The sequence below is a fragment of the Fibrobacter sp. UWB3 genome, from assembly GCF_002210405.1.
Classification (GTDB): domain Bacteria; phylum Fibrobacterota; class Fibrobacteria; order Fibrobacterales; family Fibrobacteraceae; genus Fibrobacter.
Map to the genome: position 1 here is coordinate 57672 of NZ_MWQJ01000007.1, position 57671 is coordinate 115342.

41 protein-coding genes and 1 tRNA gene (1 of these 42 only partly in view) are annotated in these 57671 nt (G+C 49.7%); 21 read left to right on the forward strand and 21 right to left on the reverse strand.

Annotation, left to right across the window (positions count from 1 at the left end):
* Both B7991_RS09130 and B7991_RS09140 read left to right on the forward strand, forming a co-directional pair.
* Positions 1-292 carry the end of a fibro-slime domain-containing protein gene (locus B7991_RS09130; protein ID WP_176421790.1) on the forward strand. It extends 4550 nt beyond the left edge of the window, so the window shows 292 of its 4842 coding nt (coding positions 4551-4842); its start codon lies beyond the left edge, outside the window; its stop codon occupies positions 290-292.
* 390 nt (positions 293-682) lie between these two features.
* Positions 683-1021 carry an SPOR domain-containing protein gene (locus B7991_RS09140; RefSeq protein WP_254917917.1) on the forward strand — a complete coding sequence of 113 codons (339 nt, stop codon included), beginning with the start codon at positions 683-685 and terminating at the stop codon, positions 1019-1021.
* A gap of 327 nt (positions 1022-1348) precedes the next feature.
* Here the strand turns inward: B7991_RS09140 and B7991_RS09145 are convergent, their stop codons facing one another.
* Positions 1349-5425: a hypothetical protein gene (locus B7991_RS09145; protein WP_088630551.1), complete on the reverse strand. Its 4077-nt coding sequence runs from the start codon at positions 5423-5425 to the stop codon at positions 1349-1351.
* Positions 5426-5454: 29 nt separating this feature from the next.
* Positions 5455-6378, reverse strand: coding sequence for a glutamate--tRNA ligase family protein (locus B7991_RS09150; protein ID WP_088630657.1), 924 nt, complete (start codon positions 6376-6378; stop codon positions 5455-5457).
* A 154-nt stretch (positions 6379-6532) separates the two neighbouring features.
* Between B7991_RS09150 and B7991_RS09155 the strand changes: the two genes are divergently transcribed.
* The 4 genes from B7991_RS09155 to B7991_RS09170 all read left to right on the forward strand — a co-directional run bounded on the left by B7991_RS09155 (position 6533) and on the right by B7991_RS09170 (position 10292).
* Positions 6533-7117 carry a hypothetical protein gene (locus B7991_RS09155; RefSeq protein WP_088630552.1) on the forward strand — a complete coding sequence of 195 codons (585 nt, stop codon included), beginning with the start codon at positions 6533-6535 and terminating at the stop codon, positions 7115-7117.
* Positions 7118-7123: 6 nt separating this feature from the next.
* Positions 7124-7690, forward strand: a complete 567-nt coding sequence (locus B7991_RS09160; protein ID WP_088630553.1) for a PolC-type DNA polymerase III — start codon at positions 7124-7126, stop codon at positions 7688-7690.
* A 151-nt stretch (positions 7691-7841) separates the two neighbouring features.
* Complete coding sequence (locus B7991_RS09165) at positions 7842-9452, forward strand: hypothetical protein (RefSeq protein WP_088630554.1); 1611 nt, start codon at positions 7842-7844, stop codon at positions 9450-9452.
* Positions 9453-9482: 30 nt separating this feature from the next.
* Positions 9483-10292, forward strand: coding sequence for a hypothetical protein (locus tag B7991_RS09170; protein WP_088630555.1), 810 nt, complete (start codon positions 9483-9485; stop codon positions 10290-10292).
* Here the strand turns inward: B7991_RS09170 and B7991_RS09175 are convergent.
* The gene (locus tag B7991_RS09175) at positions 10289-11272 is read right to left on the reverse strand and encodes a glycoside hydrolase family 3 N-terminal domain-containing protein (protein ID WP_217898052.1); all 984 of its coding nucleotides are present in this window, start codon (positions 11270-11272) and stop codon (positions 10289-10291) included. The two genes, B7991_RS09170 and B7991_RS09175, sit on opposite strands and share 4 nt — an antisense overlap.
* Between B7991_RS09175 and B7991_RS14990 the strand changes: the two genes are divergently transcribed.
* Positions 11265-11702, forward strand: coding sequence for a hypothetical protein (locus B7991_RS14990; protein WP_217898053.1), 438 nt, complete (start codon positions 11265-11267; stop codon positions 11700-11702). The two genes, B7991_RS09175 and B7991_RS14990, sit on opposite strands and share 8 nt — an antisense overlap.
* Positions 11703-11824: 122 nt before the next feature.
* Here B7991_RS14990 and B7991_RS09180 read toward each other — a convergent pair whose 3' ends face one another.
* The 6 genes from B7991_RS09180 to B7991_RS09205 all read right to left on the reverse strand — a co-directional run bounded on the left by B7991_RS09180 (position 11825) and on the right by B7991_RS09205 (position 20320).
* A complete protein-coding gene (locus tag B7991_RS09180; protein WP_088630557.1) occupies positions 11825-14347 on the reverse strand; it encodes a DNA topoisomerase III in 2523 nt (840 codons plus the stop codon).
* 2 nt (positions 14348-14349) lie between these two features.
* Positions 14350-15480 (reverse strand): glycosyltransferase, encoded by a 1131-nt coding sequence (locus B7991_RS09185; RefSeq protein WP_073423537.1) that lies wholly within the window; start codon positions 15478-15480, stop codon positions 14350-14352.
* 123 nt (positions 15481-15603) lie between these two features.
* Entirely contained in the window at positions 15604-15837 is a 234-nt protein-coding gene (locus B7991_RS09190; RefSeq protein ID WP_088630558.1) for a DUF2442 domain-containing protein, read from the reverse strand.
* Between the two features lie 3 nt (positions 15838-15840).
* A complete protein-coding gene (locus B7991_RS09195; RefSeq protein WP_073423921.1) occupies positions 15841-16101 on the reverse strand; it encodes a DUF4160 domain-containing protein in 261 nt (86 codons plus the stop codon).
* Between the two features lie 150 nt (positions 16102-16251).
* Positions 16252-17889: a LamG-like jellyroll fold domain-containing protein gene (locus tag B7991_RS09200; protein ID WP_088630559.1), complete on the reverse strand. Its 1638-nt coding sequence runs from the start codon at positions 17887-17889 to the stop codon at positions 16252-16254.
* 61 nt (positions 17890-17950) lie between these two features.
* The gene (locus tag B7991_RS09205; RefSeq protein ID WP_254917918.1) at positions 17951-20320 is read right to left on the reverse strand and encodes an Ig-like domain-containing protein; all 2370 of its coding nucleotides are present in this window, start codon (positions 20318-20320) and stop codon (positions 17951-17953) included.
* 290 nt (positions 20321-20610) lie between these two features.
* On the opposite strand from B7991_RS09205, the gene B7991_RS09210 reads away from it, so the two are divergent.
* Positions 20611-21459 (forward strand): TIGR02147 family protein, encoded by an 849-nt coding sequence (locus B7991_RS09210; RefSeq protein ID WP_074209778.1) that lies wholly within the window; start codon positions 20611-20613, stop codon positions 21457-21459.
* A 76-nt stretch (positions 21460-21535) separates the two neighbouring features.
* Here the strand turns inward: B7991_RS09210 and B7991_RS09215 are convergent, their stop codons facing one another.
* The 3 genes from B7991_RS09215 to B7991_RS09225 form a co-directional block, all read right to left on the reverse strand.
* A complete protein-coding gene (locus B7991_RS09215; protein WP_088630561.1) occupies positions 21536-24175 on the reverse strand; it encodes a hypothetical protein in 2640 nt (879 codons plus the stop codon).
* 33 nt (positions 24176-24208) lie between these two features.
* Positions 24209-26485 carry a rhamnogalacturonan lyase gene (locus tag B7991_RS09220; protein WP_088630562.1) on the reverse strand — a complete coding sequence of 759 codons (2277 nt, stop codon included), beginning with the start codon at positions 26483-26485 and terminating at the stop codon, positions 24209-24211.
* A gap of 166 nt (positions 26486-26651) precedes the next feature.
* Positions 26652-29090 (reverse strand): DUF4859 domain-containing protein, encoded by a 2439-nt coding sequence (locus tag B7991_RS09225; RefSeq protein WP_088630563.1) that lies wholly within the window; start codon positions 29088-29090, stop codon positions 26652-26654.
* A 193-nt stretch (positions 29091-29283) separates the two neighbouring features.
* On the opposite strand from B7991_RS09225, the gene B7991_RS09230 reads away from it, so the two are divergent.
* Both B7991_RS09230 and B7991_RS09235 read left to right on the forward strand, forming a co-directional pair.
* On the forward strand, positions 29284-30135 hold the full coding sequence (locus tag B7991_RS09230) for a TIGR02147 family protein (RefSeq protein ID WP_088630564.1): 852 nt from the start codon (positions 29284-29286) through the stop codon (positions 30133-30135).
* Positions 30125-31516, forward strand: coding sequence for a LamG domain-containing protein (locus B7991_RS09235; RefSeq protein ID WP_088630565.1), 1392 nt, complete (start codon positions 30125-30127; stop codon positions 31514-31516). Before B7991_RS09230 ends, B7991_RS09235 begins: the two co-directional genes overlap by 11 nt.
* A gap of 138 nt (positions 31517-31654) precedes the next feature.
* Here B7991_RS09235 and B7991_RS09240 read toward each other — a convergent pair whose 3' ends face one another.
* The gene (locus B7991_RS09240; protein WP_088630566.1) at positions 31655-33412 is read right to left on the reverse strand and encodes an Ig-like domain-containing protein; all 1758 of its coding nucleotides are present in this window, start codon (positions 33410-33412) and stop codon (positions 31655-31657) included.
* A 124-nt stretch (positions 33413-33536) separates the two neighbouring features.
* Positions 33537-37286: a fibro-slime domain-containing protein gene (locus B7991_RS09245; protein WP_088630567.1), complete on the reverse strand. Its 3750-nt coding sequence runs from the start codon at positions 37284-37286 to the stop codon at positions 33537-33539.
* Positions 37287-37480: 194 nt separating this feature from the next.
* Here B7991_RS09245 and B7991_RS09250 point away from each other — a divergent pair, with 194 nt between their 5' ends.
* From B7991_RS09250 to plsX, 3 genes are read left to right on the forward strand one after another with little or no spacing between them, the layout of a single operon-like run.
* The gene (locus tag B7991_RS09250) at positions 37481-38008 is read left to right on the forward strand and encodes a DUF177 domain-containing protein (protein ID WP_014546668.1); all 528 of its coding nucleotides are present in this window, start codon (positions 37481-37483) and stop codon (positions 38006-38008) included.
* 2 nt (positions 38009-38010) lie between these two features.
* Positions 38011-38199, forward strand: coding sequence for a 50S ribosomal protein L32 (gene rpmF, locus B7991_RS09255; protein ID WP_014546669.1), 189 nt, complete (start codon positions 38011-38013; stop codon positions 38197-38199).
* Positions 38200-38213: 14 nt separating this feature from the next.
* Complete coding sequence (gene plsX, locus B7991_RS09260) at positions 38214-39197, forward strand: phosphate acyltransferase PlsX (protein WP_088630568.1); 984 nt, start codon at positions 38214-38216, stop codon at positions 39195-39197.
* 175 nt (positions 39198-39372) lie between these two features.
* Here plsX and B7991_RS09265 read toward each other — a convergent pair whose 3' ends face one another.
* Positions 39373-39864: a hypothetical protein gene (locus B7991_RS09265; protein ID WP_088630569.1), complete on the reverse strand. Its 492-nt coding sequence runs from the start codon at positions 39862-39864 to the stop codon at positions 39373-39375.
* A 256-nt stretch (positions 39865-40120) separates the two neighbouring features.
* Here B7991_RS09265 and fabG point away from each other — a divergent pair, with 256 nt between their 5' ends.
* The 4 genes from fabG (at position 40121) to B7991_RS09285 (ending at position 44258) form a co-directional block, all read left to right on the forward strand.
* Positions 40121-40849 (forward strand): 3-oxoacyl-[acyl-carrier-protein] reductase, encoded by a 729-nt coding sequence (gene fabG / locus B7991_RS09270; protein WP_088630570.1) that lies wholly within the window; start codon positions 40121-40123, stop codon positions 40847-40849.
* A 47-nt stretch (positions 40850-40896) separates the two neighbouring features.
* The gene (acpP, locus tag B7991_RS09275; RefSeq protein WP_014546672.1) at positions 40897-41136 is read left to right on the forward strand and encodes an acyl carrier protein; all 240 of its coding nucleotides are present in this window, start codon (positions 40897-40899) and stop codon (positions 41134-41136) included.
* A gap of 381 nt (positions 41137-41517) precedes the next feature.
* On the forward strand, positions 41518-42330 hold the full coding sequence (gene rnc / locus B7991_RS09280; RefSeq protein ID WP_088630571.1) for a ribonuclease III: 813 nt from the start codon (positions 41518-41520) through the stop codon (positions 42328-42330).
* Between the two features lie 107 nt (positions 42331-42437).
* Positions 42438-44258, forward strand: coding sequence for an extracellular solute-binding protein (locus tag B7991_RS09285; protein ID WP_088630572.1), 1821 nt, complete (start codon positions 42438-42440; stop codon positions 44256-44258).
* A gap of 213 nt (positions 44259-44471) precedes the next feature.
* Here B7991_RS09285 and B7991_RS09290 read toward each other — a convergent pair whose 3' ends face one another.
* The gene (locus tag B7991_RS09290; protein ID WP_088630573.1) at positions 44472-45242 is read right to left on the reverse strand and encodes a transporter; all 771 of its coding nucleotides are present in this window, start codon (positions 45240-45242) and stop codon (positions 44472-44474) included.
* Between the two features lie 128 nt (positions 45243-45370).
* A complete protein-coding gene (locus tag B7991_RS09295; RefSeq protein ID WP_088630574.1) occupies positions 45371-46204 on the reverse strand; it encodes a hypothetical protein in 834 nt (277 codons plus the stop codon).
* Between the two features lie 263 nt (positions 46205-46467).
* Here B7991_RS09295 and B7991_RS09300 point away from each other — a divergent pair, with 263 nt between their 5' ends.
* Together B7991_RS09300 and B7991_RS09305 are read left to right on the forward strand one after the other, a co-directional pair.
* Positions 46468-51036, forward strand: a complete 4569-nt coding sequence (locus tag B7991_RS09300; RefSeq protein ID WP_088630575.1) for a T9SS type A sorting domain-containing protein — start codon at positions 46468-46470, stop codon at positions 51034-51036.
* Positions 51037-51082: 46 nt separating this feature from the next.
* Positions 51083-52693 (forward strand): DASS family sodium-coupled anion symporter, encoded by a 1611-nt coding sequence (locus B7991_RS09305; protein WP_088630576.1) that lies wholly within the window; start codon positions 51083-51085, stop codon positions 52691-52693.
* 190 nt (positions 52694-52883) lie between these two features.
* Here the strand turns inward: B7991_RS09305 and B7991_RS09310 are convergent.
* The 3 genes from B7991_RS09310 to B7991_RS09320 all read right to left on the reverse strand — a co-directional run bounded on the left by B7991_RS09310 (position 52884) and on the right by B7991_RS09320 (position 54106).
* A tRNA-Val gene (locus B7991_RS09310) sits at positions 52884-52957 on the reverse strand.
* Between the two features lie 89 nt (positions 52958-53046).
* Complete coding sequence (locus B7991_RS09315; RefSeq protein WP_088630577.1) at positions 53047-53550, reverse strand: hypothetical protein; 504 nt, start codon at positions 53548-53550, stop codon at positions 53047-53049.
* Between the two features lie 94 nt (positions 53551-53644).
* Positions 53645-54106: a hypothetical protein gene (locus tag B7991_RS09320; protein ID WP_088630578.1), complete on the reverse strand. Its 462-nt coding sequence runs from the start codon at positions 54104-54106 to the stop codon at positions 53645-53647.
* Between the two features lie 71 nt (positions 54107-54177).
* On the opposite strand from B7991_RS09320, the gene B7991_RS09325 reads away from it, so the two are divergent.
* Complete coding sequence (locus tag B7991_RS09325; protein ID WP_088630579.1) at positions 54178-55029, forward strand: A24 family peptidase; 852 nt, start codon at positions 54178-54180, stop codon at positions 55027-55029.
* An 81-nt stretch (positions 55030-55110) separates the two neighbouring features.
* Here B7991_RS09325 and B7991_RS09330 read toward each other — a convergent pair whose 3' ends face one another.
* Positions 55111-56433 carry an efflux RND transporter periplasmic adaptor subunit gene (locus tag B7991_RS09330; protein WP_176421791.1) on the reverse strand — a complete coding sequence of 441 codons (1323 nt, stop codon included), beginning with the start codon at positions 56431-56433 and terminating at the stop codon, positions 55111-55113.
* 93 nt (positions 56434-56526) lie between these two features.
* Here B7991_RS09330 and B7991_RS09335 point away from each other — a divergent pair, with 93 nt between their 5' ends.
* Positions 56527-57456: a cation diffusion facilitator family transporter gene (locus B7991_RS09335; protein WP_088630581.1), complete on the forward strand. Its 930-nt coding sequence runs from the start codon at positions 56527-56529 to the stop codon at positions 57454-57456.
* The last annotated feature ends 215 nt before the right edge of the window (positions 57457-57671 follow it).

The following is a 57671-nucleotide window of genomic DNA, read 5'->3' on the forward strand; positions in this document are numbered from 1 at the left end:
TCTCTATTCGAACTTGGGTGCTCATGTTTTGAGCGAACACAAGCGCATCTACTGCGATGACGAAAAGAACAAGCTCGAAAACGGCAGATACTACTTCGAAGGTAAGAACTGCGTTGACGTCCGTAGAAACTTCTTCGTTGTCTGGAACGACAAGAACTTGAAGTCTCGCTTTGTGGGTACTGGCGCATTCATCTCCAAGATCAAGACATTCGTTAAGCTTGGTAACGTTGACAAGAAGAACAAGCACGAAAAGTCTGAAATGTGGGGTGTCCGCTCCAAGAAGAAAAGGTAATCGGTGACTTAAAACTCACTTATTAGAATTTCAGAAAGCCTCCCTCCGGGGAGGCTTTTTTTACTCTGTCACCCAAGCTTTCTTCATTCCCGCTACGATACTGTCATTCCTCTTCGAGGTCTGACTGCTGCGGGTATCAAATGCGAAATCACAAGTGACCTCTCGCTTGATACCCTTGCATGTCATTCCCCTAAAGGGGTCTGACTTGTTCGCCTCGGATATAGAAACATGCAAGCATGTTTCTGCATCACTCGGCTCCTTTGTCATTCCCGCCTCCGAGCGGGAATCTCCATACACTTTTTTTTATCAATTTCTATATTTCAACACATGCGAAAGTTTTTAATTGCAGCTTCTTTATGCGCTTTGGCTTGGGCCGGATCGCCAACTGATATGGATTCTCTTTTCCGCGGTAACGAATACAAGCCGACGCTCAGTGCTTCGCTTCGCGATACGACGAGTAATTCTGCCGTCCCTGCTAAGGTCACGGGCAAGAACGATAAGTCCGATGGATTCTACATGCTCCAGTTCGAAGCCGTGGGTGACTTTGACGCCGCTCAGCGTCGTAAGGCTCAGCTCTCTGCAAGTACAGGTTATACCATCCAGGTTGTCTTCGATACGCCGTTCTACAAGCTTCGCGGTGGTGGATGGACAAAGCGCAAGGTCGCCGAGGATAAGGCTCGCGAACTCTCCGCTTATAACATCAACGCCTTTGTCGTCAAGATTCGATAAAGCGATTCAACGCGTTTAACGCACAAAGAGCAGGCAATAGCCTGCTCTTTGTCATTCCTCTTCGAGGCTTGACTTATTCGCCTCGGATATAGAAACATGCAAGCATGTTTCTGCATCGCTCGGCTCTTTGTCATTCCACTTCGTGGCATGACAGCTGCGGCTCGGCAATAAGAATGAGTATACTCATTCTTGCTGCACTCGCCTTGCATGTCATTCCCGGCTCCGACCGGGAATCTCCATCTCGTATAAAAGGAGATGCCCCATCAAGTGGGGCATGACATGTTTTTGCTTAGTTTGGGCATGACATTAAGATGAAACCTCCGTCTATTACAGCACGCCGAGCATCTGCTTGATGCTGTGCTCATCGAGCTTGAGGAGGGCACGTTCTTCGGGCGATATGTATGATATCTTGCGTTCGCTGTCAGGCCTCTTGGAGCGGTCGCGCAGCACGACGTTCTTGTTTGTGAGAGAATAGAAGAACGGCCCCGTTTTGACGAACAGCTTCTGGTGCAGTGCTTGCTTGATGGCTTCGTTCAATGCGGCGCTGATCTTTGCGCTTGTGCGTTCGACGTGGTGCAGTTCCAGCATCCTTTGCAATAAGACCTCGCCGTGGATAGGCGATTCGCTGTCAATGTAGAACTTCAGCTGCTCGATGAGAGCCTCTTTTGGAAGCTCAGAGATGGATTGATTCTCCGTCCCTGCAATGGCGGGGTGCTTTACGCAGTACGGTTCGATTTTCACAGAAATGCCTGTTTCAGCATCATCGAGAGGAATGTCTTCTTGCGGTGGCGGTGCGACGCTTTGTTCGATCGCAATTGTGGCGATGAGGTTTTCCTTTTCGTCGGCATTCGAAATATTCCAAAGCGGGAGCCACATGTTAAGGACCTTCCATCCGAATCTTGAGAGTGCATTAGGGCGTGTGTATTCGCGATCTTCGATGGATTCCTTGTAAGGGGCTCTGCTGCAGTCGCTTTCGATAACGGCGAGGAAACGCTTTGAGTTGTTTGCGTCAATGACGACTGGACCTACCGGAATGTTGCCTGTCGAAATGCAGTCCTTGAAAGGAATGCTTTGCTTTACAAACAGTTCCTTAATTTGTGTGTCAAGAATGGATTCGGGTGCGTCGTTGTTCGCGGTTGCACATTTCGAGCTCTTTAGAGAACTGACCCATTCCTGGAAAAGATTGGGCTTCACAGTTGCAAGCTTGTCCGCATCATCGTCCGAGATGAAAAGCGTAAGGCTTTGTTTGGCAAGCGTTGTGCAAATTGAAAGCTTGCGGGTGCTGGCAACACTTGAAATGCAGTCGATATCGGCGCAGACAAAGATGACATCGCGGTAAAGATCTACAGCGCGTTCAATGGTCTTGATGTAGAATTTATTTGAAAGGTTCCCTTGCGTAAAGAACGGAACCAGGCTAGGATTCTTTTGCAAAAGCGCCTGAATGGCGTTTTCGATTTCACTGCAAAGATTTTGGGTCGATGCAACAATTCCAAGAGTCTGGCTTGGGTTCTTTGTCGCGTGCTGAACCGCTTTTTCTGCAATGGACAAGACTTTGTCGCGGACGGTTTTAATCGTCTGCATTTTGCTTGTGGATAATGTCGAATTCGGGAACTGGGCCATTTCGTTATTGTAGATTTTGCTGTTGGCAAAACTGAATAACGACGGATCTGCGTATTGCGCTGTGTAGCCAATCACGCGAGTTGGGATTCCCTTGCGGAGCGCAGCCGAAAGTACATTGTCCTTGAAGAAAATGGACTGCGACGAAATATCCATGTTGCATGCGTCCGTCGGTAACATTTCGAGTGCCGGGGCGCATGGGTTTCCAAAGAGAATAGCTTTCTTTGTCTTTAAAATCCCTGGCATGGCTTCGGCAATTGTCATGCAATCGGCATCCAAAAATAGCGTTGCGTCAAACGACTCAAAATCACAGTCGTATGTTTGCGATAACGTAACGATCTGGAGCTGTGCTGGCGAATCCTTGATGCATTCGTGCGCGGCACGGAAATTTGCGTTGCAGAACTGATCTAGCTGCGTTCGGAATAACTTGCCCTGTTGCTTTCGATTCTTCGAAGACGGGCTGAAAAGTTCAGGGCATTTGGCGGTTGCGGCCTGCATTTGGCTGTTGGTCCAGGCGCGGGCAAATGCCATGGGAATATCCTTGTTCGCATTCTTGGTATCGCTTACGAACTGGGCCAGGTTTTCGCATGGCGAATCGCTGATGTTTTCCATGTGCTCGCAGAGCTGCAAGTAAATGTCCTGTGCATTCCACAATACGGACCAGCGTTCAATCTTTTCGAGCCATGAATCCACGTTTTGCGCTTCCATGGATGTGCTCAAGTTGAACGATTTGCTTATGCTTTGGAGCTTCTTCTGCAATTCTTCGGCGCTGACCAAGATGCGGTCCAGCTTTTCAAAGTGCTGCCTGAACAGGTGCCACTTGGCGAGAAGCTGAAGCAGGTAGTCGTGCTGGTCGCTATTCTTGATGCGTGCTCGGAAGACGTAGTAATGGCGGATTTTATCGGCCAAGTCCTTCCAGTCAGTTTTTTCGTATTTCCAGTCTCTACCGAACAAACGAGCGGCAAGTACAGAGGAGTCTTTGTACTTGCGCCTGTATTCCTGCATTTCGATAAGCTTGTCGATTTGCTCGATAAGCATGTCATCAGAGGTGATGTTCTTTGGGTCTTTGAAAACACTGAGCAAAATGCGCTTTGGCCTACGGTAATGATCCGAGAGTGCCTTGAGTGCAGAACTCAAGCTTTCTTCAAATTCTTTACGAGCTGCAAGGACGTTGGCATCGATGGCTTCGTCCGTGAAAATGTCGGAACCTTTGCGACGGTAGCTTGACCAGCGAGCTCCTGCGTTCGGTAAATCGTTTAGGTCATCTTGATAGGCTATCCAACCGTTTGAATGCAGGTCCCAGTCTTCAAAACCGGGCATCTCGTTGTCGAAGTTTTTCTTGAAGACACTTGCGAGTGCAAAAACATCCGAAAGCTTAATCCCATCGAGGTAAAGCTTGGATTTGTTCATGCATTCGACAAACGGCTTGATGGTTTCGACTAATGCTTTAGCTTGTTCCAGGTCTTCGCCAATTTGGGTCTTGCGATCTTGCGATACAGCTGGTAGCGTGATTCCCTGGAAGGCGTTATAAATTTCGATTCCGTTTTCGTTGAAGAATAGTTGCTCTATTTGTTCCAAGCTCGTTTGCATGGACTTGAACTTTTTATAGCGCACATCTTCGATGCTCTTGAAAAGATCGCTTGCAAACTTTGTCTTGACCGATTTTAATTTTGTAATTTCGTCAAGCAGCTCGGTGAGCGTCACTCCACTGGGCTTGAGCGGGAAATTGACGGCATCGTAATACGAGACGAGTTTTGCTCGGGTGTCGCTGAGCGATGTCTTGAGCGTATCGCGGTCAGGACCTTGGAACGAACGGAACGGCGGGTTCCAGGCGTTTTCAAAGTTGAACTTGGTGATGGCCCTGCGGCATACTACACAGACTTTTTTCTTTTGTTGGATAAGGTCTGCGACGATGTTGACAGCGACTTTAGATTTTTCGCTTCCTGGGAGCGTTTGAATAGCGTAGGCGCTATCTCCGTCTAGTGCGTCAATGACAGCCTTGTTCGTCTGCGAATCGGTTGTGTAGGGGAAAAAGTGATCGGCAGGGTTGTAAACGTGGTCGTAGGGGATTTCTTCAAAAAGCGATGGCTTTGGCAAAAATCCGTCATTACCAATCGTTGCTATGAAAAATTCGTTGTTTGCTGCTTTGGCTGTTGCCCAGCATTCGTTTGTGAGCTTCTTTTTGAGGAGGAGCTTGTTTGTGCTGTAGAACGTGATGCAATAGCCGTTACGTGTAAACTTCCAATCTGTTTTGGGCTCAATTCTTTTTTCGAGCGTATCGAAAAATTTCTGAATTCCAAAAGTGCCATTCTTGATAAAGTCTAAAGCCTTTGGAAACTTGATGTTTTTATCAAGCGTCGGAAGCGCAATGTTTTCGACAGGGGCACGTGTGGAAATAGCGACTGTGTCGTTTTCGGCATCGTAGGTCAGCGGGATGAGGATGGCCGGGGCAAGGGACTTTTCGCCCCATTTGATGAATCCCGTTGCCATGTATAAATCCTGGTTGCAAAAGTCCTCGACTTTTGTCTTTAAAATATTGCGGAATTTTTGAAGATCGGCGGCTTGCTTTTCTTCATCGTATTTTGCGGATACGGGGAAAAACTCGGCAAGTGCGCGCGGCGTGGGCTCTTTTTGCCATGCTTCAAAAAATTGGTCGCCGTTGCCTAAAAGCAGTGGAGACTGGAACTTGTTCTTTTGAGAAAAATTGAGCAAGCGGTCTTTGCTTTCAAAGACTGCAGCCTCTTCGCGGATTTTTTCAATGGTTGCGGACACTGACGTTGATGCCATGTCTCGAATATAAATTTTTTTTAACCTATCTAGGTTGGAATTTGATCCATAATTATGGATATAGCGTCAATGAGGGTAATCGGGGAGTCCGATTCTGTCAGATGCGCCTTGTGGCAGACTCGTCCGAAGAGCATCTCGGGGGTGATGCCGGCTTCTTTGTCTTGGCGCAGGCTATGGGCGAGCTCGCGTTTGGAAAGCTTCTTGTTGTTGTCGTCCACGATGAGCGGGTGGTGCAGGTAGACAGCGCGTTCTTTGCGGCCAAGTGCTTCCATGAGCGCTATTTGGCGGGCTGTGGAGTTGCGGATATCTTCTCCGCGGACGATATGTGTGATTTGCTCGTCGATGTCGTCGACACAAACGGCAAACTGGTAGGTCCATTGGTTGTCGCGGTCGCGGATCGGGAAGTCGCCGCACTGGAGTTTTGGGTTCTCGTGAAAGTCCCCGAGGCGCAGGTCGTGCCAGTCGATAACTTTATTGGGGACGATAAAGCGAAGGTTATGCGGCGCTGAGTTGCTACTCAAAACTTCACTGGATCCTTCACTTCGTTCAGGATGACGAATTGCTTCGCTCAGGATGACAAGATGTTTGCATTTTCCCTGATAAATGATTTCACCGGTTTCGCTTTGCGGGTTCTCGGCGAGGAGCTGCTTGCGGCTGCAATAGCACGGATAAACGAGCGATTTGTCGACAAGTTTTTGGAGGGCGGCTTCGTAGATAGGTCCGCGGGCACTTTGTATGCTCTCGGAATCGTACTTGAATCCAAGCCACTCCAAATCTTCTCGGATGCCTGCGATGTAAGCGGGGCGCGCGCGACTCTGGTCATGGTCTTCGATTCTCAGATGGATTTTTAAATCCCATTTTTTGGCAGCCGCCCACACATAAAGAGCCGAAAGCAAGTGGCCTTCGTGAAGGTAACCCGTGGGGCTCGGTGCGAATCGAATTTTTCCAGACATGGTGCAAATGTAGTTACGGAGCAAATATAAGTTGTAAAAATGTTACTAAAGTCACACAAATTCTATGAAAAAACATATTTATTTTGTTTTTTGCGTCAAAACGCCATTTCTTATGATATATTAATAAACGATGGGATGTCAAACTGGAGTATTTATGGGTGGAATGAGTCTTTCGAGAGCCTGTGTGGCTCTGTTCTTTGCGTTTGCAGCAAATGCTTTCGCTAACGATGTTGTCGCTACGGCTTCGAACGGCGCAACGGTAATATTACATGACAATGGTCGATGGGAGTATCATCAGAACAACAGCAATATTCGCGATGTGCGCCAGAGCGCTATTCCCGAAGATGCAAAGTTCAATGTGATGGTGGAATACGAATCTCCGGACCGCGTGCGCAATAATGTTCGCCTTGCAATGGAAGCCGCCTATGCGACTGAAGAAGAAATTCGTGACAGCCTGAGAGCCGTTCCGAAGGGCGGTTACATCTATTTCCAGGTGAAAACGTCGCAAATCAAGAAGGGAATGCCCCGCAAGTTGACGTACTCGTTGTACGATGGCAGCAAGAAACCTATATTTACGAAAACAGCTTACGATACCGATGCGGTTCCGAGTGAACAGAGAGGCGTTTCTAACCTGCTCGTCGTCCCTGTTTACGGGCACCCGAAGTCCAATGTGATGCTTGCGCGTGTGCAGGCTCGAGACGGGATGGAGACGCTCGATATCGATATCCCCGTTAGGTAATTTGCATTGCTAAAATTTGCGGTAGTCGATCTCGAAACGACCGGCGGACATGGTGAAGATAATCGTATAATGGAAATCGGAATCGCCCTGATGGACGGTTCCGAAATTGTTGAAACGTACCACGCGCTTGTAGATCCGGGAACGCCGATTACGCCGTTTGTCCGCGAACTGACGGGCATCACCGACGAGATGGTGAGTGGACAACCGCAATTTGGAGCGATTGCAGAACATGTGGCTGCACTTTTGCAAGACCGCATTTTTGTAGCACACAACGTCCAGTTCGACTGCAAGTATATGACTGCGGAACTGAAACGCTGTTGCATCAAGTTCAACCCAGCGAGACTTTGTACGGTAAAGCTTTCGCGGCGTGTGTTCCCGGGGCAGCCGAGCTACAGTTTGCACAAACTTACGGAATCTCTGGGGCTCCCGGATTTTAATCATCATCGTGCTTTGGACGATACGCTTGCTGCGGCCGCCATTTTGAAGTCGGCTTTGGAGAAGGTCGGCGAGGCCGGCGTGATGAAAAACGTCGTGAATATCTCCGTTGCCAAGAAACAGGCGTTTAGTAAGTAGGGCTTGACAAAATTGCGTAAATCGCGCAAAAAAGTGTGACAACTATAGTTTACCAACTCTTTATCAACATGTTTTTGGTCATGCTTTGAAATAAATTGATACGATTTTGTTTTTTTTGTTTACTTTAAAAAAGACAACAGGAGAGGAGCTTATGTCTATCAAGCTTAAAAAATATGCAGCGGTTGCTGCGTTTTCGTTCGTGTCCATGCTTGCGTTTAACGCATGCGGTGAAGATTCAGAAGGCCCTCAGGGACCTGCTGGAGAACAGGGTGTTGCTGGCAAAAATGGAGAGAATGGCACTAGTTGCAGTGCTAAAGCTTTGGACGATGACTCCGGTTATGAATTGACTTGTGGTGGCAAGGTTGTTGGCACCATAAAGAATGGCTCCAATGGAACTAATGGTAAAAATGGAACAAACGGCGTCAATGGTGTCAATGGCTCAAGCTGCACGGCCAAGGCCTTGACGGATAAATCGGGCTTTGAACTCTCTTGTGATGGCGAAGTTGTTGGCGTTATCAAGAATGGTTCGAATGGAGCCAATGGTATTAATGGAACAAATGGCGAGAATGGCACAAGCTGTAGTGCTAAGGCTCTTGATGATAAATCTGGTTATGAATTAATCTGTGGTGGTGAAGTTGTCGGAACGGTTAAGAATGGCTCCAATGGAGAAAACGGCACAAGTTGCAGTGCGGAGCCTCTGGCCGATAACTCCGGTTTTGAACTGACTTGTGGTGGCAAGGTGGTTGGTACCATAAAGAATGGTGAAAATGGTAAAAAAGGTGAAGAAGGCTCCAGTTGTAAAGCTACGGCGCTTGCTGATGAATCTGGCTTTGAACTTTCTTGTGGTGGAAATGTTGTCGGTATAATCAAAAATGGGACCAATGGTGTTAAAGGCAGGAATGGTTCTAGTTGCACGGCTTCTGCTCTCGAAGATGGTTCTGGTTTTGAACTGATGTGTGGTGGTGTGAGCGTTGGCATCATCAAGAATGGCAAGGATGTAGAGAAGGTCCGCGGTGTTGGTTTCGATGCCTGGTACTATGGAAAGAATAGTGCGGATGGATTTTGTAGCCCCAATCATCGCGTCCTCTCCAGTGGTATAACTGATCCTGATAATTTTGCGGATTGTGAACTTGTGGGTGAAAATGTCGACTGGAATGGTGGCTGGTGGTATATGGGAAAATCGGGTGTAACCGAGGCCTATTGGGGGCCTAATTATGATGAGGTAATTGAAGAAGATCCTGAACAGGGTAAGTATTTTGCAGATATGTATTTTGAAGTAAATGACGATCAAGAGCTTGTCCATGAGGGGCATAATATCATATCGGTTAGAGTTGTACAGCCCGAGCCTGATAATTATGACGAAAATACGGACGGAGAACAGTCTGAAAACTTCTGGATGGGCTTTAATGTAACTCCAGATGAAAATAATGGCTCGGATGTTTCCTCTTGGCTCGGCTTATGCTTAAAGTATAAAGCGGATAAGCCGGACATGAGACTTGCTTTGCTTTCTATGGAAGCGGGTGAAGAATTTGAATCGCTTTCTTATATGTTGCCAGAAACATTTGGAGATGGGGATGTCATAAATATCCGCTGGTCTGATTTTTCTCGTGTCGATTGGGTTCCTAGAAACGAATGGAAAACAATTAATGAAACTGTAAAACATTTGTATACGGTAAGGTTCTATTTCTCACTGTGGGACGATGCCGGTGAAATAAAATTCGATATTGAAAAAATCGGTGCCTACGGCACTTGTGAAGATTAACAAACTAACAACTCAACAAGCGGGGAGCTTATGAATAAGAAACTGTTAAAAACAGCAGCGATTGCTGCTGTGTCTTTCTCTACAATGGCTTTCGTGGCTTGTGGAGATGATAGTTCGGATGCCAAGCCTTCTGCACCGACAGTAAGTAGTGGCATGATTCTCAATGAAAGCAGTAGTTCTGCGGTATCAACGAGTAGTGCTGACCTTAATGGATTATGGTACTACTTTATAGATGCTGGAAATGAAAATGCTGATGTAAAATGGGGACCGAATCCTGATCAGGCTGCGATTGTTGATGAGTATACTCCCGGCGATGGTAAACCTGTTGACCAGCAAGTTTTGGTTCGCTGTAATGGCGGCGTTTGTGGCAAGGTATATTTGACGGCTACAGATGGCTCTTGGAACGCTTTGCTTCTCCAATACTTTCTTGGACCAGATAGTTTGGAAGGATACAATTTTTCTTCTGTGCTAGGGGTTTGTATAAGATATAAAGCTGTATATTCAGGAAGCTCTGTAGATTATCTTAATGCACTTCAATCAATGCAAGTACGATTGGAAGTTGCTGATAATTATGTGTCTTCTCGTAATTACAATGCAAAATTTGGATATGAAGTTGACGAAAATTTAATTACAGGCAACAAAGGCGAATTAAGGGTCTTGAATGTGGCTTGGACTGATTTTACGACTAATGAATACTATGCAAATGAAGCGTATACCATAGCTGATGCTGTGGCTCATATGCATGCAATTCAAGTTGTTTTCACTCAAAATTCTGATTATGATGTGGCTATTCGATTTGATATCGAAAAAGTCGGAGTCTATGGCACATGCGCTAATTAAAGCTTTAATATTCCAGCTTTATATTTGAGCTTCAGGATGCGGGCGGCGGATTCTTCAATCCGTCGCTTGTATTTTGAACTTTTATCGGAAAGTTCCATCATGATGTCGAGCATGTCCTTGGCTTTGGACGTGTAAGAAATCATGAGAATGTCATTGCCTGCGTCGATGATGGCAGTGATGAGGCGCTTGAAATCTTTTTCCGGATAGTTTTTGCGAGGAGGAATTTGCGTTTTGCCACTTGCCCAGGCGCGAAGCGAGGTGCCCCAGAGGTCATCGGTAAGCACGACCATGTCCGGGAATCCACGGCGTGCCATTTTGACTATGTTGGCGTCAAAGACGGCGGGGCGGCTGGAAATGCGCAAAAAGTGGACGCTCGACATCATTGTGACGGGGATGTCTTTGGAGAGAGTCCTGAAAAAGCTCGCGTTCTGGTTGATTCTTTCTTTGGGCGAGGCGCTGATGGCGATTTGCAAGTCGCTGTTGGTCCAGGAATCATAACCGGGGAAGTGCTTTGAAACGCAGATGACGCCGTTGGCGCGCATGCCGTTGACGAATGCTCTGACTTTGTATGCGTTCGTGGTGTCGTTACCCCAGGAGCGGCGGCTTTCTTCCATGAACGAATTTGTGCCGCGGTGGTCTTTGGACGGGTCCAGAACCGGGGCCAGATTCATATTGATTTTGATGTCTTTGAGTGTACGCCCGATTTTCTTCGTGAGTGTGTAAATTTGCGTGGTGTCCATACGGCGCATTTCGCGGGCGCTCGGGAGGCCTTCCCATTGCTTTGAATACGATACTAAACGGTTAACGAGGCCGCCTTCTTGGTCGAGTGCCGTGAAAAGAGGAATCTTCAAGTTCCTGTCGATTTCGTCCATTCGTTCTTTGTAATTGTCGAAACTGCGGAGGTGCTTGCCTGTGATGAGAACGCCGCCGAGTTCGTTCTCGATTATGAATTGCGGAGAGGTGAGGAACACCATGATCATTTGGCCCGCTTTTTGGCGCATGGACATGGAATTCCACAAAGGCATGAGTTCATCGGGCAAGTTGTACGGATTTTTGCCGGACTTAGCAACGCTCGACGAAGACTGTACTGTTGTGGACGAGCTGGAGGTCGCGGAAGAGCTTGATGTCGCGAGAGTCGCGGACGAACTGCTCACAGCGGGCGTCATCTGCTGTACGCTTGACGAGGATTCCATCACGCACATGGTCTCTTCGGACGATGAACTAGCGTACAATAGCGTTTCGTTTTGTGCAACAGGGGCTGTGTTCTTTGCAGAAGCGCTTGTCGTGGGCATGATGATGCTATCTTCGATGGCCAACGGCGCTTTAGCTTTAGGAATGTTTCCCGAAGCAAGCGCAGAACAAGTCGCGAAAAGAACAAGTGTAAGTAAAAGTCTAAAGGTCATGTATTAATATTCATTGTGTCTTCTTGACACAGAAATTCATTTGTCATCCTGACACTGAAAGTGGAAGGATCCAGTGAAGTTTAACTGGATTCTTCGTCCTTGTGGACTCAGAATGACGTTCTTGGAGTATTACTCTTCACTTTTCTTCTTTACACCGAATCGGCGGGGCTTGAATTCACGCGGCGGGAAATCGAACTTGAGCTTGCCCTTCACGAGCGTGAGGTACGCGTCGAACAGGCGGCGAGTCTTATTGCTGCGGAAACCCTTGATGAGCGATGTCTTTTCGCCGGCGAGCAGTTTCTTGATGTCGTCGAGCGGGAGCTCCTTGCCCAAAAGAATCTTCGGGAGCGTAATGCCACTCGGTTCTTTTTTTACGTAGCTTTCGGAGACGTAGCCTGTGAGCGTTTCGTAAACGTCGGAGCCGTCTACCGGAGACTTGCCGATAACTTCACCGAGTTCGATTTCTTCGGGCTTTTCGTCAAAGACAAATTCAACCTTGTTCTCGTCGTTAATGATGAGAACGGCCGAGAATTCAGCGCCCTTCTTGCTGCGGAAACCGGTCAATGGGCCAATCTTGCGCTTGGTCAAGAGCTCTACGATTTCACTTTCGGTGAGGTGCTTGCCACCAATAATCTTGCGGATGACGATGCCATCTTCGGTGGTGTAGCGGCTGACCGTTTCGAAAACCTTCTTGCCGTTCACGGGGCTGAAGCTTGCTTCGCCAGTCGTGCTTTCTTCCTTGAATCCCTTGATATTTTTCACCATCGTCTTTGTCATTTCGACGATGCCGTTCATGAACGTTTCGCGAGATTCCTTGCCCTTCGAGATGAGGTCCATCTTGTATTCCCATTCGCCGGTAAGTTCCGGGCTGGTGAGGGCTTCGCAGTTCATGGCCGAAAGGACCTTGATGAGGTCGAATGCCTTTGCTGTCGGAATCATTTCCTTGCCGTCGCGGACAACGTACTTGTCGCTCACGAGCTTTTCAATGATGGCGGCGCGTGTGGCTGGCGTTCCGAGACCGCGTTCCTTCATGGCGTCACGCAGTTCATCGTCTTCCACGAGCTTACCTGCACTTTCCATCATCGACAAAAGCGTGCTTTCGGTGTAGTGTGCTGGCGGCTTGGTAAAGTCTTCCTTCGATTCAATTGCAAGCGTCTTGGCGGTGTTGCCGTTCAGCTTCGGAATGTTCGATTCTTCGTCGGATTCCTTGCCGTAAATAGCCTTGAAGCCCGGGTCCACGAGAATCTTGCCTTCGGTGATGAAGGTCTCGTTTTCGACTGTCGTGATTCGGGTCGTGTTCAAGTACTGCGCTGGCGGGAAGAACACCGCGATAAAGCGCTGGCAAATCATCGTGTAGATTTTTTCTTCGGCTTCGGAGAGGCCCTTCGGCACGACGCCTGTCGGGATGATGGCGAAGTGGTCCGAAATCTTCGAGTTGTCAAAGACCTTGGGCGTGCGCTTCACGTAGTTCTTGTCCAAAGCTTCTTGGGCGAACTTGGCGAGTGGACCTTCAATCTTGCCGAGTGTTGCCTTTACTGGAGCCACGTAGTCTTCGGGCAAGCAACGGCTATCGGTACGCGGGTACGTGGTTGCCTTGTAATGTTCGTAAAGCGACTGGGCGATGGAAAGCGTTGTCTTGGCGCTGAATCCAAAGCGGTTGTTCGCTTCGCGCTGGAGCGTGGTGAGGTCATAGAGCTGGCCGCATTTTTGCTGGCTTGGGGCCGTGGTCTCTTCGATAGAGCCTGTCTTCCCCTTGCACTTGGCGAGAATTTCCTGAGCACGAGCTTCGTCAAAAATCTGCTTGACGCGGTCCTTGTTGTTTTCTTTATCGACGGTGAACCACTTGCCTTGGTAACCGGCTCCGGAGTTGTCGAACGAGGCTTCGATGGTCCAGAACTTTTGCGGTACAAAACGGTTGCGTTCTTCTTCGCGCTTCACGATAATGGCAAGCGTCGGGGTCTGCACACGTCCGCACGGTGTAATCTGGAACCCGCCCATAGAACTGTTGTAGGCGGTGAGGCCACGGCTGCCGTTCATGCCTACGAGCCAGTCGGCTTCGCTACGGCAGAGGGCGGCGTTCCTCAAGTTCACCATGTCTTCTTCGGTACGGAGGTGTTCAAAGGCGTCCTTGATGGCGGCAGGCGTCATACTCTGCATCCAAAGTCTCTTGAACGTCTTGCCCTTGAAGTTCCCCTTGAGGATGTAGTCCACGATGTAATAGAAAATCAGTTCACCTTCGCGGCCCGCATCGCATGCGTTTATAATCGTCGTCACGTCCTTGCGCTTGATGAGCTTGCCGAGGGCGGAGAGATGGGCTTTAGTGGTCGGGAGGGCGACGAGCGGGAACTTTTCGGGGAGCATGGGGAGCGTTTTCATGTCCCATGCCTTGTAGCGTTCGTCGATATCTTTCGGGTCGGCGATACCAACGAGGTGACCGATCGCATGGCTTACGATGGTCGTGTCGCTTTCGTAATAGGCGGTTTCTTTCTTGAAGGACTTTGCACCGAGCACTTTGACGAGGTCGGCTGCCACGCTGGGTTTTTCCGCGATGATGAGCGTCTTACCTTCGACGGCCGCTTTTGCCGTTTTGGTGGCGGTCTTCTTTGTAGTGGTTTTTGTTGTCGCCTTAGTTGTAGTTTTAGTCGTTGCCATTTTTATTTCCACTTAAAACGTCCGAACAGTCCGAACAGTACGGCCAGTACGGTAAAGGGGGCGTGGATGAACTCAACCGGGATGCACCACTTGAGGAGGTGTTCCTGCTTGAATATTTTGAGCCCGCGAATAATGAGAACCATGTCGCCTACGCTCTTGCACAAGAACGCTATCAATGTGGCGACGAAAATTTTGAAACTGAAAATCGAGAATGCTGCGGTGATGCAGAGCATGGTAAGAAACAGGAATACCATCGAGAGCACAAAGACGATTTTGGGAGTGTAGTAGATGGTCTTTGATGCCCAGCGCTTGCGCTGTTCCCAGAGGGCCTTGAGTGTTTCCTTGCCGCTTGTGGTGACGAACGTGGCGGGCGTGATGCAGTAGCGCATTGCCCATGGGCGGTCGGCTGCCAGTTTTTGCATCAGGAGGTCATCGTCTCCGCTTTGGATCTTGATGACGCCCGTAAAGCCGTTCACGCTCTGGAAGAAGCTCTTGCGGTAGGCGAGGTTGTTGCCCGTGCTTGTGAGCGGGAGGTGCATGGCGAGGCCAGCTGTGCCTGCGATGCGGTAAATCAGCGTTTCGACCGCCTGCATGCAGATGATGAACGGCGAACTCTTGTCTGTTGGGATGTACGAATGCCCGGCGACAAGTTCAATCCCCGGTTCAAATTCCTTGACGAGGAACTTGATCCAGGACGGCTGCACGATGCAGTCGGCGTCTGTGAGGCAGAGAATTTCACCGTTGCAGGCGTCAATGAGCTTCGAAAGAGCCTGCTTTTTAGGGCTCACGCCTTCGGGGATGGAATCAATCGTGAGCACATGGAGGCGTTCAAACTTTGCTTCGTATTCCGCGAGAATCTTCGGGGTGTCGTCCGTGGAGCGGTCATCGGCTACCCAGACCTCCCATTCGCCCTCGTAATCTTGCGAGAGGACGGAATCGAGCGTTTCGCGGATGCCTTCGGATTCGTTACGCGCTGCAATCAGGATGCTCACCTTCGGGAGCGGTTCCGGATCGGCAAAGCCTTCGCGCACTCGCCCGAGCGCACGGTAGAACCGCACTTCTAACCCGAGATAGAAGATGGCGAGTATTGCCAAAAGCCCGATGGCTATGTATGTCAAAACCGTAAGGAACATTGTTCTTCGGCAAAATGTAATAAGGTTTTTTTGAAAGTTTAAAACGCACTCTTAAAATCGCGGGGCATTTTTGCGTATATAATATAATAGTAAGTAACGAAGTGCTGAACGCGTGGGCAGTGACTAGTGCAAGCTCTTGATAAACTCTGGCGCAAAATCTACACCATTTGACCACGTAATTGTGTGGGCTTGCAAGCAGAAATCCTTGAACACGTTTAGGTCTGCGAGTTGCTTCACTATTGCTCGATGGTCTGATTTGATGACTTTCTCAAAATCTGCAACAAAATGATATCCGTCATTGAATGTGATGGATATCTTGTAATTGTCAATATATTTTGCGTCTATCACATGCAGCATTGTTTAAACCAACGGAGCTATTTTTTTATACATCCCCGTTTTTGTTAACGAATTCCAGTTGTCAATCAATTCCTGCTTATGGAGTGTCGCCCACTCAATAACGAGACCTTTGACCCTTGCTGGAAGATTGCCTTCTAGCATTTGAAATGTAGATAATTCGAAGATTCCTTCCAAGTCGTTGTATATTGCATGGAAGTGTGGAGGCATGTGGTCGTTGAAGTACATTTGTATGATGATACCTAAAAAACGGCATAATTCTGGCATTTTGACTCCTTTTCGCAGACAAGCGTGAAACTGCGAAAAATTTTGATTTTTTTGCTCATTTGAGCATCTGAAATATAAACTTGCAAAAGTCGATTGGCAAGAGGTCTTTGCTCAAAAAAATGAATCCGCTAAGTGCGGTGAAATGCTAGCTTACTTTCTCGCGGAAAGTTTTGGCCAGGAATTTTCGGGCTTTTGATTGAGGTAGGTGAGGCGAGTCCAGGAATCGTCACGGAATGCGCTACCGAGCATGAGCTCGTCTATTTTCCCAGTGAATCCGCCGATTTTAAAGTCTGCAAATTCTCGGTTGCCATCCCAATCGCTGCGGGTTTCTTCGGCTTCGATTTTAACGCCATTGATAAAGTAATTTGTTTGTGGTATGGAATGCTTGCTGAATGCGATGAAAATCCATTTGCCAGCTTCGATTCCTTTTGTACCGGATGCCCATGTTTGTTTGTAACTTGCTGTGTCCGTGGTGTAGAACTCTACGACAAAGCCAAGGTCTGGATCGTAGCGGAGTGCGTATTCATCAGCTTTTTCAAAGATGGTCTGTTGCTTTAGCGATTCAAGATTGACCCACAGTGAGAAACAGAATTGCTTACCATCAAAGGACAAATTAACCTTGCGAGTGGAGTCTGCCTTCGCGGAGTTTGTCGCGATGATTGAAGTTGTTGCGTCTAGCGTAATGGATGTGCCGAGTACACCGTCTGCGTTGCGGCTTGTGACCGTTTCGGTTCCCATTTCTGCGGCGGTTAGTGATCCGTCGAAATAGCCTTTTTCTGCATCGTCCTTGATGTCGGTTTCGCTATCGAAATGGTACACGAGCGAATAGCTGCGGTTAGTCGGGAATACGTCGTGAGCGTAACCCGATTCAAGCGCGTTGTTGAACGAAAGCTCTAGCGAGTCAGAGACGTTTAATGAATCCACGCTTACCCAGAAAATAGCTTCTTTTGCGTCAAAGACTGAATTCACAATCGGGAGCTTTTTGCTGCGTTTGCCGTCTTTTGAAATGCGTACAACTTCCCAGCGCCCTTGCAAGCGAGCGAGTGTATCGATGTCGCTGTTTTCTGCGGTCAGGCGGAGCGCAAGCGGAATGTCGCTCACAAAAGACGAGAGCGTGTCTTCGCCTTCGGGGAGTGCAAGCGGGGCGACGAACGTGTATTCGATATGGGGATAGTTGATGAGCGTCTGGACGGTCGTGTCTGATTTGACGAAGACATCCCCGTAATCCAACGTGTCGTTTTCTATATAAATTCTGAGGCCGAGCGTGTCGGTGGGCAAGCTGTCGATAATGGCCTTTTGCGCGTGAACGATCACTTTGCGTAAGATGGTCGTTCCGGGGATTGTGACCATGGCGGACGTGCCGTCTTCAATGAGGCTGTTGAACGCGATTTCGACAGAGCCTGGAGCGCGGAGCGTATCGCTAACGGCGATGGAATCGTCTTCGGTGACGTTTACGTTCTGTACGAGGAACCGTTTGCCGGATTCTTCGTGGAATGCTTCGACGGCGTAAGTGCCTGCAGGGATGGAATCGAGGCTGTAGTAGCCTGTGGAATCTGTTTCCGTGGAGTAGGCGGCGGGGAGCTCGCCTGAGGCTGCGTCAAAGTCGCTAGGGACGCAATGCACGCGTGCGAATGCGGCGGGATTGCCGTTATCCAAAAGGAAAATACCGGCGAGTTCCGGAGAACCCGTCTCGGCGCTGTTGCCTGCAATATGGCTGTCGGAGGAGCAACCTCCAAAAATTGCGGTGGACGCAATTGAAACAGCCAATATGTTTTTGCAGAACTTCATTGATACCAATATATATAAGATTTGCTAAAAGCGGGAGGGCTATTAATCGCTATAGTAATCGTTATTGGATATAGTGGCGTAATGTTTTGCCTGTTTTGGAGTATTCAATCACGATGACGTGCGCAACGGGCATCTTGGCGGGCTTGCGGTTGCCGGAGTACAGCGGGCGTCCCTGAATGTCAAAGATGCGGTAGAAACCTGCTTCGGCTTCGGTCGCGCGCTGCATGGGGGAGGCGATGCCGATGGTTCCGCTGCTCGATTCTGCTGTGATTGCTGAACTGCTGGATTCCGCGACGCTCGATGAAGAAACTTCGCTAGAGCTAGATTCCGCGACCGCTGAGCTGCTTGCGGGAGCCGCGCTGGAACTAGATTCTGCCACGCCTTCGACGGTGAACGTCACGTATTCAGACATCCACGTGAGTCCGGAATTGTCCGTCACGACGGCGACTGCGGAATGTGTGCCTGCGGCGAGATTCTTGGCGGTGACCTGGTACGGCGTAGCGGTTGCTGTCCCGACGAGCGTGTTGCCGACGTAGAATGCTACGCTTTTCACGGAGCCGTCGTTATCCTTGGCGTCGGCTTTTAAGGTTACGTCTGCGCTTGCAGAAATTTTTGAGCCTGCGGCGGGAGCGGTGAGCGTTACGCTTGCGGCCTTGTTGCTTTGACCGAAGCCCTGGTTGTATTCGGGCATTTTGCCGTAGCGTCCGCCGACGCCCGAGAGGTTCGGAATTTCTTTCGGGAGGTCTGCGACATTGCGCTTTTCAAAACTGTAGCTTGGGTTGAATGTTTCGGCTTGCGGGACTCCGCTTTTCACGGTGCCGTTGTAGCGGTGCTGTTGCTTGGTGCCGTTCCCGAACGTAACTCCGCTAAAGTAAACGTAGCCGTTATCGCCCCATTCGGCGAGGTAGCCTTGACCATCGCTGATGTAGCTGTTTTCGTAGCGCACGTAAGCCTTGGCGTTTGCGCTGTGACCGTTTGCGCCTGCGATAAAGAAGCGGTTGTAATCGACGTACTGGTTGTACAAATGAACTTGCGAGCCGTTGTTTTCACCGGTGACTTTCGGGACGCGACCGTAAGTGTTGTGCCAGTAGTTGTTGGCGTAAGTTAAATGGGCGTCTTCAACGAGAGCCATGTAAGGGTCGGTACCCCAGCAGTTGTATTCGTTGGCTCCGTCAAAATCGAGATAACTGATAGTGGCGTTGTCAACAAATTCCATATCCATGCCATCGGAAATCCATTTGTAGCTGATATGGTCGGCCCAGAATTTGTCTACGTGCTTGCTGGCGGTGCCTACGGTTTCAAGGCCGTCGCCGCCTTCGATCAAGTGCGGGTTCACATCGTAAATCGCGAGGTTGCGGTAGATGTGGTTCCCAGAACCTTCGTTACTGCGCACGGCGATGGATGCTCCGCGGAGATTTGCGCCACGGCCCATGCCCACGAGACTCTTGTTCGGCTTGGTGGTAATCCAGTTGCTCCACGCCTGTAGATTGTCCGATTCCTTCACGATTTCGAGTCCGGATTCACCGAGGCTCGCGCAGCTATTTTTCTCGAAGGCGATGCGGTAGAACTTGTTCGTCTTGCCTGTCACGCGGTTCGTCTCGCCACAAGTCGTGCGGCACCAAGTACGCCCTTGCTTGTTCGCCTCGGTCACCGCATTGCGCATTTGCCTAAAGTCGTAAGTGCCTTCGGGTACGAGAATCGTGACCGCATCGTTGCTCTGCAAGTATTTGCGGATGCTTGCGGAATCGCTTGCAATGACGACTTTGCCTGCGTCGCCACCCGTTGTGGTGACACCGAAGCCCTCGGCTTTCACGTTGAAAGTGAAAAGTAAAACTGCGGTTGGGTCAGATTCATCGCTTGTCCAAATCCATTTCGCTTGTGTGTTTGCTGCGAAATTTTCGAGCGCACCGCCACTCGGGAGCTTGTTGTTTGCGTAAGAAAGCGTTGTGGCACCTCCCCATTGCGAGAGGTCGCGGCCCTTGTTTTTCCAGGAGTTGTTGCTGACAACGGGCTTTGACTTCCAGCCACTGCCGGAATAGTAAGATTTGTCGAGGTCGTCGATTTGCACGAGAACGCCCGGAGCGCCTTTGCCATTTACTCCTACGACAGAAATGGCGTTTTCGCCGGGCAGGAATGTCATCGGGATAAAGCGTACTCGGCCTGCCTGATTGTCTTCGACGAGGAGAGAACCGTTGTGGTAGAGCCTGTAACCGCCATCGGCGACAATCCAAATGCCTGGGCCTTTCCCGGCGTTGTACGTGGCGGCAATCAGCTGTGAACCGACTTTGTCGCCACCGCCGTAAGCGGCGTCGGACGGGAGCGTAACGACTTCAGAGGCTTGAATTTTTGCAGCCGCATCTGCCGCGTGTACTGCGGAAATTCCGAAAATTGAGACAACGCTTGCAAGCGCTATTTGACCAAAACCTTTCATACCCATTGTTCCTCACTTTTTTGCGATTACCCAACTTTTGGCTTGTTCCATCCCTTTATAGCAATTAAGCCAGGCGTTGCGGGCTGGCGTCTGAAGCCCGCATTGGGGGTAATGGAAGACCGCGAAGCGGGCTGCAATTAGGGGGATTATTCCCCCATACCCATAATCTATATCTTGCGGCGCGCACTTCAAAGCGCTTTTCTCGTGAAAGCTGATTTCTCGTTGTTTCTGGACAACGCTAAAGTCGCTTTTTTATACTCCGCAAAACATAATTTTCTTACATTTATGGCATGGGCGAAAAGAAACTAGGGAAAAAAATCTTCGAATACCTGGACTACCGGGAGTTTTTGAAGGATTATTATAGCGCAAAGAAGGAGGCGAACCCTGCTTTTTCGCTCCGCGTTTTCTCGGATAAAATCGGGTTCAAGGCCAAAGATTTCATCAGTCGCGTGATGAACGGTGACAAGAATCTTTCGAGCGCGAGCATCCCGAAAGTGGCTTCTGGCCTGCGCCTGGGCAAGCACGAGACCGAGTTTTTTATTGGGCTTGTGAAGTTCAATCAGGCGGAAACGATGGACGAGCGCAATGCTGCGTTTGAAGAAATGCAGGCGGCGCTCAAGGTCGTGCGCTTTTCCGAGAAACAGCATATTCTCGGGCATGCGCAGTACATGGTGTATTCGCATTGGCGGCACCTGATTATCCGCAGCCTTATCGGCATGTTCGGTTTTGACGGCGATTACGAAGCGCTTGCGAAAATGGTCCACCCGCATGTGACTGCGGACGAGGCAAAAAAATCGGTGAAGTTGCTGGAAGATTGCGAACTTATCAAGAAAGGGGACGACGGCAAATACGTGCTCACCGAGAGCGCGATTAGCACGGGGGACCGCACGTCAAAACTTGCGCTGCGCGGTTTCCACCAGCATTGTTTAAAGCTTGCTGCGGATTCTATTGATCGCGACCCGCCGGGCTCGCGTCACGTTTCTGGGCTTACGCTTGGCATCAGCCAAGAAGGCTACGAGCGCATCGTGGAGCGCATCAACGCCTTCCGCAAGGAAATTGCGCTCATCGCCGAAGAAGATAAGAATTCAGATAAAGTTTTTCAGTTGCAATTTGCGCTGTTCCCTGTTGGCGGAAAGTAATTTTTCTCTCTATCAAATCCTACAACGAAACACCTCGGCGTTCGCCGAGGTGTTTTGGTTAGGTTGATGAGAATATTTAAAACATTACTCTGTATGGAATTTGCTTTTCGAAACGGCGGCCTTTCAAGTCGTGGAAACCTTGCTTGCGAGGGAACAGACGTAAATCATTGCGGTTTGCCGCTCGGCGATTCATAATTGCGGTAGTTGTAGAATCGCCTACTTCTGTGGAGTCTCCTGCAACAATAGTTGATATTGCGAGCTGTTGTGTCACGCCGATGTAGCGGCTAAAGGTATCGCCCGCATTGTCCTTGAGCGTAAATTTGATGTAGCCCACGCCACCGAAGTTATCAGCAAGTTTTACAGTTATCTTGGAGCCGTTCACGGTTGCAGTCACGCCTGTAGGGGCGGAAACCGTGTAGGTGCCGTTGTCGTAACCCTTGGTAAATTGAGCAAGGTCAATGACCTGTGTTTCGCCCTTCGCAAAAGTATAGTGGGCGCGAGCCATCCATTCGAGATAACGTTCGAGTTCAGTCCAGCCGTCACCCAATCGGTCTTTGTTTGCATCGCTAAAGTCACCGCTCTTGGATTTCGGATTGTAACCGTACATATTTTCCCACCAGTCCGGGAGACCATCGAGATCGGAGTCGTAATCGTTTGCCCAGCTTGTGCTCGGATACGGTTCCCAGCCCTTGATATTCGCTGTGTCAACGGCGTCCGTTTCGCGGTCAGGGATTCCCTTGGTTTTGCCGACTGAACCCACGACGCTGTAAGTCCCGTTTTTTGTTTCCCGAATCATGCGTTGGTCATGATTGTCGAGAATAGGCATTGTTTGGCCTACATCGCTCAGCACGTCCTTGTATGCTGCCGATGCGCTCTGCACTGTGGCGTAAGAATCAAAGAAAGGTTTGCTATTCCATGGTTCCCAATCGAGAACTTGCCCGCCGCTCAGTGTGTATTCGCGTCCGCAGTTGTCGTTGTTCCCATTGCAAGTGAATGAACCGTTTGCGGCTTGCAAAATGTTGTTGTGGTAATAGTAAGCTTGCGAACCTTTGCCAGTTCCTTCAAATTGGGCGCGCAACGTATAGCCGTGAAGAGTTGTGCCTGCGCCTTCCTTGTAGTAATTGCCGACGAAGTTTACTTCGTGCGCTCCGCCATCGGTCACGCGGCTTTTCCAGTTATAGACCACGTTGTTGAAAATGTCTAGGCGACCCGCGTAATAGCCGTTACCGTCTAGCCCACCGCCAAGACTCCAGTTGCGCCCTGCGTTGTGCGCCAGCAAGTTGTGGTGGAAACTCCCGATGTCGCCGCCGATTGTTGCTGCGTATCCATGTCCTGTTCCTGCTGCATAATTTTGATGGTCTGCGACATCCAGGGCTTCCGAAATCAAAGTGCGCTGTAGCGTCAGGTTTTTGCCGCCGCGACTGCTGAACGCTTCGTCAATTGTCCAGCTGATACTTGCGTGATCAAGAATGCTGTGGTCTCCGCCTGTAAGGCCCATGCCATCGTAAGTTGTGCCGTAGCCTAAGCGCACACGCATAAAACGGATAACCATATCCTTGCCCGTAAAGCCGATGGGAGCGCTTTTAATCGTAATTCCCTTGCCGGGTGCAGTTTGCCCAGCAATCGTTACATAATCTTGATTGCACACTAGGCGACTTTTAAGTTGTATTACGCCTGCGACTTTGAACATGATGGTTCGTGGACCGATATCTGCTGTACACGCTTCGCGCAAACTGCCGGCGCCATCGTCGTTCAGATTTGTTACGTACACGACTTTTCCGCCACGGCCACCGATCGCGTTACGACCATAGCCCTCGGCTCCTTCAAACGCTAAACGCCCTGGTTTGAATGACCAGACATTCCCTGCCGTAACCGTTCCGTTCGCATCAACTTCATCCACGCGCCAATAGTAGGTCTGCAATGGATTTGTGTCCGAAACTTTGTATGTCGCTGCCGTCTGCTCGCCTTTGTAAACGTCGGCTGTCGAGGCAGTCGCCTTTAAAACCGTTGCAGAATCCGTACCAAAATAAACCTGATGTTTTTTTGCGGATTTCGCCGCCGTCCACGAAAGCGTCAGCGCCCCGTTTTCATGTGGTGCGTGGTAATCCAAATCCGTCGGAGAAGGACTTGTTGCCTGTGCTGCCACATTGGGAACATTCAGTTCAAAACCGTTTAGGGTAATCGTACCTGTGTTTAGCTTTATCGCAGTCGAGGCGCCCGTCCCGCCCACATTAAAAGTCACGTAAGTAATCGCTGCATCGGATGTCGAAAGTGCGCGATTTGTTGGTTTGACCGAGGCTTGCTTCAAATTGTTCACATAGACATCAATGCTGTTGCTTGCCACAACGCCATCGACGTTGTTCAGGTACAAAAGGAGGCTGTGCGTCCCTGCTGCAAGATTTGAGAACGTGAGAGTAATGTTTCCGCCGCCTTCGACCATCACGCCGTCGCACACAAGGCGCGCATAGCTCGGGGACTGCACCCCGGCCTTGTACCAGTTGGCCTTGAGGTTACCGCTACCCGAGATATTTACTTTCACGCCTGAAAGAGTCGTGTCTTTAGATGTGACTCCCGAAACTACCCACGGCACATAATTCGGCTCGGTTACTTCGCTCGAATTGCGCCCGCTCATGTCGAAATCAACTTTGACGATTGGCGAACCCGCGAAGGCATGCGATGCCCCTGCGAGCCAAACGGCGAGCGCGCTAGTCAACATTTTTAGTCCAAAACATCCCATAATAAACTCCTTTTATCGCGTCAAGTAAACACCTCTATGTTTACGTTGTTTCACAAGACGTCCTCGCAAATCATAAATTCGCCCGGAACCATTCATCAGCATTCTTTGCACATGGGACTTTAGCGATGTTGTCGTGGAATCCGCTATGCCATTTGTACTATCCGCAGGAATAATAGGGGCATTTGTGTCGGTAATTGTAAATTTCCCGCTGCGGGTTGCTTCGCCAAATTCCGCATCGCCACCCTTAGTCGTAATCGTGTAGGTGAACTCTCCGCTAACGGCAGGCGTTCCGCTGAAGTATAGGGAATTTGTCTGTGCATTCCATTTGGCTGTTACGCCTGCAGGGAGGTTTTCGACTGTTGCACCATCGGCATTCTGGATTGCAAAAGTGAACGGGACAATCGAATCACCGAGTGCGATAGTTTGACTGCTGGATCCTGCGCCCTGCTTGATAATCGCGGCGGGTTTCGGTGTATGATCGCCGACGAGCGTAATGTCAGGCGTCGGGAACTTGTCCTTATTGCCGTATAACCAAAATCCTAAATGCGGAGGTTGATTGTAGGCGGTGTTTTGCCAGCTCATGCCGAGACGGTAAATCGGGTCGTGCGCAAGCGTGTACATACGGTGTTCCGTCGGAATGGTGGTCGTGTAGATGTAGAGCTTGGAAGCTCCATCATGCAAAATGACTTCTTCGCGCCAGTCGCCTAAAATATCACCGCTAAAGTTCGGCGTTGCCTTGGTGGTGTTGCAGCTGTTGCCCTGCATCTGAAAAAGCGTATTGCTCTGTTGCTTGGCATGGTCCCACTTGCTGATGGTTGTATTGTCCAACAGTTCATCAAGCAAGTCGCCATCCCAATAAATACGGAAGTTATAAGCGGGGCGCTTGTCTGCTTTCCAAATTTTTCCTTTTACGGTATAGGTGTTCCAATTAGCGGCAGACCAAAGTTCGTGTCCACGGTTTAGCGAATCCACATCGCCTGCGACACCGCGCCCGTTATCGCCCGAACTCGTTTCGTTAAAAAGTAGCTTGCCGGTACGGGCATCGTGCAAATCGTAGCCGTAGGGCTTTTCTTCGTGAACTTGCCAAACTTCAAGACCGGGGTTGTCGGGGTCGAGATCGCTCAAGTGCATGGCATCGCCGTGGCCCTTGCCTGTGCGGTACATGAATTTCCCGTTGTGGTCAATGGCGCAACTTCCTTCAATGATTTCATCGAAACCGTCGCCATCCACGTCGCCTGCGGAAATGTTGTGATTGCCTTGCCCGTAACATTCCTGTCCGCTTGTTGCTGCGTTGTAATACCAGCGTTGTGAAAGCGTTTTGCCATCCCAATCGTAGGCGGTAATTGCCATTCGGGTGTAGTAGCCACGCTGGAAAACCATGCTTGGCTTTTTGCCGTCGAGGTAGGCGTTTGTTGCGAGGAATCGATCCACGCGGTTGCCGTAGCTATCGCCCCAGCTTTTGACGGTGCCACGGCCGGGGTTGTAATCGACCGTCGCCATTTCCTTGCCGGTTTCGCCGTTGAAAATCGTGAGCCATTCAGGTCCCGAAAGAATGTAGCCGTTCGAGTTCCTGTAGTCCTTGCTGTGGTCGGCGCCTTTTGCAGAACCGAGTGACAGGTAATTGCCGCTACCGTCCTTTGTTCCGGGCGCTGTTTTTACGGCAAATTCTGCCTTGCCGTCGCCATCATAGTCGCCCACGAGCATCTGCGTGTAATGCGCCCCTGCGCGAATATTTACGCCGAGGTCAACGCGCCACAACTTTTTGCCATTCATTTTGTAGCAATCGATGATGACGTTGCCGGTTTTGCCCTTCTGCGAATTGTCTTTAGAATTGCTCGGATCCCACTTGAGAATCAGCTCAAATTCTCCATCGCCGTCTACATCGCCTACCGCGATATCGTTCGGGCTGTAGGTGTAATCGCTCCCACCATTCGGACGGTCAAGATTTACGGTCAGATATTGATTACTCCAAACAGAAACTGCTGCATCCGCCGCCATTTCCTTGCCGCCGACAACAGCCTTCACTGAGTATTTGCTCGATGCTGTTCCTTTTGTATCTGTGTAGTTGCTTGCCTGTGAACCCGTAAAACTAGCGATTTTCTCGCCATCGCGGTACAGGTTAAAACCGGTCGTATTGCCGTCTGTTCCGAGAACTCGCCAACTGAGGAAAACTCCGTTAGTCGTCTTGACAGCGACCAAGCCGCGATTCAGCCATTCCATCTGTCGCGCAGCCTGCGCACTCCCTAGCCCAAGCGCTAGGGACAATCCCAAACACCAAATTTTGTTCATATCCTATCCCTTTTTTAGCCGAAAAACCAAACAACAATAATCCGGCAAGATTAATATAAACCTGGATATTGGTTGTGTGCCTAATGAGCCCGATTTCTCGTTGTCTGCGGACAACTACGTAAAAAGCACCCCGGCGCTTTCGCCGAGGTGCTGTGCTTTTGCTTGTTTATCTTGTGATGTTAATCGGTCTTGCTTCGCGGTAGCTGCCCGTTGTGATTTTTACGATGTAGGTGCCGCGCGGTATTTGGCTCATGTTGAGCGAACGCTTGTGCAAGCCTGCGTTTTGCATTCCCGTGATTTCTTGTGCAAGTAATGCTCCGAATCCATTGAATAGGCTTATCTTCACATTGTCTCGCTGTGGGAGCGAGTAACAGATTTCGAGATTCCCATTACGGAGGGCGATGTCCATGTGCGTTGAAACTTTGTCGAGCCCATACATCAGAGCTGTGGTCTTTCCGCTTTCGTCACTGCCTAATCCGTTGGTAATGCTGATCGTGACTTTGAAAAGAACCGTTTTCCCGTTGTAAGTGAGTCCCTGCGTAAAGTTAAATTTGTCACCATTGCTGACTCGGTTGGGGTAGTGGCCTATCGCGAAAGTCCCGTTTGCCAAATCAGCTTCGCTGAATACATAGGCGGTTTCGCCCCATTCAACGACTTTGCCATCTTTGCTAAACCAGTGACCAGGTTCTTTTGCGGTGCTGTTGGTGACGATGTTTCCATCGCTTTCTAGTGCGAAGAATTGTGCCTGTGTGAGCGTTGCTATGGTGAGTCCGAGTTTCTTCGCAACCTCGCTGATATCAAATTTTGCAGAAACCGTCGCATAGTTGTCGTCAATCGGGAGTGTCGCTGTGATGTTGTATGTGGTTGCGCCGTCCGTGACGATTTTTGCGGAACTGCTGGAGCTCGCGGGCTTTTCACTGCTAGAGCTCGCGTGCATCTCGCTGCTGCTCGAAGATTCCGGCGATACGGAACTGCTCGAATTTTGCGTAATGCTGCTGCTCGAACTTGTCGGTGCGTCTCCGATTTCGGGCCACTTGTAATCAAGCTTGAAGTCGTTGTAATACTTGACGTTTGCCGCCCCTGCGCCGCTTACGCCTGCTTCGGGCTTCAACTTATAATCGTAATGCAACTTGCGAATTCCCGTGTTGCCAGTGTACTGGTAATCGGTATTCACGATCACCGCAAAGACCATCGGCGTGCCGTTCGTCGAAGAAGGCGTCTTGTCCAGGCGAAGCGTCGCGGAACCTTCGCCCGTAATGGGTTCGCTGTATACAGGCGTTCCGTCGGTTGCACGGTAGCACAGCAAGAAGTTCATATTCTTGTTGTTGGAATTCGCGCCGTTCGGGTAGAAACTCACCGTCACTTCTTTAGCGCCGCTTTGCACCTTCAGCGGCACCACATTCGAGCCCGACCATCCCGGAGTCGTTTCCTGATTCGGAACAAGGTAGCCGTTGCTTTCCGTCACCGTCTGGTAGGGCGTCATGGTCCAGGTGTAGCTTTTCCTGTTATTGTCCCACATGTCCTGTTCCCAGTAGGTGTCGCTTCCAAAATGCTGGTTCAGCAAATTCTTGATTTCGCCGGACCATTTTTTCATGTCAAGCATCGCAAGCCTTGCGCGGAATTCGGTAATGAGCCTGCGCACGCCCGCATCGCCAAGGCCCTTGTCGAGGCCGTAGGTCTCGAGCAGGTATTTGGTCTTGCCGTAAGCGTTTCCGTAAATCCAGCGCACAGCACCCGTTCCAATCCACGTGCCGATAAAAGTCGGGAAGATGTTGCTGTACTGCGAGCCGCCCAGCAGGTAACGCTGATTCTTGCCGGTTACGCCACCGCCATCGGCGCCGCCACCAGGGCCACCGAAAGTACCGTCAATCAGCCAGCCCGAATAGGTTTCAATAGGCATAAACGGCGCAATAACCGTTGCCGCGTTCAAGAATCCCATACCGCTGTATACACCATCGCGGTGGCTGAACATATCTTGCTGAATCCAGGTGTTACCCGCTTCCTGGAACCAGTGCGCATCCTTTGCGCCGGGGTAACCATTCGTCATCGAGTGAATTCCCTCATGAATCATCGCATCCATCTGCGCCACGCGATCACGGTAAGGGCAACTCGTATTGAAGCTATACAGCGGATAGAACGAAGCGGCCACGGCCGTGTAGCCTGCTACCCATGTTTGCCAACCGCCCGTAGTATCCGTCTTTGCGCCACCGGCACACGTACCCGAGCCGTAGTAATAAACTGCGCTGTACTGGCCTTCTTGCGCCTGGGCATCCGGCGCCCATCCCATCTCATTGTACAGATACTCGAAATCGGTATCGTACTTCTTAAGAATCGAATCAATCGTCACGTCGGTAATGCGGCTGTCGCGATCCTTGCCCCAATAAAACGCCCACCACTTACCGGCCTTCTTTCCGGTAACGCCCGAACAATTGTTATTGAACTTGGTCGGCGGCTGGATATCGCCCAGATTCGATTTCGTATCGTAATCTAGGTCGCTGCGATAGCCGGGCCATGTGTAAGCATCACCCGACGCCGCATATACGTGAACACCTAGGGCAGCCGACAAAACGGCGCCCGGAATCCATCCCAAACAACTTTTTTGCATAACACACTCCATTTTTATGCTATTTAGAGAAATAATTTTTGGTGTGCCCTAGTGCAAGTTTTTAAGAAAAATGGAATGATTTTCTGTGTTAGAAGTGTGTAAATGTGTAAGAATAATTAATGAAATATATTGATTTAACTTTAATTTTGTGTATTTTATTGATTTTTGTGTAAAAATTTTCTAGTTTAAAACCATGTGCATTGCGCTTGAACATCTGTTTGACTATGACGACTTCCGCAAGTTCCTGCAAGACTATTTTGAGGAACAGAAGAAAATGCGGTCGGTGTTTTCGCATCGATTTTTTGCGGCAAAAGCGGGATTCAGTAGCTCTTCTTATTGTCTGAATGTTATCCGTGGCCGTTTCAATTTGACTCCGAAATCCATCGAGAAAATTTCAAAGGCGATGGAATTTGAACCGTTGCAAAAGACGTATTTCGAGGTGCTGGTGCAGTACAACCAGGCTCAACAAGTTGATGAGCGCGAAAATGCTTGGAATCAGATTGTCCAAATTCGCAAGCAGATAGAATTTACGCATGTCACGACGCGTGAACAGGGGTATTTTGAAAAGTGGTATTACCCGATTGTGCGCGAATTGGCGGTATCGTCGGATTGGGATGGGGACTACCGTGTGTTGGCGCGTTCGGTTGTGCCGCAGATAACGACGGACGAGGCACGCGATGCGGTGAAAAAGCTGCTGGAATGGGGGCTCCTGAAAAAAGAGGGTGGGCGTTATGTTGAAACATCGCAAATGCTCGATGCTTCGGAAATTCCGCCAATGGCTTTGCGACGCATCCGTCATGAATATATGCAGCATGCGATGGGCGCCGTGGAATCCATGCCCAAAGACGAGCGCTTTGCTGCGTTCACGACTCTTGCGATGAGCGAAAAATCCTACAATTATGCGGTAGAGGTGCTGGAAGAAGCCCGCAAGAAAATTATTGCCCGTGCGGCAAATGATTCGGAAGTGGAACGCGTTTACGAAATGATGCTTGTGGCGTTCCCGATGAGCAAGAAAATAGGGAAGGAGGCGGAAAATGAAAAATAGACAAGTTTATCTAAAGTTGTCGCGTAATTGCGTTGCGTGCGTGATGTCGCTTGCGTTTTCGTTGTCGTTCCTGGCTTGCTCGGATAGCGATGGTGTGGCCGGTGGAGTGACCGATATCGGAAATTCAATTGCGGATTTGTCTGATACGCTGAGGTATTCCGGTGTAGTGCAGGACTTGCAGGGGCGTGCTGTTCCTGCTGCGCGTGTCGTTGCCTACTTGGATAATTCGAAAGAAATTGTGGATTCGCTTGAATCGGTCGCTGATTCTACAGGGTTCTTTAAGCTAGGTCCGATTCCAAGGATCTCGGCGAAAGGTTCTCCGCGTTTCTATGCGGAATCCAAAGGGCTGTCCGGTTTGCGTGGCGATGGACTCTCTGACGTAAGGTTGGATACGATTTGCATTGGCACGCGCAAGACTGTAAGTGGAAAAATTGCCGGGGCGACTTCTGGTTATGTGCGTATTCCGGGAACGCGTTTGCGCTCGCCTGTTAGTGAAGATGGCTCATTTGCGTTCGATTCCATTCCGGCGGGCTATAGAATGGACCTTGTGTACATGCAGAATGATTCGGCTATCGCTCAGTTCGAATTCACGGCACTGGAATCGAAGGATTCGCTTAAGTTGCCTGAACTTTCGGTCAATGGGGAATGGCTTACGAGCAACGATATGCCTGTTATTGCGGATTACTATAGTTTCCATTATTACCTTCCGTATGATTATTATCTCCCGAATGGGTATGGCGACCCGGAAATTGAAGTTTATCTCGGCATGAACCGCGATATCAATGTGCTCAACCATGATTCTTCTGTTGCGGAAAACGTAAACTATGTAGATGGTTTGAACGGCAAGGCGGTGCTTTTGGAACCGGGACAATTTATCGACTTGGATACGCTTAATCCAACGGGCGGCGACTTTACACTTTCGCTTTGGACCAAGTGGAATGGCCCCAACGGCGAACACCAGGTGTTGTTTTGCCAGCGAGCTTATTGGAGTGATTCTACATCGCGATTCCAGTGGCATTATGAGGTGAATAGCGGAACGTTTGCCGTAATGAAGGGTATGCCGGACTACCCTGGGGCAGTGTATTTCGGGGATTCGACATCCGTGCCTGTCGGGGAGTGGGCTTTCCTTGTGCTCGTTTCCAAGAATCACATGGTGAGCATGTATGTGAACGGTAAAGCGGTAGCAATTGCGGGTTCCGATGGAGCTGAATTTGCAGGGGAATTTGTGCCGAACGAGCTGAATCGTAACGTCCCCTTCCGCATCGGTGGCGATGAAATCGAGACTGAGACTTGGAACGGTGTGATTGACGAAGTTCGCGTTGAATCCATCGCCCGTAGCCCTGAATGGATCAATGCCATGTATGAGCGGCTGAAGCCTTAAAAGGTGCGCAAAGTGTCAATTTCGTTTGCGCATGCTAACATGCTAAGGCGCAGTGCTTAGAATTGACTTTGTCAATAAAAAAGCACCCCGGTATTTCCCGAGGTGCTTTGATTTTGGGTTCGATGAGAATGATTAGAATTAAAACATTACCCTGTACGGAATTTGCTTTTCGAATCGGCGACCTTTCAGGTCATGGAACGTGTTCTTGCGCATTTGAGGCTCGTTGCGGAATGTGTGGGCTTCTCGGAAAGCATCTCGAATTGCCGTTGTGGATTCTTGCGCCGTTTTGCTAGAGTCTTGTGCCGTTTCGCTGGAGTCTCGCGGCTGTTCCGGCGGCTCGCTTGCGTTTGCGGACTTTTCGACGAGTATTTCTACGCGGCCTGTGTATTCGGTGTTGTCGTTCCCTTTGACGGTGTACTTGAACGAGGCAAGTCCCTTGAAATCTTTGTCAGGGGTGAATCTTGCGGTGTAGCCGTCTTTCTGTAATTCAACCGAGCCGTTTTCTGCAGCCGATACGGTGTAAGACGGTTTTACTTCCTGGAACCCACGCGTGATCGTGCGCAAGTCAAAATCGAGCGTCCCGTTGCCTGCGACTTGTGCGTGCATCGCGCCGAGCCAGTTGATGTATTTTTCAATGCGCACGTAACCGTCGCTTTCCTTGGTCATGGCGTCGTCTTTTGCGGTGTCATAGCCCATTGCTTCTTCGAAGTAGTCCGGCATACCGTCTTTGTCGCTGTCCGTGGCGGCTTTCCCGGCGATGACTTCACCCCAGCCGTTGTTTGTTTTGAGGCCCATGGCGCCTACGGATTTTACGAGCGCGCCTTCCTTGCCGAGCGTGCCGACCTGGTGCCAGATAAGCGAATCAATGTCGTCGTAGGGGAGGACGCCACTTTGCGAGGTCACGTAGCGCCAGGCGCTTGCCGCACTCATCATCGGGCCCTTTGTCGTGAGCTCGTTCCACGGATTTTTCAGTTCTTCGCCAGGTCCCTGGTAGTAATAAATGCTTGTTGGCCCGCCATTGAGCACTCCGTCGCGGTTCTTGTCGATTAGGTTTCCGTTTGCGTAAATGCTCTGGTTTTTATCGACCTGAAACCACTCGTTTTTGCCTTCTGGACCATAGACAAAGTAGTTGTTCACGATGTCGTGCTTGAATTTTGCACTAGTGTGTGTCGTGTAGCCCGCTTCGAAGTTGTAAAGGATGTTGTTGACGAAAATGTCGTTAATCTTGTCGAGCGGATTTCTGTTGTGCGTATTCACGAAGGCGTTGTAGTACCACGCCCAAGTACCGTCAATGGATTCGATGTGGGCGCCGAACTGCTGGCCAATCGGGTTTGCAATGAGCGAATTCTGCACAGTGATGCCAGTGACACGGTAATCTGCGTTGTCCGAAGAGCCTCCGAAGTTATTCCACGGAGCAAGTTCTACCGAGCAATGGTCCACAATGACGTTTTTGGCGTCGTAGAGGTTGAGCGCGTCGTCTTTGGTGCTTGCCGTATTTTCTCCAGGTCGGATGCGCAAGTATCGGATGATGATATTGCTTTGCTTGCCTGTCGAAAGTTTTCCGCCGTGAATGGCGATACCTTCGCCCGGGGCTGTCTGCCCGGCAATAGTGATGTTCGACTTGATCGAAACGGCAGTTTTGATATTGATGATGCCGCCTACATCAAAAACGACAATGCGGTTCCCTTGGCTAACCGCATCGCGGAATGAGCCTGCGCCGTCATCGTTCAAGTTTGTTACATGGTAAACGGTGCCTGCGCGCCCGCCCGTAACGTTTGCGCCAAATCCCAGCGCTTCAGGAAACGCAAGCGGCTCGGCGCTTGCTTCTATACACCAAAACGATAAACAGAGCGCCGAAACCGCGAAATTTCGCTTAAAACCAAAATAATATCCCATAAACAACCTTTTCGAGGCCCCTGCAGAGGCCTCGATGTGTTTAAATTACATTCTATTTTGGAAAAAGCAAGATTGGTTAAAATAAAGCGTTGTCTGTGGACACCGGGGCGAAAACTTCAAGTGTTTATCGGCGTACGCCCCAGGACTTGTCCATCGTCATGTCCATTTTCTTTTGACCGGCAACATAGAGCTTGATGTGGAGCCTTGCGATATAGACGCCCGTTCCGACAAGCCTACCGCTTTTACTGCGCATGTTCCAAGCGAGGAATAGCCTTCCCTTGTTGGCGGCGCAGCCACCTTCACCGTAGACCTCAGCTGTGCTGCAAGATATTGTGCCAGAGGACTTGTCAATGTAATGTCCAAGATGGCTGTAATATCTTGTCGTGTACGCAAGGGTGACCTGGTCTGCGCTCATCAGCGTTTGTTCTGCCGTTCTGTAGCTAGAGATGTTGTCGGCCGTAATCGTTCCGTCCTTGATGGCACTGATGACATCCTTGCTGATACCGGCGCTCAAAAGATCGCTTTCCGAGATGGCTCCGCTAATGATTGCGGCGAATATGTCGCTCGTCGTAACATTCGAAGCAGGGATAATCGTCATGTTCGTTTGACGGCTTTCGTCAATGTTTTTCTGCTTCAAGTTGTCGATGGCGGCAATGTCAAGCGCGGTCAAGAGGCTGCTGCTCTTGTAATTCTCGGAAGTCAGCGCTCCTGTTTGGACCGCTTCGATGACGGTTGCGCTAATGCCGTAGGATTCTGTAACGATACCGCTTGCGATGTCGTCAAAGAGCTGCTTTAAAGCCTCAGCTTCGCTTATTGTAGAAGTACTGTAGACCGTATCGTCTTCGGCTTCGACAATGAGCTTGTCGAAGTAGGCGTCCAATGCAGAAATTTCCTTTTGGGTTTCTTCCTGAATGACTTTATAGATGTCGAAATCAATCAAGTTACCCTGTACGCCAAGCGAATCGCCGATTTGTTGAGCCGTTAAAGAATTGTCCGTAATTAAAATTGGCTGGGTCGTCTTTGTATTTGCAATAATGGGGTTCTCGGCAGAAATCGTCACCAAGTTGGGGCTTTCGACAGAAAGGCTCTGCTCACCCGTGATGAAAACCCAGGGGTTGTTCAAATGCGGGGCGTTATTGGACAAGTCGCGGGCACATGTCAGGTTCCATTCTGGCGCAAAGCGGATGAGGTCGCCGCTCGTCGGGATGGCATCGTCGTTTATGGATGCGGCGTAAACAAGAGTCATGGTGCTGCCATGCCCAAGAGCCGTAATCGGACTATCCGGAGTGGTGCTTGTACCATTCCTGTTGCATGTGAATTCAAACATGCTGGCATAATAAGCCCTTGTGCTGTCCGAAATTGCTTCACTGAACGTGAGGCTTAACAGGCGTCCTCCGCTATTGTTCTTCTGGCTTTCGGCAGCAAGAATGATGGGGCCGATGTGGTCTTCGACGGGGGTGTTTGCAATCTGGAAATGGTAGCTTTTGCGATCCGAGTCGACATAGGTGAACCATGTTGTCATGGAACCTGTATAGATTTCGGATTCACCGCCTGTAAACTGCTTGCTGCCAAAGCCACAAGCGGTTTCCGGTGCGCAATTCGCATTGGACGTCACAATGACTTCGTCGCCGTTGACGACGATACGGCTTGCGCCATATACGGGGAAGTTCTCACCGAACTTGAATTGCAAGGAGTCAAGGGTGCTGCCAGCGCCGACGACTCTGTCGAATTTTACATGCAGACTATCGCCTCGTCCATCGCCGTTTCTGTCGAAAATCTTGGCTGCAACGACTTGCGGAATCGGAGGTAATTCGAATTTGAGATTGACCCAATGAGATGCAGTTGCCGCAGCGCCTTGTGCGGTGAGCGTGGCGTTAGAAACTTCGCCATTGGCGCGTAGGTAGAAAGTGGCGTGTCCATCGGAATCGAGCGAGACGGTAGAAATCTTGCTGCCGCTTGCATCGAGAATGTCAATCAATGTATCCGAAACGGTCAAGTTGACTTTCTTGTTGTAATTGTTGACTTGAGCCCATTCTTCAAGGAACGAAATATGCACCGGGTATATTTCGTAGGCCAACTTGCCAATTTGCAATGTGTCGCCCGAAACTTCGTTGCCGAGAATCTTCCAGCTGGAATCGGCAAATGCGATGCTCGGAATGGAATAGGGCGGAACGACGAATTCTACCTTCTGCGTCTGCGAGGGGTCGGACTTGAGCGTGATTTCGATAAAGTAGTGTCCGGGGCTCAAAGCGTAATGTTCGGCGATGGCGGCAGAATCGATAGAGAATGTCGTATCGCTTGTAATGTTGATGCCTTCGTACCAAACGCCAATATTGAGATTTTCAGGTTCCGCAAGGGAGCCTCCAGAGAGTTTATATGTCGAATGTCCGCCGGTGGTGTCCATCAGCGCGTTCGCCGAGAAATCGCAAGAAAGGGCTTCCTTCTTGTTCGCTTGCCAAATGTCGTAATTCTTGATGTTATCTCGAATATCCGAAACCAAGATCAAGCTTGCTTCGGTCTTCAAGTCCATCGAAGTGCGCATTTTGAAGTTGCCTTGGTACTTGTAGCGTTCGGTATAGAAAATATGGAATGTATATTCTTTGCCTTCAACAAGCCCTAAGGTATCCAAGTCTACGGCACCGTTTCGACGGTCATGTACACCGCCAATATCAACCACTAATTTATTGTTGATGAATACCCAAACATCGTCGTCACCCAAGAATTCAAAATACTGGCCCCTTACATATTCAAATTTTGCCTGGACCTTCATGGATATACCGTAGTTATGGTATGTTCCGTCGCCAGCGTCATTGTTGGGGATTGAATCGTAATGCGGGTTGGGGATAGTCTTTGCGCTGTCCAGATATTGGAAGTCGTCTAACAAGAACATTCCGCCCAGTTTTTCGCCAGTCGAGCTATCGGCCTGCATGTCCATCTGGCCTCGCCAAATGCCATCGTCGTCCAAAATAAGAGTCAAATCCCTGCATGCTGCGTTGGTATAGGATATTCCGTTTTTCACCACCAGCGTTTCGGGGATAAACCAATGGTTTAAATATTCCGCATTGCGGCAGCTTCCTGCCCAATCGAAGGATTCGTTGCGAACGGGGACTCCGTTGGGGCCCAAGGTGCTTTCCACCATGCCCTGAATCGACTTTCCGATACTCGGGGCGTATTCTGTTCTGTAGTCAAAACCTTCGTACTCTTCGCCTTTTTGCCCTGCGGCGGGTACGGTAGGCCAGCATAAGTGAACGTTGTCGCCGCCGAAATCGGAGCTGATTCCGGTTCCGCCGCGGACAGTTGTGCCGCCAAGTGCTGCACTTCGCGTTTTGGGGTGGTATTTGGCTACATTCTTATAGCTGCCGTCGTACCAGTCAAACATCATGACGGGCAGCTTTTTGGTGGGGCAATCGCCAAGAACGCCGGGGTATTGCGTAAAGAGCTGTGGTGCGTCCCATTGATAGCTGCGGACCCAGATGGTGTCGGCGAGGGCGGCGACGCTGTCGAGCGAAATTTCGCTTCCGATATCGACTTTGCTGTTGACGACGCCTTCTGCGCCGTAATACTTGTTGCCGATGGTTTGCTTGAACGATACGGACAATCCGCTGTTGGAATAGTCCGCTTTGGCTTCGAACCAGCCGCAGTAATTGTCAATCTTGTGCATTACGGCTGCCGAATCGCCATTGACGTAAAGAATGGCGGATGTGTTTGTCCAGGGCGTCAGGAATCTAACGACCTTTTTGCTGGTTTTGGTGAAACTTGTCGAGCTTCTATCTTTATATATAGAAGAACTGCCGTTTGCGGCGTACACAGCGCCGACTGCGAACGATAAAAGAGCCGAAAAAAGGGCTTTTTTCAGAAAACCTTGATACCACATCCATATACCCCTGCAGAAAATCTGCGTTTGCTCCCACTGCTAGTTTCTGTCAATATATATCTTTAATTTCCTTTCGCCCGAAGAATCAGGTTTTGCCATCATCCATCGTGGAATAGTGAACCGGCTCTTAATTCCGGCTCCTAATTCCGAAATAACTTGACCCCTTTTTCCCATTTTACTACATTTGTGCCACTTTGAGAATAAATATCGCACAAAAACTTACTGATTCCGAAGACCAACGAGTGGTCTGGTCCCATGCCGACGCTCCTGAAATCTTCGACGAACTGCACCTCAAGGGCGATCTGGTAGCCGAGGTGCTGGTTAGCCCCGAAGGCAACGGCAAGTGCCTTGTGACCGGTACTATCTCTGGAGTGCAAACACTCACTTGTGTCCGCAGCCTGGATCTTTTTGACCGTCCGTTCGAAACCGAGATTGTTGTCGAGGTGGAACGCGGAGCATGCGCTGCACAGGAACTTCATGACGACGACGATGATGTTTTCGCCTACACGATTCCGCAGACACAGGACTTCGTAGATGTTTCCGAGTGCGTCCGACAGCTGGTGACCCTACAGGAACCCATTGCGCCCGTGAAAAATCCTGACGAAGATTTTATCTTTGTAACAAACAATCAAGCTGGCGATGGAGCCGATGCTGAAAAGCCGCTCGACCCACGCTGGGAAAAACTCAAAGCTCTTAAGAGCAAAATGGAAAACAGGAGTTAAAAATGGCAGTACCTAAGAGAAAAACTTCGACCGCTCGTCGTGACAAGCGCCGCACCCACTGGAAGATGGAAGTGCCGGCTATGGCTACCTGCGATCATTGCGGTTCCGTGAAGCGTCCGCATCGCGTGTGCCCGGTTTGCGGCTTCTACAACGGTGTGGAAGTTGTTGACATGAAGGGTGCCGAAGCTTAATCTAGGAGGAATCCGTGATCAAAGTTGCACTGGATGCCATGGGTGGCGATTACGCCCCGAGTGTTTGCATTGAAGGCGCCGTTAGCGCAGTCAAGAAAAACCCCAATATTCATGTGGTTCTCTGCGGACCGGAGGCCGAGGTCAAGGCTTCTCTCGAGAAGCTTGGTTACACCGGCAATCAGATTTCCGTAGTTGATGCTCCGGATCCTGTGGCTATGGATGAACATCCTGTCATGGTGGTCAAGAAGAAGCAACATTCTGGCTTGGTGACTTGCGTTGCCTTGCAGAAGAAAGGTCTTGTGGACGCTTCTGTCAGTGCCGGTAACTCTGGCGCTATGATGGCTAGCTGCCTCATGATCCTCGGTAAGACTTGCGACGAGTTCTCCCGTCCGCCTATCGGGGTTGCACTTCCGACAAAGGATCGCCGCATTGTGTTGGTCGATGGCGGTGCAAACGTTGATGAACGTGCTTCCACTCTCGTTGACTTTGCCATTGCAGGTTCTGCATTCGCCGAAGCTTACCTCGGAATCGAAAATCCGAAGGTTGGCCTCTTGAACATGGGCGAAGAAGAACACAAGGGCCCGGCGGTTCTCCAGGAAACATACCAGCTCCTCAAGTCCGCCCCGGTTAACTTTATGGGTAACATCGAAGGCCGCGACCTCATCGCAGGTAAGGCCGACGTTGTTGCGACTTCTGGCTATACGGGTAACGTTGTGCTCAAGCTCCTGGAAGGCTTCTTCGAAATGCACCAGGAAATGTTCGGCACAATCGACACTCCGGCTGGCAAGCGCTTTGCCGAAATGTGGGACTATCGCGCTACGGGTGGCGCCTTGTTGCTTGGCCTCAATGGTATTGGCATCATCGCTCACGGTCGTTCCGACGCTCTCGCTATCGAAAAGGCTGTTGAAGTGGCTGCCAAGTATGCCGAAGCCGACGTTGCCAATAAGGTCAACGCTCGCCTCGCTGCAATCAAGTCCGAGGAAGCTCCTAAAGCATAGCTTTTGTCTGCATTAAGACTTTAGTTGCAATTAGACGGATCTAGTGAACGCTAGGTCCGTTTCTTTTTAGACGAAAGAACGGACCTGCGGTCCTACAGACGAGAGAGTAGAGATTTAGCACTGTCATCCTGAACGTAGTGAAGGATCCAGTAAAGGTATGGGGGATTTAGGGTGCTTAAAAACTTACGTGCATTCCGATACCCGCTTGTGGGTAGAGAACTCCTATTAATGGAGCTATGAAAATTTGTGCGGTTTGCTTTCGCTTTTTATAGCGATCGTATTGTTGTTCTAGTTGTTCTAGTTTGCGAGTGTGTGCTTTTGATGCAAAGATATCGTAAATACCGTAAATCATCAATGGAATACCAATGACTGCTAAAGGAGCGATGATTGCGGCTCCGTTAAATCCTTCGTTGCTCTTAAAAGTTATTGCATTATAGAAAGCTATACCTCCTATAAAGGTCAATCCGCCTCCAAAACCTAGTGCTAGGCTTCCTCCCACTGGAGATATTTCGTTTTTTTCTTCAGCAATCAGTCTTTCATATATTGTTGTTGAATCTGTAAGTAGGTCAATTTTACGTTCATCAAAATTTGCAGCGAAGGTATTCCCTAGTAAAAGGAAAATGATTAGTAGCAATTGTCTCAAATAAAACAAAATCAGTAACCTCAAGAAGTCTCGTACAAATTTTAGAAAAAAGAATAGTTTCTTGAAAATTGAATGCTCTAACCACTAACCACTGTCTACTGTTTACTGCCTACATTCTTTCGTCTCTCGTCTCTCGTCTCTCGTCTCATTTATTATCTTAAATAACAAATAAATATGCTTTGGACGAACCGTCTGGCACCGGTGGTGTGACGGCTATTCTAAGCTTAAATCATTTGTATTCATCCATGACACTTAATGTCATACAGGAGGTCAATTTATAATGCCTACGAAGTCTATTGTGACTGGCGCATCTCGTGGTATCGGTCTTGCCATTGCAAGAGAACTTGCTGCTCGCGGCTCTGACGTTGTTCTTATTTCCCGTGGTGGCTGTCCGGAACAGGCAGAAGCTATCGCCAAGGAATTCGGTGTCAAGACGTTCACGTTCGCATGCGACGTGAGCAACTCCGAATCCGTGAAGGACGCTTTCAAACAAGCTATCGACGCACTGGGTGGCGTGGACTGCCTCGTGAACAACGCTGGCATCACCCGTGACGGCCTCGTACTTCGCATGAAGGACGAAGATTTCGATAACGTTATCGCAACGGACCTCCGCTCGACGTTCCTCTGCACCAGAGCCGTCCTCAAGACGATGATGGGCGCCCGCAAAGGCAGCATCGTGAACATTGCAAGCTTGAACGGTATCAGAACTCAGGCTGGCCAGGCCAACTACGCTGCTGCTAAGGCTGGTGTGATCGGCATGACCAAGTCCAACTCCATGGAATTCGGCTCTCGCGGCATCACCGTGAACGCTGTCGCTCCAGGATTCATCGATACGGACATGACCGCCGCCATGAGTGAAGAAACTCGTGCAAAATATGCCGCTCAGATTCCGCTTGGCCGCCTCGGTCAGCCGGAAGATGTCGCCAAGGCAGTCGCATTTTTGGCCTCCGACGATGCCAAATACATTACCGGACAGGTAATTGGTGTCGATGGGGGCTTGAACGCTTAACAACATTTTATTAAATTTGGACAAAACTTTTTCCCATGGAGAAAAAAATGAACGAAGAAATTTTCAAGAAGGTCACGGACGTGATCGTTGCTAAGTTGGAAGTCAAGGCTGAAGATGTCAAGCCCGAATCTGAATTCGGTAATGACCTCGGTGCAGACTCCTTGGACCGTGTTGAACTCGTTATGGCCCTCGAAGACGAATTCGATGTCGAAATCCTCGATTCTGACGCTGAAAAGTTCCAGAAGGTTTCTGACGTTGTTGCTTTCCTCGAAGCACACAAGAAGTAATCTAGTTTTACTTTAGCCCGCATCCGTTGGGCAAAGAAAGAGCTTTGGGTCCCCGGTTCCGCCGGGGATTCTTTTTTTACCGTCATCCTGAGCGAAGCGAAGGATCTATTATTTCTTGAACATACTTTGTCATGCCGGACTCCGTTCTCTTTGACCACTTAGAACTTTGACGCTTTGCGTCAGCATCTTCGGCTCAATCATGACAGTCTGCAAGCAGCCTGTCGCGACACTCGCCTTGAATGCAACTAGTTCTTATGTGGTCATGATCCGCGAATGGGGACGGCATCGCCTTCTCGTTTATGAAAGGGAGGTGCCCGTTCTATGACGGGCATGACAAATATGTAAATTGTACATCAGTCTAAAACTCATAAGGAGATTCTGTTGGAAGAACAAAACTTGCTCCACAAGATTCTTAAACTCTGGTTTCGCCAGAAGTCCGGTGACGGGCTTGAGGCTAAGCTTGGGTACAGATTCCGCGATCCAGAACTGCTGGCTCATGCACTCGTCCACCGCTCGTTCCTCGTCGGGAAAGATGTCCCGTACGCAAGCAACAACGAGCGCCTGGAGTTCCTCGGCGATTCCGTCCTCAACATGCTTACGACGGAATTTTTGTACAGGACTTATCCGAGCGATCCGGAGGGCGAACTCTCCAAGCGCAAGAGCGCGATTGTCTCGGGACACGCCTGCGCTCAGTCGTCCAAGGAATGGGACTTGAGCGAATATGTGAAAATCGGAAAGTCCGAAGCCAAGATGGGCGGTCGCGGCAAGGAAAGCATTCTCGCTGATGCCTATGAAGCTGTGCTTGGCGCCGTCTATCTCGATGGCGGTCTCGAAGAAGTCCGTGCCATTTTGAATAAGTTCCATTTCCCACGCGTGCAAGAAATCATCAGTGCAACCGACTTTGTGAACTACAAAAGCGAACTTCTGGAATTTTGCCAGGGCAAATTGCGCTGCTCTCCGGAGTACGTGATTGTCGGTGAAGAAGGTCCGGAACACCAGAAGGTGTTTACTGTCGAAGTGGTCGTGAACGGCAAAGCGTATGCCCGCGGTCAAGGCCCGAACAAGAAGAAGGCGGAACAGGAAGCCTCCCGCCTGTCGCTTGAAACGCTCAAGGCTGAAGCTGCCGAAGCCGATGCTAAAAAAGCCGCCGCACCCAAAGTCAAACAACCCGCGCACCATATCGGATTGCCGTAATTTTAGTAGACGGTAGGAAGTAGACTGTAGGAAGTGGCTCGTATGTAGAGCCTGCGCTGTCACCCCGGCCACCGTGCCGGGGTCGCCTTTTTATTATCTTGTCTCTCATGAAAACTTTCTCCCTCCGCTCTTTACTTGCCGTCCCGATGGCGGCCGCTCTCGCTTTTGCTCTTGCCGCCTGCAATGAATCCGGCGATTCCAAATCCGGCCAATCTTCGAAAAAAGGCACCGCCGTTTCCGAAGCCGATTGCCCGATTCTCCCGCTCGATTCTACGGCAACAGGCGAGTTCGACCCGATTGCCTCCAAGGAAGCCCGCGCTTGCGGTTCTATCACGCTTTGGGGCTCCGCCATGCCGAAGTCTTTCAACATGTGGGAAGACTACAATAGCTTCTCTGCTGAGCTCATGAACATGATGTTCGAACCGCTCGTGAGCCTGCATACCACCGAAGACCGCGAAGTCGGTATTCTCGCTGACAAGTGGGAAGTCTCCGAAGACGGCAGAACGTTCACGTTCCATGTGGACCCGCGCGCGAAGTGGAGCGATGGCAAGTCCATCACCGCTGAAGATGTTCAGTTCTACTACGACGTCATCATGGACGAAAAGAACCTCACGCCGATTTTCAAGGTGGGCCTCAGCCGCTTTGAACGCCCGGAAGTTGTCGATAGCTTGACGGTTCGCATGACCGCGAAGGAATCGCACTGGGGCAACTTCTGGGAAGCGGCTGGCATGCTTGCATTCCCGAAGCACGTGTGGGGTGGTAAGGACTTCAACAAGATTCGTTACGAATTTCCGGTCGTCTCTGGTCCGTACATTATCAAGACGTTCCGCGAAGACCGCTTTGTCGAACTCCAGCGCCGCAGCGACTGGTGGGGCTTCAAGAAGAACTGGAATCATGGCAAGTACAACTTCCAGAAAATCCGTTACCGCTTCATGAACGACCAGACAAAGGCGCTCGAAGCGTTCAAAAAGCAGGATTTTAACGCTTACGCCATTTACACGAGCAGCATCTGGATGAAGCAGACCGATTTTGATGCCGTGAAAAAAGGCTGGGCTGTCAAACAGCGCATCTACAACAAGGAACCGATTGGCTTCCAGGGCATGGCCATCAACCTCCGCAAGCCGCAGTTCCAGGATGTCCGCGTCCGTCGCGCACTTTCGTACCTCTTGAACCGTGAAGCGATGAATGAAAAGTACATGTACGGCCAGTACTTCCTCTTGAACAGCTATTATCCGGACCTTTGGGCGAATAACCAGAACCCGACGGCGCCTGTTTACAGCTACAATCCCGAAAAGGCCCGTGCGCTCTTTGCCGAAGCGGGCTACAAGGTGAATGGCGAAGGCGTTCTTGAAAAGGACGGCAAGCCGTTTGCCATCAACTTTATCACGAGCCAGGAAGATTTGCGCCATCTGACGCTTTTCCAGGAAGACTTGAAGAAGGTGGGCGTGGTGGCGACCATCGAACAGATGAGCCAGAGCACGCTCCGCAAGCGTTTGGACGATGCGGACTTTGACCTTTACTGGGTGAACTGGGGGGCTGGCCGCCTCCGCGACCCGGAAGCAAGCTGGATTTCTACGACTGCCATGCAGAAAGGCACGAACAACCTCGCTGGTGTTCAAGACCCTGTTGTTGATAGCCTCATCAACTTGCAGAAGACTGAATTTGACCTCGCGAAGCGCAATGAAATCTTGAAGGCGCTTGATAACCGCCTTGCCGAAATCGTCCCGTACGTGCTCATGTGGCAATGCGACCACCACCGCATCCTCTACTGGAACCGTTACGGCACGCCCGAAAAGATTCTTGACCAGTTCAACCGCGAAGATGCAATCCCCGTTTACTGGTGGGTCGATCCGGTCAAGTCCGCCGCTCTCGACAAGGCGATGAAATCCGGCGAATCGCTCCCGATTCCGCCGTTCGATATAAGATAGACGAAAGAACGGGCAGAGCCCTGCAGACGAGAGACGAAAGAGTGCGCTTCGCGCGCAGTTCCTCCAGCGTCGTCCTGAACAACTGCAATTTGTCGTCCTGAGGGCAAAGCCCGAAGGACCCAGTCAATTCTTGTAATTGCGCGAAACATTTTCCAAAACGCAAAAGTCCCGGCCATTGCCGGGACTTTTCATAGATGGATAAAGAATCTTTGATTAGAATTTAGCGATGATGCCTGCTTCCAGAGTGATGGACACCTTGTCGTTGCCGCCGCAAGTGTATCTCAGATAATCCTTGCCGAGACCAAATGTTGCGTTGGCGTCAAAGGAAAGCATTTCATTGATTTTGAATGTGGCGCCCAAGTACGGGAACACGCCGATATCGCCGCTCGTGTCGCCAGCCTTGTGTCCGTCAAGCTTCGGGTCGTTCAACAAAACCTTAAGGGTTGCACCAAAGTAGGGCGAAATAACCGGGGATACGTTCGGATCCAATTCTGCATTGAGACTCAATTCCATTGGCGGCTTAACCTTGTCGTCGCCTTCTGTTGTGATGGCAAGACCTAATTCTGTTCCGAGACCGACTGCACCGAAGTCCTGTGAGTACTGGCCACCGAAGTAGAAGGTCAAGCCGTCATCGTCATAAGCTTTTTTGCCAGTCGGGAATGTTACATCAAGGAAGCCGGCTACGTTCGGAATGATTTGGTAACGGGCACCGAACGTCATGTTCTTCATACGTTCTTGGTCTACATCATTGCCATCCCAACGGGTAACTACAGCAAATGGAAGGTTCAGGAAAAGTTCCAAATTCTGGACAGGAACGAAGCGGCCTTTAACGGCGAGGTCAAGTCCCTTCCACTTGTCCTGCATAGAAAAGTCTGCATTGAGTCGTGCTTCACCACTTTGAGCGGCCGGAACCGGGAATGTGCTGTAAGTTGCAAAGCTGGTGGATGCGAGGAGAGCTGCTCCCATGATGATTTTTTTTAACATAGTAATCTCCATATGAAAGTGATTTCTTTTAAATATAGATAAAAACTATGTAAAAAGAACAATTCCTGTAAAAAAAAATAAACCAGCCGAAATTTCGGCTGGTTTTAAAGTATATTAAACCAATTTATTTAGAACTTGAATTCGACGTCGACTACGAAACCGAGGGCATCGCCTTCCATACCAATTTGAACGCCGTTATCCTTAGCCTTCTTTTTCAAATCCTGGCTACGGGCGATAATCTGTCCATTGATGGAAATGTCGTCGGTTGCAGCCAAGCTTACACCCAACCAGAACTTGAACTGGTTAGACCAGTCATCGTGCAGGTCCACATCCTTGTTGCCATTGTAGTATTCAGACTTGAAGAGGCGCAGCCAGAACTGACCGCCGACCAAAAGCGTTACAGGTGCGGAGGGGAGGGTATAATCGAATTCACCGCCTAGGCGGAGTTCGAGACCTCTTTCTCTGTCGTGATGCTCAAAACCCCAGAACAAGCCTGCTTCTGTTCCGTATGCAGCACCCTTGATGGAACTGATGTCCTTATGATGCTGAGCACCAGCGTAGATATACATTTCATGGTTGCTCGGAGCTGTCGTTCCGTAACCTTTAGCCTTGTCCTTGCCGATGGGGAGGTTGAAGTCGAGGAAAAGGTAAAGTTCTGGGTCCAAGGCGAAACGTGCGCCGATTGCCAAATCCTTGAGACCGCTACCGCCTTCTGCGCAGGCGTCACAGTCGGTTTCACCCCAAAACTGGTAGCCAAAACCCTGTAAAGAAAGTTCAAATTGCGGTGTCACGTTCATACGGGCGGCGACTCTGAGGCCCATTTGGGACCAGTCATCGTCTGTGTCGTAGTAAAGACCAGCCTTAAAAGAACCCTGACTGTTTTGCAGAAGACCAAAATAGTCCCATGTTGCAAAACTGTATGTGGCAATTACAGCTGCCAAGAGAATGATTTTTTTAAACATTGTTGCTCCTATGAAACACCATAAATGGATGCCCTCAATTTAGCAAACCCAAAGCTTTGATGCAATTAAATATTTGTAAGTAAATCTTCATCTCCGTGTTGACTGTCACAATTGATGCTTTTTACTTACTTTGACGGTTGCCAAAGCTGTCTTAAAAATTATTTTTACAAGTAAAGAGGCTTGTTACAATCTGTCGTTCCCGCCTCCGAGCGGGAATCTCCATTCAAACGGGTTGTGTAACTTGCAAAAATTAGAGGGCTTGAATGAATTATTTAACTCGTCTACTGCTTGGTTTAGGTTTGACCATCCCGATGGCCGTTTGGGCTCAGCCGGCTGGTCCTGCAAAAAAATATCTGAACCTTTACTATAAGGATAATGCCCTTTATCTAGGTCAATACAATCAAAATTGTAAAACCGGAAATTCTACTAATTATGGTACTTGTGTCAAATCCGAAGAAATAAAAGCGGCGCTCCCTGTTCGCGGTGCGTTTTATAATGTGATTAGCGGAAAATGGGTGGCAGCATCGGCGAATGCCTCCCAATACCAAGCTACAGATCTTTATCTTCTTACGGATATTGACTTTGGCCAGACTCTTGGTGTGGATGGAAAATGTTCGGAAAATCATGCTTTTTTGCCCTTCTTTGGTAAAACTTTCAATGGACAATACAAAACCATTTCGAACCTTTGCCGTGTTGACGATGGAGCCATGAGAAAGGCTTCTAGTCAGTCGCCTGCAGGTGTTGGTTTATTTGGGGATATATCTGGAAAAACCGTAAAAAACTTAAAGATTTCCAATGTTCATTTTATTGTTTCTGATAAATATGCGAATGGAGATCCTGCATCAACGGATGCAGGCGATTACCATGCGGTAGGTGCTCTTGCTTATCAGATTTCTAAAAGTGAAGTGTACAATATTCAATTAAAGAATATTGTTATTCAAGCTCCTCTAGCCGGTGGTTTGGCGGGGTATATTGAAAATTCGACTGTTTCCGGTGTTTCGACTATTGACGATTCGTTTATCCGGATTTCGAATGAACGTCAAATTGAAACTGGCTATATCGGAAGCTCGGTTACGGTATCGGGGATGAATTTTTCTGTATTTAGTCCCTACAAAGTGCTTTTGGGCGGTCTTGCTGGTGCTGCTTTCTTTGTGGATATCGAGAATGTCGGCATTGCAGTTCAAGTGGAAAATAAGGTGGCTGTAGATCAGTCTTCTTTGGGCGGACTCGTCGGTCTCTATGTTTACGCACCCACGAAACAAACTTTCAGTGGTACGAATCCTAAAAATTCAGAAATCAAAAATATCAAAATCCACGAAGCCTCTAGTGAAAATAAGCTTGTTGTTTCTGGCGGTGTCGCTATGGGCGGTGTGTTTGGTGCTACCAAGAGGTATGAAATATACGCGTCGGAGGTTTATGGCCTCTACGTAAATGGCGTCAATGTGACAAGACTGAATATAGGGCAAAGTTCGGTGTTGATTGACAACGCGACCAAAGCCAAAACAATGTATTCCGGTGGTGTTGTCGGAAATGCAAGTCTTTGTAATGGCGGTATTCTGAAAATTACAGAAACAGAAGTAAAAAATTTAAATATCAATGAATCTTTGTCTGAAAATGGTGCCTTCCAATATTATATGGGTGGTATTGCAGGGTTTGCCGCTTGTGATAATGTGAATAATTCAGGAAATCGAGATGACTTGTTCTTGACGCTTACTGCATCTAAAGCGCATGGAAAAATTAAGCTGCAGGGAGGCTCTTCTGAAGAGGATACAAAACCGAAGGCACGCGCGTCAGCTGTGATTGGCGGCCTTGTCGGAAATGCAATTGTTTCTCTTGAAGAAAACAGCACTGCAGGGGATAGTTCGGAAGTTACGATTAACTACACCGCCAAAAGGGCGTCAGGTTTGACGGATGCTGATTCTGTGATTGTGGGTGGCGTTTTTGGCGCCGTGAGCAAGTTCAACCGTAATACAATCAATAAAGTTCGATTGTCCGGCTTATCTTATAAAAGCTCTATTTATATCGAAGATGACGGTATTACGGCTCGTGCAGGTGGCATTGTAGGCGAATATCCTCTGATTTTATCTGGGGAACCCAAAATTGATTTTGAGAATGTCCATGTAGATTTTTTGGGTGGATCGGTTGTATCGTATGAAGGGGAAAATGTTGCCTCTGAAAATACGTCTTCATCGATTGGAGGACTTTGTGGAATATGCCGTACACCAGAATTAATTAGTCGTAGCTCTGTTCGCGGTTCATTTACGGGAACTTATGCCGTGTCGACGCCCCCGCAAAAAGATTTCTATGTCGGTGGACTCGTTGGCGAAGCGAACGTTCGTGCTCCAGCAGAAATGATTGTGAAAAATAACTATCATATCGGGACGATTGCTGATAAGTTTAATGGTGAAAAGGGACATGCAGGCTATCTTTTTGGCTATATGTATGGTAACGGACTGGGTAATGAGCCGATAATGATATCGAACTATCATTATGGAGCCGATACTATTGGTGCAATCGGTTATTTCGATGATTATGGTACATTTAGAGATATTAAGTATTTTAATGAAAAAGGTTTCAATAAGTTTGTTGCTAAGAACAATGTTCGCGATGGCTCTGAAGAAGATTTGCAAAGTGGGGCAAATGGGTCTGTTAAGAATGGCATTGTTACTATGAATTACATGCAATCTCAAAGTTTTGCAGATTTCTTGAACAGTGCGTGGACGGATACTGGAGACCAGGTCTGGGTGTATAAAAACAATTTTCCGACCCTAGTTGATCCTGAGGATGTGGGCAATTCCAGTTCAAGCTCCGGAAATACTTCAAGCTCTTCGAGTTCTGCGAACAATGGTGTTTCCAGTTCCAGCAACGAAGAATCTTCTAGCAGTTTCGAAAATTCCTCCTCGTCTGAATACGGTTCATCCTCTTCTTCGAATGTGACTTCTTCTTCGTCTTGGGGCGAATCTTCCTCGTCATCTTGGAACGGAGGCGAATCGAGCAGCAGTGTTGGCAATTCTTCGAGCTCTTCAAGCGCAGGCAATGGGGATAGTTCGTCTAGTTCTAGTGCAAATAACGAAAACTCGAGTTCTAGTAACGAGGGTTCTTCAAGCAGTATTGCAAACTCCTCGTCGTCAGAATACGGTTCATCCTCTTCTTCGGATATCGCATCTTCTTCGTCATCTAGGAACGATTACTCTTCGTCATCCATAAACGGGAAGTCATCATCTTCTTCAAGTGAAACGATAAAATCTAGCAGCAGTTCTAGTGTAAAATCAAGTTCAAGCAAGGGTAGTCGCTCTAGCTCTAGTAACTATATCTATGAAATTGCAGAACCGACTGCGAAACAGGATGGCAATGCGCTTCGCATGACTTTGGTTGATGCAACAACCGCTGGCAAATTTGAAAAGGTGGATTACCATATTCAGGTTGTCTCTGAAACTGGCGTGTACCTCGATACCGTTGTTAATGGAAAATCCGTTGAAAATGTCAAGAACGGCACTTGGCGCCTTGATCCGTCGCCTGTAGGTGAATATACAGTAACCTTCACGCTTACGGATGGCGTTGATTCTGTCAGCTATGATAAAAAGTTCGTCACGGAAAAAGAAAAGACTTATATTCCGCACGCTTGGCAGACGCTTTCGCTGTATGCCCTTTGCCAAAATGATGGCGATGATTGCGTGAATCAGGTGGAAAAGCTTTTTGCCCGCCATCGTGATGGGGATAATTCGGTTGCAACCACTTCTGTTTATTGGTGGGATGAATCGAACCCGGTTGGCGATTTCTGGCAATACCGCAAGTTCAGTGTGAAGGATAAGTTCGATTCTACTCGCGGTTACTGGTACGGCTCCGTTGATAACGAGCCGCTGGTGATGAGCTTGCAGACTCCAGATACGAACGATGCTATCGTTTGGAAACTTGAAAATAAGTATTCTGGCTGGAACCTCGTGGCTAATCCGTATGGCTGGTATGTGAAGCTCCCGAAAGAAAAGAAACTTAGGTTCTGCCAGTGGAATGCTGAATCCAGCGATTATGAGGAACCTGATGTCCTTGGACCATATGAGGCTATCTGGGTTCATACCGAAAAGCCTATGACGTATCGCATTCCGTTGAAGGCAGCAATTGTTCTCGAAGAAGAAAAGAAGGCTTTGAGCAAGAGCGCCGATTCTGAAAACTGGAATCTCCGCGTCGTCCTTTCTGATAATAATGGCAAGCGCGATTCTTGGAATGAACTTGCTGCAGGGAAGGCTGCTTCGTCTCTGGGTGAACCGCCTGCCGGTATGGGTGACCGCGTAAACCTCTCCATTGTCGATGGCAAAAAGCGACTTGCCAAGAGCGTGAAGCAGAATGCCGACGACCTCGAATGGGATCTCGAAGTGAGCGCAACGAGCACTCGTGATGGCCATTTGAACTTTGAAGGTCTCGAAAGCGTTTGGGCGAAGGGCTTGCGCGTGTATGCGACGGTCGATAACGAAACGGTCGAAGTCGTGAAGGACAGCCCGGTGGACGTCAAGCTTGCTTCTAAGGCTAAGAATGTCTCTGTTCGAGTGACCAAGAGTGCAGTAGCTGCTAACGTGGCGAAGAATCTCCTCAAGGGATTGCACGTCGGTCAGATGTCTAACGTGCTGAATGTCGGTTTCGATGCCGCCTCCAAGCTCGCTGGTGCGAATGTGAAGGTCTCCGTTGTGGGAATCGATGGTCGAATCGTTGCAACGGATAGGGCAATCGCCCGCGAAGGCTCGAACGCCATCTCCATGAAAAAGCCCAAGCAGGGTGTCTACTTCGTGAAGGTCAAGGTCGGAAGCCAGAGCGCCGTCACCCGCGTTATGGTCCGATAAATCAGTCTAGCCGAACGCAAGTTTAATTACTAAATTTGCGCTCGTTATGACAAAAGCAAAACTCATCAAACTCATTATTGCATCGGTGCTCGCCATCGCTGCCCTCTTCGTCCCGTACGAAGCCCTCGGCTTCGTTGGTGACCACGCGTTGAACACTCTCGAAATTCGCGTCATCGCAATCTTTGTGATGGCTGCCCTTTTCTGGATTCTCCAACCGTTCCCAATCTGGTCCACCTCCATGTTCGTCATCGTGTTGATGATCCTTACGCTTTCGAACTCGGCTCTTATCCCGTTCCGCGTGGAAGGTGTTGAACCGCTCAAGTTCAAGGACATCATGGCAACGTTTGCCAACCCGATCATCATGCTCTTCTTGGGTGGCTTCTTCCTTGCTTCTGCCGCTTGCAAGTACAACATGGACAAGAACCTTGCCCGCGTGCTCCTCAAGCCGTTTGGTAAGGATCCGAAGTGGGTGCTCCTTGGCCTCATGATTATTACCGCTGTGTTCTCCATGTTCATGAGCAACACCGCTACTGCTGCTATGATGCTCGCTATCCTCGGCCCGGTGCTCAAGCTCTTTGATGCCAACGACCGCGGTAAAGCTGCTTTTGCCCTTGCCATCCCGCTCGGTGCTAACATCGGTGGTATGGGTACTCCGATCGGTACGCCTCCTAACGCCATCGCTCTTGGCGCTCTCCAGTCCAGCGGCTTCAACATCTCCTTTGGCCAGTGGATGGAATTCGGTGTTCCGTATGTGATTGTTATGATGATTCTTGCATGGTTCTTGCTCCTCAAGCTCTATCCGATCAAGATGAAGGAAATGAACCTCGATATCGAAGGTGCTGAAGGTTTTGACAAGAGTCCGCGCGCTATCATCGTTTACGTCACCTTCGCTGTTTGCGTACTTTTGTGGGTGACCGGTAAGAATGTCCATGGCCTCAACGACAACGTGATTGCTATGATCCCGATGGCTGTGTTTGCTTTGACAGGCGTGATTAATAAGAAGGACCTCAACGAAATGAGCTGGGACGTTCTTTGGCTCGTGGCTGGTGGCTTTGCTCTCGGTCTCGGTTTGCAGCAGACCGGTCTTGCCAAGGACCTCATCAACGCTATTCCGTTCAACACCTGGTCTCCGGTCGTTCTCATGGTCGGTTGCGGCTTCATCTGCCTCTTCATGGCAAACTTCATGAGCCACACCTCCACTGCTAGCTTGCTTGTTCCGATCTTCATCGTCGTGGCTGTGAGCTGCAAGGAAAACCTCGCTCCGCTCGGTGGCGTGACCTCCTTGATGGTCGCTGTCGCATTCGCAAGCTCCCTTGGTATGTGCCTCCCGATTTCTACGCCGCCTAACGCACTTGCCCATGCAACGGGTTACACGGATACGCGTGGCATGGCTATCACGGGTATCGTGATGGGTATCGGCGGTCTCGTGCTCTCCTGGATCATGATGTTCGGCCTTTCCAAGGTGAACTTCTTCGAAGATCCGGCTGAAGCTGCCGCTGCTCCGGCTGCTGCCGCTCCGGCACCTGCCGCACCTGTTTATGCAAAGCCTGCCGAAGTTGCTGCTCCGGCTGAAACAATCGCTGAACCGGCTGCTGTCGCCATCCCGGCTGACTCTGCCGCTAATGTCGTTGTTTCCGACAGCGCTGCTGCTAAGTAATTAAGAATGTCTCTCCGTCTTGTCATCCCGGATTTATTCCGGGACGGGGGCGCCATCTACGAAAATCGCTCGGGTAACCCCCGAGCCTTTTTGTTTTTACGGCCTGCGTGTTTTGCCCTGCGTTTTGCACGGCTCGGCGACGGAAAAATAAGCAAAAAAAAAGCCTCGCATTTCTGCGAGGCTCTTTCAGTGGTCGATACAGAACTCGAATCTGTGACCTCTACCATGTCAAGGTAGCGCTCTAACCAACTGAGCTAATCGACCATTAAGGTAGCCCAATATTAGAAAAAGATTGAGCGCTTGTCAAGGGTGGTGGGCGATAAAATTCAAAAAAATTTAAAGAAGTTTGCCCGTTATTGGTCTTCTTCGGCAATCCAGTAATGCATACGGCCTTTGAACAGGATTGGAGGGAGGCTGTCGTTGCATTTGTCGTTTCTGCAATCCTCGAAATGCAGGTTTATGGTCGCTGTCCACTTTGCGTTATCTTTTTGGTCGATATTCACGTAATTGCTATCGCCCTTGATATATGCTTTGGGCGAACCGTTGACTTGAATCCAGGTGTAGCCCGGTATTACGCTGTTTTTGCCAAGTCTGGGGTCGTTTATCATAATGCTCAGCTGGTCGTGACGAGAACTTCGCTTTGCGGGAATCGTTATGAGCAGATAATGGTGCTGGTTGCGTATAAACGGAATCTCGACATCGTTCCTTTCGAGTTCCTGATTTATTTCGGTACTGTCATTGATGCTGTACTTGATAAATCCGCCACCTTTGACTTCCCAGCTGTCGTTGATGCCGCTACAGGCCGTGAGGCTTGCAACGATGAACGGAACGAAAAATTTAAAAGAACTCGAGAGCATTTTGTTAAGATGAATAATGAGAATCCAGTTAAGTTTTAAAATAGAAAAAACGCCGGGCTTAGATACCCGGCGTTCTCTAGTTTCTTGTCTAGTCTTATGCTCGACCGTCAACGCTGTTTTCGTCAGCTTGAGGCGGCTGCTGGTTCTGCTGGGCGAGGCGCGGGTCTTCGAGAATGTACAGCGGGAGTGCTGCAAGTTCTTCGTTATCGACGACGAGTCGCACAATGTACTTGTCCGGACGCTTGAACTGCAAACGCTGCATGTTCAGGACCATGTTCACGGCTGCGGTGTCAAAACCCTGGACGACCGGCATAAGGTCGATTTCGGACTGCATCGGCGGAACAATGGCATGTCCAACAACGTCTTCAATCGAGAGGCTCAGCTGGTGTGTGCCTGCTTCGGAACGCTGGTAGCGCAGGCGGAATGCGGCAGAACACTGCGGAATCACAAGCGGGAACTTAGCGAAAATTCGGTCAAATGCTCCAAGGATGTTCAAACGGCCACCGGCATCGTTAGCAGTGGCGGCATCACAGATAGCAGCAATTTCAATATTCATTATGGGGTCTCCAAGTATTAGATAAATGTTTAACTAAATTATAATTATATTCCGAAAAAGACGAGGATTTTATGCAAGAAATTCCACTTTGGTACTGGTTAATTGTGTTTTTTGGCCTTGGCGCCTGCGTCGGGAGTTTCTATAACGTCATTGTTTACCGTATGCCGCGCGGAATTTCCCTGATCAACCCGCCTTCGCACTGCCCGCTTTGCAAAAAGAGGATCCCGATCCGCTACAATTTGCCGATTGTGGGCTGGCTCTGGCTACGTGGCAAAAGCGCTTGCTGCAAACAGCCGATTAGCATCATTTACCCGATTGGCGAAGGCCTTTGCGGCTTGCTCGGGGCGCTTGCGCTTTATGCGGCGGCAGGCTTCGGAACGGATTTTTCTCGACCGGTCTTGTCGCCTGAGGTTTGGGCCGATGCCGCGGCGTTGTTCTGGCTTTTGCTTGGTGCTTACCCCGTTTGTGCTGTTGACTGCAAGTACAAGCTGATTCCCGATTCTATCTCGGTCGGCGGGATTGTCGCTGGTTTATTGATTTCGCTCGTGCCGGGTGGCATAACGCCTCTCCAGAGCTTGATTGGGGCTGTTGTTGCTGGCGGCGGGCTTTATCTGCTCGGCTGGATTGCAACAAAAGTGCTCAAGAAAGATGCAATGGGTTTTGGTGATGTCAAGCTGTTGGCTGGCTATGGTGCGCTTATGGGCGTGACGGGCGCTGTGGAAACGCTTTTAGTGGCTGCTCTGCTTGGCATTGTGGTGATGGTCCCGTATGGGATGATTGCTGCGAAAAAAGCGGCCCAAAATAAGAATAGCGAGGAAGCCGGGCAAATTCCTTTCGGACCGTTCCTCGCCATTGCTGCCCCGATTATTTATCTCTGGGGCTCAACGCTTTTGGACGCTTATTTAAAGTACGTTCTAGAGTAATGAGTATTAGCACGTCATCCTGAACGCGAAGCGTGAAGGATCCAGTAAAATTATTCGCTAGAAATAACTGGATTCTTCGTCCTAACGGACGAAGAATGACGTCTTGCTAATTATTTTTTTCTTTTTCCCGGGTCTCTGCGGCATGAAGGGGCTTTTGGCGTTTGGTTCGCTTGAACCCTTTGCCGAAACCGTTTCTTGACTTGTGACCACGGAATCTCCGACGCTCAGTCCCTTGAGAATCTGGACGTTCACGCCATCGCTAAGACCAATCTTTACGCGGCGCGGGGCTGCCTTGCCGTTGATGTTAATCCACACGTGGTCGCCTTCAAGTTTTGGCTTCTTGTGCTTTTTCTTGGCGCCTGTGCTTGGAGCACCACCCGGTCCCATGCCAGGAGGCGGGGGTGGGAAGTTGTCGCCAACTTCGGCGGTCTTCGGACGTTCCGGGCGCGGCATATCTTTCGGATCCATCATCGGGGTTCCTGCGGCAGGCGTAAACTTGAGCGCCTTGACTGGAATCGTAATGGCGTCCGTAATTTCTTGCGTGACAATGGTGCAGGTGGCGGTCATGCCCGGCAAGAGCTTCTGTTCCGGATTCTCGGCGGTAATCACGACGGTATAAGTTACCACGTTGCTCGTGGTCGTCGGGTTCAGTCGAACTTCTTGCACGGTTCCGTTAAATGTTTCGTTCTGGAAGGCATCGACCGTGAACGTGACTCGCTGGCCTTGCTTCACTTGACCAATGTCAGCTTCGTCTACAGCGGCCATGACTTTCATCTGGCTCAAATCCTTTGCGATGACGAACAATGTCGGCGTGCTCATGGAGGCGGCAACGGTTTGGCCGACATCCACCGCTCGTTTCAGCACAACGCCGTCAATCGGGCTCTTGATGGTGGCGTAGCTCAAATTCAGTTTTGCCTGGGCGACTTCGTTCTTGCGCTGTTCCACGGCGAGCTTTGCTGCGTTTAGGTTGTACTCAGCCTGTTCCAGTTCGACCGCACTTGCGCTCTTGCTTTCGGCGAGCTTCTTGACGCGGTCGTATGTGCTTTGTTTGTAATTCAAGTCGTTTTCGGCGCTCTTGTAAGAGATTGTCGTCTGCTTTAAAGTCGACTGCAACTTGGATTTGTCAAGTTCGGCAATGACTTGGCCTTTCTTGACCTTGGAATTGAAATCAACGTTAATCTTGGCGATATCGCCAGAAACCTGCGTACCGACTTCCACCTGGTCTACCGGCTCTAACGAACCCGTTGCCGAGATTGTTGTCTTGATGGTGTCTGTCACCACCTTGGTGCTGATGAGGGCGCCAGCCTGGCTTGTGGCATCTCCGTTAAAGAAGAATGACTTGACGCCGAGGGCGACCCCTGCCAAAACGGCGATAACGATGATGATTTTCAAGAGTTTTTTCATAAGCATTAGAAAAATAGTAACATTGATTTTTTATTACAGCAATTTTGATGATTTGGGAGCACGTAAGGTTGCAAATTTTCTAGCTTAAAGGTCATGACTCGCGTACGCAAAAAAGACGATAGTGCAGAAGTCCGCAAAGTGACTTGGGTGGGGCTTGGCTGGAACGCCGCGCTCTCTGTTGCCAAGTTTGTTGTGGGTGTGGTGGGGAACTCCCAGGCGCTCGTTGCAGATGCTATCCATAGTGCATCTGATTTTGTGACCGATGTCGCCGTGATTGTTGGCAGTCACTTTTGGAACTCGCCACCGGATGCCGAGCACCCTTACGGGCATAGGCGATTTGAAACGCTCATTACGATTGGCATTGGCCTTGCCGTTGCTGCCGTGGGTATTGGCATTGGATATAAGGCCGTCCTTGCGCTGTTGGCGGGTGAGGCATCGCACCCGGAAACGTCCGTTGCGGTGATGGCTTTTGCTTCCATTGTCGTAAAAGAAATTCTCTTCCGCTATACGCGAAATGCCGGGCGAAAAATCCGCAGCCAGGTGCTTGAGGCAAATGCTTGGCACCACCGTAGCGACTCTTTTAGCTCGATTCCTGTGCTCGTAGCAGTCGTTTTTGCCATTTTGCTCCCGCAGCTTTGGTTTGCGGATTCTGTCGGTGCGCTTGTCGTTGCGTTTTTCGTGATTCATTCAGCGATTGAAATTGCGGCTCCGGGGCTTCGGCAGCTTGTAGACCGTGGCGCAAACCCCGATGTCCTGGGCAAGCTTCGAAGCGTGGCGCTTTCGCACCCGAAGGTCATCAGTTTGCATGGGCTCCGTTCCCGCTACGTCGGGAGTGACCTGCATGTGGACGTGCATATCGTGGTCGATGACCAGATGACGCTGAAAGATGCTCATGATGTTGCCGAAGAGGTCGAACAGCTGCTCATCGATTCGAACGAAAACGTCGTCGATGCGCTTGTGCACATAGACCCCTACAACGCCAATCGCGCCGCTCAGGGCGAAATCAAGACTATAGAGAAATAGTTATTTAGTGCCTTCGGCACAGTTACTAGTTAATAGTTGGTAGTTACTAGAAGTTTCTACGTAAACATTTCAAGTAACTATGGTTATTGCGTCGTATTGTTTTTAAATGAATGTATAAATGTTCGTCGAGAGAATAAAGCGTCGGCCACAACCTTAAAAGGCGAACGCAGCGGGGCTGCTTGCAGCCCCATTGCTGAGCCGTAAGGTTGGCGCTT

Excerpts from the sequence above, each read along its gene's own strand:
- B7991_RS09295 (WP_088630574.1), bottom strand. The coding sequence starts at position 46,204 with ATGTTTAAAAAAATCATTCTCTTGGCAGCTGTAATTGCCACATACAGT.
- B7991_RS09220 (WP_088630562.1), bottom strand. The coding sequence starts at position 26,485 with ATGAACAAAATTTGGTGTTTGGGATTGTCCCTAGCGCTTGGGCTAGGG.
- B7991_RS09335 (WP_088630581.1), top strand. The coding sequence starts at position 56,527 with ATGACTCGCGTACGCAAAAAAGACGATAGTGCAGAAGTCCGCAAAGTG.
- B7991_RS09325 (WP_088630579.1), top strand. The coding sequence starts at position 54,178 with ATGCAAGAAATTCCACTTTGGTACTGGTTAATTGTGTTTTTTGGCCTT.
- fabG (WP_088630570.1), top strand. The coding sequence starts at position 40,121 with ATGCCTACGAAGTCTATTGTGACTGGCGCATCTCGTGGTATCGGTCTT.
- acpP (WP_014546672.1), top strand. The coding sequence starts at position 40,897 with ATGAACGAAGAAATTTTCAAGAAGGTCACGGACGTGATCGTTGCTAAG.
- B7991_RS09240 (WP_088630566.1), bottom strand. The coding sequence starts at position 33,412 with ATGGGATATTATTTTGGTTTTAAGCGAAATTTCGCGGTTTCGGCGCTC.
- B7991_RS09320 (WP_088630578.1), bottom strand. The coding sequence starts at position 54,106 with ATGAATATTGAAATTGCTGCTATCTGTGATGCCGCCACTGCTAACGAT.
- B7991_RS09155 (WP_088630552.1), top strand. The coding sequence starts at position 6,533 with ATGGGTGGAATGAGTCTTTCGAGAGCCTGTGTGGCTCTGTTCTTTGCG.
- B7991_RS09300 (WP_088630575.1), top strand. The coding sequence starts at position 46,468 with ATGAATTATTTAACTCGTCTACTGCTTGGTTTAGGTTTGACCATCCCG.
- B7991_RS09285 (WP_088630572.1), top strand. The coding sequence starts at position 42,438 with ATGAAAACTTTCTCCCTCCGCTCTTTACTTGCCGTCCCGATGGCGGCC.
- B7991_RS09180 (WP_088630557.1), bottom strand. The coding sequence starts at position 14,347 with ATGGCAACGACTAAAACTACAACTAAGGCGACAACAAAAACCACTACA.
- B7991_RS09215 (WP_088630561.1), bottom strand. The coding sequence starts at position 24,175 with ATGTTGACTAGCGCGCTCGCCGTTTGGCTCGCAGGGGCATCGCATGCC.
- B7991_RS09315 (WP_088630577.1), bottom strand. The coding sequence starts at position 53,550 with ATGCTCTCGAGTTCTTTTAAATTTTTCGTTCCGTTCATCGTTGCAAGC.
- B7991_RS09190 (WP_088630558.1), bottom strand. The coding sequence starts at position 15,837 with ATGCTGCATGTGATAGACGCAAAATATATTGACAATTACAAGATATCC.
- B7991_RS09145 (WP_088630551.1), bottom strand. The coding sequence starts at position 5,425 with ATGGCATCAACGTCAGTGTCCGCAACCATTGAAAAAATCCGCGAAGAG.
- B7991_RS09150 (WP_088630657.1), bottom strand. The coding sequence starts at position 6,378 with ATGTCTGGAAAAATTCGATTCGCACCGAGCCCCACGGGTTACCTTCAC.
- B7991_RS14990 (WP_217898053.1), top strand. The coding sequence starts at position 11,265 with ATGATCATTTGGCCCGCTTTTTGGCGCATGGACATGGAATTCCACAAA.
- B7991_RS09235 (WP_088630565.1), top strand. The coding sequence starts at position 30,125 with ATGAAAAATAGACAAGTTTATCTAAAGTTGTCGCGTAATTGCGTTGCG.
- B7991_RS09175 (WP_217898052.1), bottom strand. The coding sequence starts at position 11,272 with ATGATCATGGTGTTCCTCACCTCTCCGCAATTCATAATCGAGAACGAA.
- B7991_RS09140 (WP_254917917.1), top strand. The coding sequence starts at position 683 with ATGGATTCTCTTTTCCGCGGTAACGAATACAAGCCGACGCTCAGTGCT.
- B7991_RS09195 (WP_073423921.1), bottom strand. The coding sequence starts at position 16,101 with ATGCCAGAATTATGCCGTTTTTTAGGTATCATCATACAAATGTACTTC.
- B7991_RS09225 (WP_088630563.1), bottom strand. The coding sequence starts at position 29,090 with ATGCAAAAAAGTTGTTTGGGATGGATTCCGGGCGCCGTTTTGTCGGCT.
- B7991_RS09305 (WP_088630576.1), top strand. The coding sequence starts at position 51,083 with ATGACAAAAGCAAAACTCATCAAACTCATTATTGCATCGGTGCTCGCC.
- B7991_RS09170 (WP_088630555.1), top strand. The coding sequence starts at position 9,483 with ATGAATAAGAAACTGTTAAAAACAGCAGCGATTGCTGCTGTGTCTTTC.
- B7991_RS09185 (WP_073423537.1), bottom strand. The coding sequence starts at position 15,480 with ATGTTCCTTACGGTTTTGACATACATAGCCATCGGGCTTTTGGCAATA.
- B7991_RS09200 (WP_088630559.1), bottom strand. The coding sequence starts at position 17,889 with ATGAAGTTCTGCAAAAACATATTGGCTGTTTCAATTGCGTCCACCGCA.
- B7991_RS09245 (WP_088630567.1), bottom strand. The coding sequence starts at position 37,286 with ATGTGGTATCAAGGTTTTCTGAAAAAAGCCCTTTTTTCGGCTCTTTTA.
- rpmF (WP_014546669.1), top strand. The coding sequence starts at position 38,011 with ATGGCAGTACCTAAGAGAAAAACTTCGACCGCTCGTCGTGACAAGCGC.
- B7991_RS09210 (WP_074209778.1), top strand. The coding sequence starts at position 20,611 with ATGGGCGAAAAGAAACTAGGGAAAAAAATCTTCGAATACCTGGACTAC.
- B7991_RS09165 (WP_088630554.1), top strand. The coding sequence starts at position 7,842 with ATGTCTATCAAGCTTAAAAAATATGCAGCGGTTGCTGCGTTTTCGTTC.
- B7991_RS09205 (WP_254917918.1), bottom strand. The coding sequence starts at position 20,320 with ATGAAAGGTTTTGGTCAAATAGCGCTTGCAAGCGTTGTCTCAATTTTC.
- B7991_RS09230 (WP_088630564.1), top strand. The coding sequence starts at position 29,284 with ATGTGCATTGCGCTTGAACATCTGTTTGACTATGACGACTTCCGCAAG.
- B7991_RS09330 (WP_176421791.1), bottom strand. The coding sequence starts at position 56,433 with ATGAAAAAACTCTTGAAAATCATCATCGTTATCGCCGTTTTGGCAGGG.
- B7991_RS09290 (WP_088630573.1), bottom strand. The coding sequence starts at position 45,242 with ATGTTAAAAAAAATCATCATGGGAGCAGCTCTCCTCGCATCCACCAGC.